General features: G+C 58.6%; 51 protein-coding genes, 1 riboswitch and 1 other annotated feature (2 of these 53 cut by a window edge). Of the genes, 18 read left to right on the plus strand and 33 right to left on the minus strand.

The annotated features are described in order from the left end of the window. The 3 genes from thiO to H1Y61_RS21650 all read right to left on the minus strand — a co-directional run. Positions 1-910, minus strand: the 5' portion of a protein-coding gene (gene thiO, locus H1Y61_RS21640) for a glycine oxidase ThiO (RefSeq protein ID WP_180574784.1). Its footprint begins 83 nt before the window's first position; only the first 910 of its 993 coding nucleotides appear in the window; it begins with the start codon at positions 908-910; the stop codon falls past the left edge of the window. Between the two features lies 1 nt (position 911). After that, positions 912-2744, minus strand: a complete 1833-nt coding sequence (gene thiC / locus H1Y61_RS21645; RefSeq protein ID WP_180574785.1) for a phosphomethylpyrimidine synthase ThiC — start codon at positions 2742-2744, stop codon at positions 912-914. A 106-nt stretch (positions 2745-2850) separates the two neighbouring features. Next, positions 2851-2969: riboswitch (TPP riboswitch) on the minus strand. 67 nt (positions 2970-3036) lie between these two features. Further along, positions 3037-4071, minus strand: a complete 1035-nt coding sequence (locus H1Y61_RS21650; RefSeq protein ID WP_180574786.1) for a dipeptidase — start codon at positions 4069-4071, stop codon at positions 3037-3039. 247 nt (positions 4072-4318) lie between these two features. On the opposite strand from H1Y61_RS21650, the gene H1Y61_RS21655 reads away from it, so the two are divergent. Next, on the plus strand, positions 4319-5827 hold the full coding sequence (locus H1Y61_RS21655; protein ID WP_180574787.1) for a serine hydrolase domain-containing protein: 1509 nt from the start codon (positions 4319-4321) through the stop codon (positions 5825-5827). A gap of 317 nt (positions 5828-6144) precedes the next feature. On the opposite strand, the gene H1Y61_RS21660 is transcribed toward H1Y61_RS21655, so the two are convergent. The 5 genes from H1Y61_RS21660 to H1Y61_RS21680 all read right to left on the minus strand — a co-directional run bounded on the left by H1Y61_RS21660 (position 6145) and on the right by H1Y61_RS21680 (position 11105). Then, positions 6145-7011: a D-amino-acid transaminase gene (locus tag H1Y61_RS21660; protein ID WP_174112863.1), complete on the minus strand. Its 867-nt coding sequence runs from the start codon at positions 7009-7011 to the stop codon at positions 6145-6147. A 27-nt stretch (positions 7012-7038) separates the two neighbouring features. Beyond that, complete coding sequence (locus tag H1Y61_RS21665; RefSeq protein ID WP_180574788.1) at positions 7039-8088, minus strand: DmpA family aminopeptidase; 1050 nt, start codon at positions 8086-8088, stop codon at positions 7039-7041. A gap of 85 nt (positions 8089-8173) precedes the next feature. After that, a complete protein-coding gene (locus H1Y61_RS21670; protein WP_180574789.1) occupies positions 8174-8662 on the minus strand; it encodes a nuclear transport factor 2 family protein in 489 nt (162 codons plus the stop codon). 105 nt (positions 8663-8767) lie between these two features. Further along, positions 8768-9919, minus strand: coding sequence for a CaiB/BaiF CoA transferase family protein (locus H1Y61_RS21675; RefSeq protein ID WP_180574790.1), 1152 nt, complete (start codon positions 9917-9919; stop codon positions 8768-8770). Between the two features lie 10 nt (positions 9920-9929). Next, a complete protein-coding gene (locus H1Y61_RS21680) occupies positions 9930-11105 on the minus strand; it encodes an acyl-CoA dehydrogenase (protein WP_180574791.1) in 1176 nt (391 codons plus the stop codon). Positions 11106-11256: 151 nt separating this feature from the next. On the opposite strand from H1Y61_RS21680, the gene H1Y61_RS21685 reads away from it, so the two are divergent. Beyond that, on the plus strand, positions 11257-12171 hold the full coding sequence (locus H1Y61_RS21685; protein WP_180574792.1) for a LysR family transcriptional regulator: 915 nt from the start codon (positions 11257-11259) through the stop codon (positions 12169-12171). Between the two features lie 7 nt (positions 12172-12178). Here H1Y61_RS21685 and H1Y61_RS21690 read toward each other — a convergent pair whose 3' ends face one another. After that, positions 12179-12829, minus strand: a complete 651-nt coding sequence (locus H1Y61_RS21690) for a DUF922 domain-containing Zn-dependent protease (protein ID WP_409363996.1) — start codon at positions 12827-12829, stop codon at positions 12179-12181. A gap of 239 nt (positions 12830-13068) precedes the next feature. Between H1Y61_RS21690 and H1Y61_RS21695 the strand changes: the two genes are divergently transcribed. After that, positions 13069-14028, plus strand: a complete 960-nt coding sequence (locus H1Y61_RS21695; protein WP_174112919.1) for a phytanoyl-CoA dioxygenase family protein — start codon at positions 13069-13071, stop codon at positions 14026-14028. 46 nt (positions 14029-14074) lie between these two features. On the opposite strand, the gene H1Y61_RS21700 is transcribed toward H1Y61_RS21695, so the two are convergent. Further along, a complete protein-coding gene (locus H1Y61_RS21700; protein ID WP_180574793.1) occupies positions 14075-14800 on the minus strand; it encodes a pentapeptide repeat-containing protein in 726 nt (241 codons plus the stop codon). Positions 14801-15267: 467 nt separating this feature from the next. On the opposite strand from H1Y61_RS21700, the gene H1Y61_RS21705 reads away from it, so the two are divergent. The 9 genes from H1Y61_RS21705 (at position 15268) to cysG (ending at position 27481) form a co-directional block, all read left to right on the plus strand. Continuing rightward, entirely contained in the window at positions 15268-15855 is a 588-nt protein-coding gene (locus H1Y61_RS21705; protein WP_012654181.1) for an ANTAR domain-containing response regulator, read from the plus strand. A 12-nt stretch (positions 15856-15867) separates the two neighbouring features. Further along, a complete protein-coding gene (locus H1Y61_RS21710) occupies positions 15868-17139 on the plus strand; it encodes a CmpA/NrtA family ABC transporter substrate-binding protein (protein ID WP_180574794.1) in 1272 nt (423 codons plus the stop codon). 406 nt (positions 17140-17545) lie between these two features. Further along, positions 17546-18844 carry a CmpA/NrtA family ABC transporter substrate-binding protein gene (locus H1Y61_RS21715; protein WP_180574795.1) on the plus strand — a complete coding sequence of 433 codons (1299 nt, stop codon included), beginning with the start codon at positions 17546-17548 and terminating at the stop codon, positions 18842-18844. A 23-nt stretch (positions 18845-18867) separates the two neighbouring features. Beyond that, a complete protein-coding gene (gene ntrB, locus H1Y61_RS21720; protein WP_180574796.1) occupies positions 18868-19761 on the plus strand; it encodes a nitrate ABC transporter permease in 894 nt (297 codons plus the stop codon). Positions 19762-19773: 12 nt separating this feature from the next. Then, the gene (locus tag H1Y61_RS21725; protein ID WP_087730304.1) at positions 19774-20571 is read left to right on the plus strand and encodes an ABC transporter ATP-binding protein; all 798 of its coding nucleotides are present in this window, start codon (positions 19774-19776) and stop codon (positions 20569-20571) included. A 6-nt stretch (positions 20572-20577) separates the two neighbouring features. Beyond that, entirely contained in the window at positions 20578-23025 is a 2448-nt protein-coding gene (gene nirB, locus H1Y61_RS21730) for a nitrite reductase large subunit NirB (protein WP_180574797.1), read from the plus strand. A gap of 4 nt (positions 23026-23029) precedes the next feature. Beyond that, positions 23030-23365 carry a nitrite reductase small subunit NirD gene (nirD, locus tag H1Y61_RS21735; RefSeq protein WP_180574798.1) on the plus strand — a complete coding sequence of 112 codons (336 nt, stop codon included), beginning with the start codon at positions 23030-23032 and terminating at the stop codon, positions 23363-23365. A gap of 5 nt (positions 23366-23370) precedes the next feature. Next, on the plus strand, positions 23371-26028 hold the full coding sequence (locus H1Y61_RS21740) for a nitrate reductase (protein ID WP_180575247.1): 2658 nt from the start codon (positions 23371-23373) through the stop codon (positions 26026-26028). Further along, a complete protein-coding gene (gene cysG, locus H1Y61_RS21745) occupies positions 26000-27481 on the plus strand; it encodes a siroheme synthase CysG (protein ID WP_180574799.1) in 1482 nt (493 codons plus the stop codon). Before H1Y61_RS21740 ends, cysG begins: the two co-directional genes overlap by 29 nt. A gap of 268 nt (positions 27482-27749) precedes the next feature. On the opposite strand, the gene H1Y61_RS21750 is transcribed toward cysG, so the two are convergent. After that, positions 27750-29231, minus strand: a complete 1482-nt coding sequence (locus H1Y61_RS21750; protein ID WP_180574800.1) for a SulP family inorganic anion transporter — start codon at positions 29229-29231, stop codon at positions 27750-27752. An 86-nt stretch (positions 29232-29317) separates the two neighbouring features. After that, positions 29318-29373 (minus strand) — a sequence feature (sul1 is cis-regulatory element that is thought to sense ions involved in sulfur or methionine metabolism; They are found in Alphaproteobacteria). A 74-nt stretch (positions 29374-29447) separates the two neighbouring features. Further along, positions 29448-30785, minus strand: a complete 1338-nt coding sequence (locus H1Y61_RS21755; protein ID WP_180574801.1) for an NAD(P)/FAD-dependent oxidoreductase — start codon at positions 30783-30785, stop codon at positions 29448-29450. Between the two features lie 223 nt (positions 30786-31008). Here H1Y61_RS21755 and H1Y61_RS21760 point away from each other — a divergent pair, with 223 nt between their 5' ends. Then, entirely contained in the window at positions 31009-31485 is a 477-nt protein-coding gene (locus H1Y61_RS21760) for an Lrp/AsnC family transcriptional regulator (RefSeq protein WP_012654170.1), read from the plus strand. A 6-nt stretch (positions 31486-31491) separates the two neighbouring features. Here H1Y61_RS21760 and H1Y61_RS21765 read toward each other — a convergent pair whose 3' ends face one another. From H1Y61_RS21765 to H1Y61_RS21820, 12 genes are all read right to left on the minus strand, one after another. Further along, positions 31492-32871, minus strand: a complete 1380-nt coding sequence (locus tag H1Y61_RS21765) for an amidase (protein ID WP_180574802.1) — start codon at positions 32869-32871, stop codon at positions 31492-31494. A gap of 22 nt (positions 32872-32893) precedes the next feature. Beyond that, positions 32894-34111, minus strand: coding sequence for an ABC transporter substrate-binding protein (locus H1Y61_RS21770; RefSeq protein ID WP_180574803.1), 1218 nt, complete (start codon positions 34109-34111; stop codon positions 32894-32896). Positions 34112-34184: 73 nt separating this feature from the next. Beyond that, positions 34185-35201: a CobW family GTP-binding protein gene (locus tag H1Y61_RS21775; RefSeq protein ID WP_174112836.1), complete on the minus strand. Its 1017-nt coding sequence runs from the start codon at positions 35199-35201 to the stop codon at positions 34185-34187. After that, complete coding sequence (locus H1Y61_RS21780) at positions 35194-35526, minus strand: hypothetical protein (RefSeq protein ID WP_174112834.1); 333 nt, start codon at positions 35524-35526, stop codon at positions 35194-35196. Before H1Y61_RS21780 ends, H1Y61_RS21775 begins: the two co-directional genes overlap by 8 nt. Positions 35527-35579: 53 nt before the next feature. Beyond that, positions 35580-36461: a polysaccharide deacetylase family protein gene (locus tag H1Y61_RS21785; RefSeq protein ID WP_070150143.1), complete on the minus strand. Its 882-nt coding sequence runs from the start codon at positions 36459-36461 to the stop codon at positions 35580-35582. 47 nt (positions 36462-36508) lie between these two features. Next, positions 36509-37618 (minus strand): ABC transporter ATP-binding protein, encoded by a 1110-nt coding sequence (locus H1Y61_RS21790; protein ID WP_174112832.1) that lies wholly within the window; start codon positions 37616-37618, stop codon positions 36509-36511. Between the two features lie 209 nt (positions 37619-37827). Further along, positions 37828-39060: an ABC transporter substrate-binding protein gene (locus H1Y61_RS21795; RefSeq protein WP_041698608.1), complete on the minus strand. Its 1233-nt coding sequence runs from the start codon at positions 39058-39060 to the stop codon at positions 37828-37830. 66 nt (positions 39061-39126) lie between these two features. Continuing rightward, on the minus strand, positions 39127-39894 hold the full coding sequence (locus H1Y61_RS21800) for an SDR family NAD(P)-dependent oxidoreductase (protein ID WP_174112830.1): 768 nt from the start codon (positions 39892-39894) through the stop codon (positions 39127-39129). 19 nt (positions 39895-39913) lie between these two features. Further along, complete coding sequence (locus H1Y61_RS21805) at positions 39914-40663, minus strand: SDR family NAD(P)-dependent oxidoreductase (protein WP_174112828.1); 750 nt, start codon at positions 40661-40663, stop codon at positions 39914-39916. Further along, positions 40660-41505 carry an ABC transporter permease gene (locus H1Y61_RS21810; protein ID WP_087730288.1) on the minus strand — a complete coding sequence of 282 codons (846 nt, stop codon included), beginning with the start codon at positions 41503-41505 and terminating at the stop codon, positions 40660-40662. The genes H1Y61_RS21805 and H1Y61_RS21810 overlap by 4 nt, the downstream gene beginning before the upstream one ends. Before the next feature lies 1 nt (position 41506). Then, on the minus strand, positions 41507-42406 hold the full coding sequence (locus tag H1Y61_RS21815; protein ID WP_180575248.1) for an ABC transporter permease: 900 nt from the start codon (positions 42404-42406) through the stop codon (positions 41507-41509). Beyond that, a complete protein-coding gene (locus tag H1Y61_RS21820) occupies positions 42399-43472 on the minus strand; it encodes an ABC transporter ATP-binding protein (protein WP_180574804.1) in 1074 nt (357 codons plus the stop codon). The genes H1Y61_RS21815 and H1Y61_RS21820 overlap by 8 nt, the downstream gene beginning before the upstream one ends. Positions 43473-44002: 530 nt before the next feature. On the opposite strand from H1Y61_RS21820, the gene H1Y61_RS21825 reads away from it, so the two are divergent. Further along, positions 44003-45001: a GntR family transcriptional regulator gene (locus tag H1Y61_RS21825; protein ID WP_180574805.1), complete on the plus strand. Its 999-nt coding sequence runs from the start codon at positions 44003-44005 to the stop codon at positions 44999-45001. A gap of 32 nt (positions 45002-45033) precedes the next feature. Here the strand turns inward: H1Y61_RS21825 and H1Y61_RS21830 are convergent, their stop codons facing one another. From H1Y61_RS21830 to H1Y61_RS21850, 5 genes are read right to left on the minus strand one after another with little or no spacing between them, the layout of a single operon-like run. Beyond that, positions 45034-46011, minus strand: coding sequence for a 5-oxoprolinase subunit C family protein (locus H1Y61_RS21830; RefSeq protein WP_180574806.1), 978 nt, complete (start codon positions 46009-46011; stop codon positions 45034-45036). Beyond that, on the minus strand, positions 46001-46876 hold the full coding sequence (locus H1Y61_RS21835) for a 5-oxoprolinase subunit B family protein (protein WP_180574807.1): 876 nt from the start codon (positions 46874-46876) through the stop codon (positions 46001-46003). Before H1Y61_RS21835 ends, H1Y61_RS21830 begins: the two co-directional genes overlap by 11 nt. Continuing rightward, a complete protein-coding gene (locus H1Y61_RS21840) occupies positions 46876-48264 on the minus strand; it encodes an acetyl-CoA carboxylase biotin carboxylase subunit (protein WP_180574808.1) in 1389 nt (462 codons plus the stop codon). Before H1Y61_RS21840 ends, H1Y61_RS21835 begins: the two co-directional genes overlap by 1 nt. Then, positions 48261-48503: an acetyl-CoA carboxylase gene (locus H1Y61_RS21845; protein ID WP_156590199.1), complete on the minus strand. Its 243-nt coding sequence runs from the start codon at positions 48501-48503 to the stop codon at positions 48261-48263. Before H1Y61_RS21845 ends, H1Y61_RS21840 begins: the two co-directional genes overlap by 4 nt. Before the next feature lie 12 nt (positions 48504-48515). Next, the gene (locus tag H1Y61_RS21850; protein ID WP_174083508.1) at positions 48516-49292 is read right to left on the minus strand and encodes a 5-oxoprolinase subunit PxpA; all 777 of its coding nucleotides are present in this window, start codon (positions 49290-49292) and stop codon (positions 48516-48518) included. Positions 49293-49571: 279 nt separating this feature from the next. Between H1Y61_RS21850 and H1Y61_RS21855 the strand changes: the two genes are divergently transcribed. Beyond that, positions 49572-50471, plus strand: coding sequence for a LysR family transcriptional regulator (locus tag H1Y61_RS21855; RefSeq protein WP_180574809.1), 900 nt, complete (start codon positions 49572-49574; stop codon positions 50469-50471). A gap of 30 nt (positions 50472-50501) precedes the next feature. Here the strand turns inward: H1Y61_RS21855 and H1Y61_RS21860 are convergent, their stop codons facing one another. Together H1Y61_RS21860 and H1Y61_RS21865 are read right to left on the minus strand one after the other, a co-directional pair. Beyond that, entirely contained in the window at positions 50502-51959 is a 1458-nt protein-coding gene (locus H1Y61_RS21860; protein WP_180574810.1) for an NAD-dependent succinate-semialdehyde dehydrogenase, read from the minus strand. 94 nt (positions 51960-52053) lie between these two features. Beyond that, positions 52054-52977: a 2-hydroxyacid dehydrogenase gene (locus tag H1Y61_RS21865; protein WP_180574811.1), complete on the minus strand. Its 924-nt coding sequence runs from the start codon at positions 52975-52977 to the stop codon at positions 52054-52056. 237 nt (positions 52978-53214) lie between these two features. Here H1Y61_RS21865 and H1Y61_RS21870 point away from each other — a divergent pair, with 237 nt between their 5' ends. Both H1Y61_RS21870 and H1Y61_RS21875 read left to right on the plus strand, forming a co-directional pair. Next, positions 53215-54153, plus strand: a complete 939-nt coding sequence (locus tag H1Y61_RS21870; protein WP_180574812.1) for a GNAT family N-acetyltransferase — start codon at positions 53215-53217, stop codon at positions 54151-54153. 272 nt (positions 54154-54425) lie between these two features. Next, positions 54426-54899 (plus strand): hypothetical protein, encoded by a 474-nt coding sequence (locus H1Y61_RS21875; RefSeq protein ID WP_180574813.1) that lies wholly within the window; start codon positions 54426-54428, stop codon positions 54897-54899. Between the two features lie 48 nt (positions 54900-54947). On the opposite strand, the gene H1Y61_RS21880 is transcribed toward H1Y61_RS21875, so the two are convergent. Further along, positions 54948-55961, minus strand: coding sequence for a 1-aminocyclopropane-1-carboxylate deaminase (locus H1Y61_RS21880; protein WP_180574814.1), 1014 nt, complete (start codon positions 55959-55961; stop codon positions 54948-54950). A gap of 162 nt (positions 55962-56123) precedes the next feature. On the opposite strand from H1Y61_RS21880, the gene H1Y61_RS21885 reads away from it, so the two are divergent. Next, positions 56124-56588, plus strand: coding sequence for an Lrp/AsnC family transcriptional regulator (locus H1Y61_RS21885; RefSeq protein WP_180574815.1), 465 nt, complete (start codon positions 56124-56126; stop codon positions 56586-56588). Here H1Y61_RS21885 and H1Y61_RS21890 read toward each other — a convergent pair whose 3' ends face one another. Beyond that, a protein-coding gene (locus H1Y61_RS21890; RefSeq protein ID WP_180575249.1) for a GntR family transcriptional regulator crosses the window boundary here: on the minus strand, positions 56589-57173 show its 3' portion. 81 nt of this gene lie beyond the right edge of the window; the window shows 585 of its 666 coding nt (coding positions 82-666); its start codon lies beyond the right edge, outside the window; its stop codon occupies positions 56589-56591. It lies immediately after the preceding gene.

The raw sequence follows: 57173 nt of genomic DNA on the forward strand, positions 1-57173 counted from the left end.
GTAGGAAGCCATGACGGTGCATTCCGGCAATTGCGAAGCCATCTGGTGTCTCGACAATGCGCGGCAGATTATCGGCAAAAGCCGGGCGAATGCCGACGCCAGTCTCGATCAGCCGGGCCTCGCCGAAAGCTGGGTTCAACGTGTAGGCAGCATTGAGGAATTCCATGAGAGACCGCGCGCTGATCGGACCGTCATCCCTCGCCTCTATCATGGTGGCGCCGACCATAAAGCAATTGTTGTCGCGTGGCACGATGTAGATCGGATGGCGCGGATGCAGCAGCCGGATGGGGCGGCTCAGGCTTATATCCGCTGTTTGCAGATAGATCATTTCGCCGCGCACCCCGCGCAGGTCCTCAATCGTATCGATTGCGGCAGCACCGCTACAATCGACGATGCTGTCAAAGCGGCTGGTATCAAGCTCGGCATCAGGTCCGAGATAGAAAGAAACACCCTGCTGCACCAACGCCTGATAAAGACCGTCCAATGCATGGCGTGGATCGAGGTGGGCTTCATCCGTGAAAAACAGGCCCTTGCGAAAACGCCCGGCCAAATCCGGTTCCAATGCGGCGATGCCATCGGCGTCCAGCCATTGGTAGCCACTTGTGCGGCTGGCAAAGCGGTTCAGATCCTGAATATCGCGGTTTGGGGTCAGCACCAGAGTTCCCTTGCGCGTCACGGAACCAGGCAAAGCCTGTTCCCACCAATCCGCTGCTGCAAGGCCAAGCGTCAGAACCTGCTCTTCTGCTGCTTCCCGCTCACAATAAGGTGCCAGCATCCCACCTGCATAGTGAGAAGCCCCCTGCCCTACCGAGGTTTTGATATCGCGCACCGCGACATTGATACCGCGTAGAGCAAGTTCAAGCGCCAATGTGAGGCCGGCAACGCCGGCCCCCTTGATCAGAATGGACATGTCATTCTCCCGCCGACGGTTTCTCCTCATCGGAGACCGGCATGTAGAGATCGCCACCATCGCGATATTTGGCCGCCATGGCTTCCAGCCCCTCTTTCTGGGCTTCGGCGCGAATATCGTGGGAAATCCGCATCGAACAGAATTTCGGGCCGCACATCGAGCAGAAATGCGCAACCTTATGGGCTTCCTTTGGCAGGGTTTCGTCGTGGAAGGACCGGGCTGTGTCTGGATCAAGCGACAGGTTGAACTGGTCTTCCCAGCGGAATTCGAAACGGGCGCGCGACAATGCATCGTCGCGGACCTGGGCTGCCGGATGCCCCTTGGCGAGATCGGCGGCGTGAGCCGCGATCTTGTAGGTGATGACGCCTGTCTTGACGTCCTTGCGATCCGGCAGGCCCAGATGCTCCTTCGGCGTCACGTAGCAGAGCATGGCCGTGCCGTACCAGCCGATCATCGCCGCCCCGATGCCCGACGTGATGTGGTCGTAACCGGGAGCGATGTCGGTGGTCAGCGGACCGAGCGTGTAGAAGGGCGCCTCGCCGCAGGTCTTCAACTGCTTGTCCATATTCTCCCTGATCTTATGCATCGGCACGTGGCCGGGGCCTTCGATCATCACCTGGCAATCTTTCGCCCAGGCGATTTTGGTCAGTTCGCCCAGCGTTTCCAGTTCGGCGAATTGCGCGGCATCATTGGCATCGGCAATCGAACCGGGGCGAAGGCCGTCACCAAGCGAGAACGACACGTCATAAGCCCGGCAAATATCGCAGATTTCATCGAAATGCTCGTAGAGGAAGCTCTCCTTGTGATGATGCAGACACCACTTGGCCATGATCGAGCCGCCGCGCGACACAATGCCGGTGACACGGTTGACGGTGAGATGGATATAGGAGAGGCGCACGCCGGCATGGATGGTGAAATAATCCACCCCCTGCTCGGCCTGTTCGATCAGCGTATCGCGGAACACGTCCCAGGTCAGGTTTTCGGCAATGCCATGCACCTTTTCCAACGCCTGATAGAGCGGCACCGTGCCAATCGGCACCGGGGAATTGCGGATGATCCAGTCGCGGATATTGTGAATGTTGCGCCCGGTGGAGAGGTCCATCACCGTATCGGCGCCCCAGCGGATCGCCCAGACCATTTTTTCCACTTCCTCGGCCATGGATGAGGTGACGGCGGAATTGCCGATATTGGCATTGATCTTCACCAGGAAATTCCGGCCGATAATCATCGGCTCGGCTTCCGGGTGGTTGATATTGGCCGGGATGATGGCGCGGCCCATGGCCACTTCCTGACGGACAAATTCTGGCGTGACGTAATCCGGGATGGACGCGCCAAAGCTTTCGCCCTCGCGGATCAGAGCGTCCTTGGCAGCTTTGCGGCCAATATTCTCGCGGATGGCGATGAACTCCATCTCCGGGGTGACGATGCCAGCACGGGCATAGGCAAGCTGGGTTACGGCTTGGCCAGGCTTGGCCCTTAAGGGCGCATTGCGCACCGGAAATTCGGGCGTCAGCTTTTCACCGGTCGCAAAGCCATTATCCTCCGGCTTGACGTGGCGTCCGGCATAGGATTCGACATCACCGCGTGCGACCACCCATTCGGCGCGAACACGCGGCAAGCCTGCATCGATGGCAATGGTGGCGTTCGGATCGGTATAGGGGCCGGAACTGTCATAAACATTGACCGGCGGCTCGCCTGAGGTGGGGTGCAGCGTGATCTGGCGCATCGGCACGCGGATCTGCGGGTAGATCTCTCCGGAAATATGCACCTTGGCGGAGGCGGGAAGCGTCCCGGTGGTGACTTCGGGGGTCGGAAACTGTGGGGCGATATTCATTTTTGAGGCTCCAAGTGTTCAGGTTGGAGACCCAGTCATGATAGCCGGAATGATGGAAAGACGCCTTGAACCCAAATAGGGACATAACCCCAATACGGGCCATGGTTTTGCAGCGCTTGCACCGTCCCTACGCCAGTATGAACTGGATCAGGTTCAACGGGTCACCGCGCTGCTGTTAAGCCTAGCGGAATCTCAGCCCCTTGCGGGACACCCCTGGTGAATGAGAGAAGATTACTGCGGAACTGGCACTAAGGTCAATGCCCGGCGAAATCTCATTTCGCGGCAGAAAACGCTAAACACCCCAGGTCCGCTCCAGCACAGAAATCCAGTTGCCATGGCAGACCTTGGCAATTGATGCCGCATCATACCCTCGTGCTTCCAGCCCCTGGACGATCAATGGCAGGCCGGTTGCATCCTTCAGGGCGTCTGGAACAGTGGTGCCATCGAAGTCTGAGCCGAGTGCGACATGGTCGATGCCGATGCGCGTCACGATATAATCAATATGGTCAATGAGCACGTCCAGCGGTGTAGCGAGATTGCGCTGGCCATCTTCGCGCAGGAAAATCACCCCGAAATTGATACCCACCAAACCACCACTGTCACGGATCGCATCCAACTGCTTGTCGGTGAGGTTGCGGCTATGCAGGCATAGCGCGTGAGCGTTGGAATGGGAGGCGACAAGCGGTGCATTGGAAAGACCGGCAATATCCCAGAAGCCCTGTTCATTCATATGAGAGAGATCGACCATGATCTTCAACTCATTGCAAGCACGGATCAGGTCCTTGCCAGCATCCGTCAGACCGGGGCCGATATCCGGGGGGGATGGAAAGCGGAAGGGAACGCCATGAGCAAAGATATTCGGACGACTCCAGACAGGACCGAGCGAGCGTAGCCCCGCCTGATGCAGCACATAAAGGGCATCGAGATCGGCAGCGATGGCCTCAACGCCTTCGATGTGGAAAACTGCCGCAAAGATTTCATTGGCCAGGCAATGCCGGATATCGGCGGCACTGCGGCAGACCTTGACGCGACCAGCCGAATTCGCCTCGATTTCAAACAGCAGCCGGGCCATGGCCAGCGTCTCATTCAGCGCTTCCGGCTGGGCCGGAGCCTGGAAATCCCCGTTGTCATCAGGTTTGAAGCTTGGCGAGGGAATGAATACGGCACAAAGTCCACCGGCCAGTCCCCCTTGGCGCGCCTTGGGCAAATCAATATGCCCGGCCTCGCCGCCCTGCAAAAAATCCTGATAGGGATGGGGACGGCCAGAGCGGCGCAGCCGCAGCAGCACATCGTTATGGCCATCGAAAACGGGAACGGTCTGTGTCATCGCTCTATCCTTGCACATCATACAAACGCATCAGCTATGCCGATACATCCTTGCATCGAAGATTCGTGAATATCCAAATGCATCAAAGGCTTGACATATTTAACCCCCAAATGCCACCCATTGAAGCAGATGCAAGACGCTATTGTCATCGGTCTCGCGCGACAAAGCGCATTGTCATACAACCTAAATGGATGCGGTAAATGACAACGCTATCATTGTCGCGGATATTTCGGCGGTAAAAGATTGAATGGAACAGATGTTAAACTGGAAAGACGCCGAACGGACTGTCAACGCCGCTCTTGAACCGTGGAGGCAGGATGGACCCGGTGGGGCGGTGATCGGTTTTGACCTAGATGGCATCCGGTTTGGGTTAAGCGGCGGCGTTGAAAACCTGAGCACGGGCGCGCCATTTACCCCGGATAGCATCATTCGCTATGCCTCCGTCACCAAACATGCCTTTTGTACGCTGGTTCTGTCTGATCCAGACCTCATCCGCCTTGATGATCGGTTGGGCGTGCATTTGCCGGAACTGCAAGAACCACTGGCCAGTGTCACCGTCGGCCGCGCCCTGGATATGAGCGGCGGCTTGCCGGATACCCGTGAGGCGCTGAGCCTGCTTGGGTTGTCGGTCTATACGGAAACCCGAAGCGGGCCGCTGCTGGATTTTCTCAGCCGACAGACCCGGCTGAACTTTGCCCCAGGTTCCGAGGTTTCCTATTCCAATACCGGCTACCGGCTGGTGGAAGCAGCACTAGAGTGCAAGGGCATTTATTTCCGCGATTATATCCAGGGTGCCGGCGCAGAAACCGGGGCGGTTTTCGATGCGCCGGATGGTTGGAATGATGTCGTCAACGGGCTTGCTCCCGGCTATTGGCATGACGGCCAGAAATGGCAGCTTTCAGCCGCTGGCCTGCATATTTCCGCCTCCGGCAGCATGACAGGCAGCGCCCGCTCGCTTGCTCTATGGCTGCAAGCCCTGCTGAAGGGAGAAGGCGCGCTGGCCGGGCGGCTCGAAGCCATGGCCGCTTTACGTCCACTCGCCGATGGCAGGCCAAGCGGTTACGGGTTGGGATTGGCACGCACACGGTTGGGCGAGAAGGACTTTGTTGGTCATGGCGGGTCGCATCCGGGCTACAAGACCTATTTTCTGCTCGACCCTGAAACCGGCGCTGGTTTCGTCGTCGTTTCCAACCGGGAGGACACTAACGGCGCCAAAATCGCCCAGTCGGGGATGATTGCACTGTTCGGTCTGCCCCTGCCACGCTTGTCGAGGGCGCTTCGTGATGGGCTTTACGTGGAAGACAGTGGCCCGAACTGGATTGAGGTGAAGGCAAGCAGCATTCTTGCGCTCGATGCCGAAGACGCGGCCTATGATGATGGAGATGGCTGGGTTTCCTCCCGGTCTTCCACCTCGCCGCTACGGCTGAAAATGCAGGGAGACGACATTATTGGCGACGTCGGCCATGGGCCGCGCCATTACCGACCGGCCAAGGACACTGGTGTTTCGCCGTCGCTTTCAGGCATCTGGCTTTCGCCGGAAAGCGCCCGGTTTGAAATCCACGGCTCCATGCTGGTGATGGGCATCGGCCCAACCCGCCAGTCCATGCCGTTGCAAGCGCTGGGTGGCGGTCGCTACCTCTTCACGCTTCACGATGGTCCCTGGAGCAAGCGGATCTGCCTGAACATGCTCAGTGAAAACCGCCTGGAACTGGTTCTGGCACGCGCCCGGATGATTGAGTATCAGCGGGCGGGATAGCGTTTGTCAGGTTCGGATTGGACCACGTTACACAACACAAACGCTCTGATATGCCGTTACCCCCTCTGCCTTGCCAGGCATCTCCCCCTCAAGGGGGGAGATCGACAAGGGTAGGCTTCTCGCTCCATATCTACTCTTTAAATGTCGGATATCATGGCCATATCGGTCGAAATTGTGGATTGACCCCATCCGATCTCCCCCCTTGAGGGGGAGATGTCTGGCAGGACAGAGGGGGGTAAGCCCCAAATAGAAACGATAGGGTCTTGTCAGGAAAACCCAAGCTCCACCTTTCCCTGACAACCAAACTCTAGGTTCGATTAAATCGCTGTCCTGCGGGCATTTTCCATGTACAGCGCCCGCAACCGCGTCACCACCGGGCCGGGCTTGCCATCACCAACCGGCTTGCCGTCGATGGTGGTGATCGGCACGATGAAATTCGAGGCGCTGGTCAATGCCGCTTCGCGGGCCGCCAGTGCTTCCTCGACGCTGAACGGGCGCTCTTCGATAACAAGTCCATGCTCCTTCGCCAATTGCAACAGCGCCAGCCGGGTGCAGCCGGGCAATGTCGCATTGCTATTGGCGCGGGTGATGATCTTGTCATCGGCGGTGACGATATAGGCCGTCGAGGACGCGCCTTCGGTCACGAAACCGTCTTCCACCATCCAGGCTTCGTCACATCCTTCGGCCTTGGCGGCGCGCTTGGCCAGAACCTGTGGCAGAAGGCAGACGCTTTTGATGTCGCGTCGCGCCCAGCGCTGGTCCGTCACGGTTTTGACCTTCAGGCCTTTTTCCATAACGCTGGCAACGTCGAGTGATTTTGACTGGGTAAACAGCAGCAAGGTCGGAGCGAGGTCCTCGGAATAGAGGAAATTTCGGTCCTCCGCGCCTCTTGTATATTGCAGATAGATCATCCCTTCCTTCAAGCCGTTCTCGGCAATCAACCGCTGTTCAATCTCAACGATTTCATCCGTCGATACCGGCAGATGCCCGCCGATTTCGCCGACGCTGCGCTCCAGCCGGGCCATATGCAGGGCGCTATCGACCAACTTGCCGTCCAGCACGGCGGTCACTTCATAGATGCCGTCACCAAACAGGAAGCCACGGTCAAAAATCGAGATATGCGCTTCGTTTTCGGCCAGGAAGGCGCCATTGAGATAGACAGTGCGAAGGGCGGGATTGGACATGCAAACTCCTGTCATGCGGTAAAAGCGTTAGAGACGACGGATCGTGTCGAGAGAAATAGAGGAAACAACGGTCGGCTTTCCCGTTGCGGCATTAACGCCGGTCATGGAAACGGCCATGGTCAGTGAATTGAGGATCGCCTCCTCGGTTGCCTCGATCACAGCCTCGAAAAGCGGCGAAACAACGTCATTGGAGAGATGTTCGACACTCATCATCGCCTTTCGGCGGGCTGGCGTGCGCCGGACCGACTCTGCCGTAGAAAAGGCCAGTGCGTAATCGCCCGAACCATTGCTGAGCGCAGCACCGGTGCGAGCAAGGCCGCCAAAGCAGCGTTCTGCCAACCGGGTCAGATTGCGCGCGCAAAGCGGCGCATCGGTCGCCACCACAATGACGATGGAGCCATCCTTGTCGTGAACCGCATCGGACCGATAGGGCTTACCCGCAACCATGAGATGGCCGCCATAGTTGGACTGTACAAGGACCCCAAGTGTATATCGGGCATTGCCGATCTCAACCAGCCGCGAGCTGGTGCCGATGCCGCCTTTCAGGCCGAAAGCCACGGTTCCCGCGCCAGCGCCAACAGCCCCCTCCTCTACCGGACCAGGCTTTGCCGCCGCAATCGCTGCGCTAATCTCCGTGACATCGGGACGGGCAGCGCTGATATCATTCAGGCGGCTGTCATTGGTCTCTCCGACCACGGCGTTGAGCGAGGTGACGCGTTCGTTACCCTTCTGGGCCAGCGTATAAAGATTGATCGCCTCGATGGCGCGGCCGACCGCAAGCGTGTTGGTCAGCACAATCGGGGTCTCGATCTCACCAAGCTCGACGATCTGGGTGCTACCGGCAAATTTGCCGTAACCGTTCAAAACGGCGAAACCGGCAGGCACCTTGTCCTGAAACAGATTGCCGCCATGCGGAAGGATCGCGGTGGCACCGGTGCGCGTCCGATCCCCCTCTATCAGGGTCATATGACCAACCGAAACGTCGGTGACATCGGTAATGGCATTGAGCGGTCCGGCGGGATAATGGCCGATGGGACCGCCAAGCTCCCTGAACCGCGCACGCGAATTTTCCGTCACATCCTGCTCCGCCAACCGTCAAATCGGCGGCACCCTACGCCCGGCCCTGACAAATATCACGGCAAATCTAGGGATATCCACGATGTTAGGGCTTTGTCGCCGAATCCCAATGTTCATCGGCCTTGCCATCCACAAACCGCCAGCTATCAAACCAGGTGGTGGTATAGGTCTTGGCTGGATCTTTCGGGTCCTTCATCTCACGGGGAAAGGCGACGGTGACGATGTCGCCTTCAGCCACCACCGAGACCACTTTGGTCTGCATCTTTTCAGGGATCGGTGACGGCGTGACTTTTCGCACCTTGGTGAAATAGTCGATCACGCCCTGACGGCCCGATGCCGCATTGGGATTGTGCTGAATGTAGCGCTCCGTCAGATAGAGATCGGCACGGTCCCAGTGATTGGCCTCCAGCAGTTCCTTTAGGATTTTATAAGTCGTCTGCTTGTTGCGGTTCAGCACCGGGTCGGGGCTGGTAAATAGCGCTTCGGCATTATCAACGCCACGAACCGGCTCCTGTGCAAAAACGCCCGAGGCGAGGCCGAGTGACAGCGCGACGATGGAAAGAAAGATTTTCATGGCAAATCCCGTCAGTGAATGGTGGAGACTTTGAGATCACACCCCAGCGCACCATGCAAGACGGCAGTTTTCCGACCCATAGCAACAAAAAGGAAACCAGCCCTTTCAACCCTTGCGGTGCCGTATCTCCGCCAGCACCTCAGCGGTATGTTCTCCCAGACGCGGTGCGCGGCGTGCGGTCTCCAGCTCGGCATCTGAAAAGACGATCGGTGTTCGGATACCCGGAACGCCATCCGGGGTGATCTTCATTTGCCGGAAGGCAAATTGCGGATCAGCAAACAGGTCCGCCACCGTGTTGATCGGCCCGGCTGGAACGGCCGCCGCCTCCAGTCGCGCCAAAAGGTCGTCGCGCTCGAATTGCCTTGTCTTGTCTTCCATCACGGTTGTCAATTGATCGCGATGGGCGACACGGGCGGCATTGGTGGAAAACTCAGGCGTCACCGCCAGTTCGGACAGGCCCAGCACACCACACAGCCGGCCAAATTGGCCATCGTTGCCGCATGCAATGATGATATGGCCATCGGCAACCGCAAAGGTCTGGTAGGGCGCAATATTGGGATGATTATTGCCCATGCGCTTCGGCACGATGCCTGACGCCGCGTAATTCATCGCCTGATTGGCCAATACCGCCGACATGCAGTCGAACAGTGCCATATCGATGAACTGACCGCGCCCGGTCTGAAGACGTTGGGCCAGCGCCGCCTGGATCGCGATCACTCCGTAAAGCCCGGTGAAGATATCGGCAAAGGCAACGCCGACCTTCTGCGGCGCACCATCCGGCTCTCCCGTCAGGTCCATGATGCCGCTCATGCCTTGGATCATGAAATCATATCCGGCACGTTGCGCATAAGGCCCATCCTGGCCAAAGCCGGTGACGGAGCAATAGACCAACCTAGGATTAAGCTCCTTCAGGCTGTCGTAATCGAGGCCATATTTGGCAAGACCGCCAACCTTGAAATTCTCGATCACCACATCGGCGGATGCAATCAGATCGCGAAGGGTTTTGATGTCTTCAGCCCTGGTAAAATCCGCCGTGACCGACCGTTTGCCGCGATTGCAGGCGTGGAAATAGGCAGCGGCTTTTTCCACACCGTCATCGATGAAGGGCGGTCCCCAGGTTCGGGTATCGTCGCCTTGCGGGCTTTCCACCTTGATCACATCAGCGCCGAGGTCGGCCAGCGTCTGGCCGATCCAGGGACCGGCCAGAATCCGGGCCAGTTCAATGACCTTCAATCCCGACAGTGGCGCATTCGACATCGGTCCGCCCTCAGAAAAATGCCTGGATGCCGGTCTGGGCGCGGCCCAGGATCAGCGCATGCACATCATGGGTGCCTTCATAGGTATTGACCGTTTCCAGGTTCTGCGAATGCCGCATGACGTGATATTCGATCTGGATACCGTTGCCGCCGTGCATGTCGCGGGCCATGCGGGCAATGTCCAGCGCCTTGCCGCAATTGTTGCGCTTGATGAGGGAAATCATTTCCGGCGCATGCTTATGCTCATCCATCAACCTCCCAACGCGCAAGGATGCCTGCAAGCCCAGCGCGATTTCGGTCTGCATATCGGCAAGCTTCTTTTGATAAAGCTGCATCCCGGCCAGCGGCTTGCCAAACTGATGGCGGTCGAGACCATATTGACGCGAGCGCACCCAGCAATCTTCGGCAGCACCCATGACGCCCCAGGAAATACCATAGCGCGCCCGGTTCAGGCAGCCGAATGGGCCTTTCAACCCACTGACGCCAGGCAGCAAGGCATCCTCACCAACCTCAACGCCGTCCATGACGATCTCGCCGGTAATTGACGCACGCAGCGACAGCTTGCCGCCGATTTTCGGGGCGGACAGCCCCTTCATGCCCTTTTCCAGCACGAAGCCGCGAATGGCGCCATCATGCGCCTCGGACTTCGCCCAGACCACGAACACGTCAGCAATCGGTGCGTTGGAAATCCACATTTTCGAGCCGCGCAGGCGATAGCCGCCCTCGATCTTTTCGGCTCTGGTTTTCATGCCGCCAGGATCGGAACCTGCATCGGGTTCGGTCAGGCCGAAGCAGCCAATCAGCTCACCGGACACCAGACCCGGCAGATATTTGTCTTTTTGCTCATCGGAGCCATAGGCAAAGATCGGATGGATCACCAGCGAGGATTGCACGCTCATCATCGAGCGGAAGCCGGAATCCACCCGCTCCACTTCCCGGGCCACCAGCCCATAGCTGACGTAATTGGCACCCGCCGCGCCATATTTTTCCGGCAGGGTCACCCCTAGCAAGCCCGCCTTGCCCATCAGTGGGAACAGTCCACGCTCGGTTTTCTCGTTGAGATACATGTCCTCAACGCGGGAGCTCAGTTCCGCCTTGGCAAAGGCCGCCGCCGCATCGCGGATCATCCGCTCTTCTTCGCTCAACTGGTCTTCCAGCAGAAAGGGATCGTCCCACACAAAGCTCATGGCATCCTCGTATCAAAAATTCTTAGAGCATTTCCAGCAAAAGTGTGTAGCGGTTTTGCGTCCGGAAATGCGCTCTAACTCAGTCTCGCAGATCAAACCGGAATCGCAAAACAATGTTTGCGAAACGGGATATGAGTTATAATCATAGCTGATGAAACTCATTCAACGCCGCCTGCTGCCGTCCACCAGCGCCCTGGTCACCATGGATTCCGTGGCGAGGCTGGGCAGTTTTTCCGCTGCCGCCAGCGAATTGAACCTGACGCAGGGCGCGATCAGCCGGCAGATCCAGACCCTGGAAGAGCAATTGGGAACGCAGCTGTTCCTGCGCAACGGTCGCGGTGTGATCCCGACCCCGCGTGGCGAAAATTTTCACCGCGCCATCCAGGCCGCACTGTCTCTGATTCAGGATGCTTCACTGGAAGCCATGACCGGCTCGCAAGGCAACGCCCTGAACATCGCCATTCTCCCGACCTTTGGCACACGCTGGCTTTTGCCGCGTATTTCCAGCTTTGTCGCCACCCACCCGCATATCAATCTGAATTTCGCAACCCGCATCGGCATATTCCATTTCGATGCCGAACAATTGGATGCCGCCATCCATATCGGCAAGCCGAACTGGCCGCGTGCCACCTGCACCTTCCTGATGGACGAGACGGTTGCCCCGGTGTGCAGCCCGGCTTTTCTGACCCGTCATCCTATCAAATCGGATGGCGATCTGGCCGACCTGCCGCTGATCCAGATGAAGTCGAGACCGCTGGCCTGGGACCACTGGTTCGACAGTCTCGGCATCACCGCCACGCCGCGCGCCGCCATGAGTTTCGAGCAATTCATGAATGTGGCCCAGGCCTGCATTGCCGGGCTTGGCGTTGCGCTGATGCCGCTATTTCTGATCGGGCCGGAGTTGGAAAGCGGTCAGCTTGTCCTGGCATCTCAGCACAGCGTCAACAGCCAGAGCAATTATTATCTCGTGTCACCGGATAACAGGCCGCAATCGAAACCGCTGGCGGCCTTTTCACAATGGCTGCTCGAAGAAGTAGTGGCATTCACGACCAGAGATGCAGGCTAATCAGCTTTTAGCCACCATTGACCAGTCCCAAAATAAGCTGCTGGATCGGACCGCCCGGCGCCATTTCAGATTGCTCGAAGACCCGGTCACGCTCGCGCTTCCGGTCGGATATGTCACCCAGGCGCTTTGTCAACTCGGTACGGATCTTCTTGCAGTCGGGATCATCCGGCACGGTCAGACCAATGCTTGCCGCCTCGATCGCCTTGACCATATCCTTGATATTTTGACCGTGAACACGCTCGTGGGTCTCGATCCCGGCGAAAAATTTTGTCCAGTTTTCCCGAACCGGACTTGTAAGCGACTGGGATGGACGAGGCAGCGTATAGACAATCGTCAATTTGGGAATAGCCGTCTCCAGCACGCAAGTGCTGCCATGCGGCACATATTTGCGTGTCCATGTCAGCTTGAATGTGGTATGAGCAATGACATGTATCCGTTTGTCAGTACCGATAACCGGGCCTTTTTCTCCGATGGATTGATAGAGTTGCGGCCCGCTTTGACCTGAAACGGGGTAAGTCGCAATCTGCTCGACCGCTTGCCAGTCTGCAAATGTTGGATTTGCGACATTTAAAAAAAGCCATGCCATAACGCCAATAGCCATTTTCTCTGAGAGAAATACACCCGATAGGTTGTTACTGCCAAAAAAGCGATCAAGCATGGTTGTTCATGATCCTGTGACAAGGGCTCGTTACTCAAACAATAGTAAGGTTTATTTTCCTGCCTCAAACACACCTGCGAAAGCAAGCGGTTTTTTGTCAGAAAATACTCTAACTCATTGAAATAAAAGAAATGTCACGATTTCGCCACAATGTAATGTTCTATATTAGGTGTGGGTGACGCATAACTCCTATCCATCGAATCGTGCTGTTTGGCAGCATTCGCCAGGAGACTTCAGTGATGCAGACAATTCAATCGAACCCGCAGGACCTCGAATCCATCGCTCGCAAAGGTAGTGCCTTTCGACGCATGGCTGTGCGCATTCCGACATATATTGCCGACGTGAAGGAAAACCCTGCCTGGCTGCCAATGTTTATGCTGGCCAGAACCATGCCGGGTCGACAGTTGCATTGGCTGACGGCGCGCAAGCACAAGCCAGGCTCCAACACCCAACCCAGCATGTTCAAGGCAGACAGCGGATCCGCCACGCTTGCCTTGCGAAAGGACGGAATTTTCACCGGCCTGCAATTGCCAGACGACATCCATGAATCCATTCACGATCATGCGCTAAAAACGCCCTGCTTCGGCAACTTCGACCGGCGACTGGAATTCAAGGCAGGCGATCATGCCGAAGCTGAGAAGACATTCGGACGCCCCATCCTGAGCGGTCACCTGTTCGAGCGGACATTGAATTGCGAAGCGGCTGTCGCTGTTCAAAAAGATCCGTTGCTGATCGATATCGCCAAAAACTATCTCGGCGGCCAGGCGCAGTTAATCACCACCCGTCTCTGGTGGAGCTTTCCCACTGCCGCCACCGAGAAAGACCGCAGCATGGCCTCGCTTGACAAGTTTCATTTCGACCTCGACGACTGGCGCATGTTGAAATTCTTTTTCAATATCAATAGCGTCGATGAGGGGACCGGGCCGCATATCTACGTCAAGGGTAGCCACCGCCGCCGTCGGCTGAAACACCAGTTAACCTTGTTGGTTGGCCACCCGGCGGAAGAAGTGCTTGACTATTACGGCAAGGACAGCGCTGTCACACTCACCGGACCAGCAGGATCGGGCTTTGTCGAAGACCCGTTCGGCTTCCATATGGGTACGGTGCCAACGGCGAAACCACGCTTGATGATGGAGGTCGGCTTCGGCGTTTCCAAGCCGTCAAAGCGCCGCTTCCACGGCGAACCAATCCTGCGCTGAAGGCTGCCAGTCAATAGTCCACGCGACATTAATCCGCAGGCCATTACTAATCCGCAGGACAGGGCCAATCGGACGGATTGGTCAGGCCTGCGGGAAGCTTGGTCTTTGCATCGCCACAGGCAAGGTTGACCTGGTCCTGGTTTAGCCCCTTGGCTGTCGAAAGGTCCACACCTTCAATGCGGGTGCGAAAAAGGAATGCGTCTTCAAAATCGACGCCACCATCCAGCCGCGCCAAATTGAAACTGGCGCGGGACAGGTTTGCCAATGTGAACTTGGCTCCCATCAGGATGGCTTTTTCAAAATTCACCCGGCTCAACTCAGCCTTGGTAAAGTCAGCACCAGCCAGATTGGCGCCACCTAAATTGACGCGCTGCATTTCAGCGGAGACAAAACTGGCGTCCACTCCAGACATTGCCGACATCTCGGCGCGATAGGACTCGATACGGTCGAACTTCGCTCCATCGGCATTGGCGCCCGCAAAAGAGGCGCGGATCAACGTCGCCTTTTCCAAATCGGCTGCCTGCAAACTGGAATTGCTCAAATCGGTAAAACTCAGGTCCGCATCGTAGAGATTAGCAGCGCGAAGGTCGCTTCCGCCCAGCATCAACTGTCGTTTGCGGCATTCTGACCAATCCACCTTGCTGGCCGGCCCGCTTCGGCAATCGGCGGCCTGGGCAAGGCTCGTTCCGAACGTGGAGACGACAACGAGAGAGAACAGGCAAGACGCAAGCCTGGAAGCATTTTTGACATCCTGGAACAAAGCGAATTGCATAGATCTCGTCCAACCTCACCTTTTGGCCATGCACAGCAATCGACCACACGGTCACCATGCATTCCCCCTACGGCATGATTCCTTAAATCCCACCTGATGTCAGGAGAAAATCATGCAGCAATTTAACGTGCTATAGCCCTTTGTTTTTACGCATCTTGTTTTTTGCGTATCTCCAGCCTCCATTCACATATGGAAACGATACAGGCGTCAAGTCTGCTATCGACCTATCTAACCAGACCTGGCTTGGTTACCCAAGGAGTCTCTGCTTAAATCGCTGTATACCGGCGCATTTTTGTCCAAAATCGTTGATCGCTGTCCTAATACCCAGCTTCACCCAGAAAATTATGACACAGACAGACTGTCATGCTCACAAATCATGCCGAGCGACGATCCTTTTGGACACCTTGTCAGGTTCATTGGTGTGCAATGCAATTGTCAAGTATTTCGCAGTGCGGTAAGCCTGATGTGTGACCCATAGCGACCTGACCATTCTTGTCATCGATGAAAATGCCATCCGCGCCTCTATTATCGAGGAAGGGCTGCGGGAGGCAGGACATCTGCATGTCACTGTTATCAACGAGGTCCAGGGTATCGCCCGCAGCATCGAAACGCTTGCGCCAGACGTGATCATCATCGACCTGGAAAGCCCCAATCGCGATATGCTTGAGCATCTGTTTCAACTGAGCCGCAGCGTCAGCCGACCGATTGCAATGTTCGTTGACCGGGCCGATACGGAATCAATCGCCGCTGCCGTCGATGCCGGAGTGTCCGCCTATATCGTCGATGGGTTGCGCAAGGAGCGCGTCAAGCCGATCCTCGATATGGCCGTCATCCGGTTCCGGGCCTTTGAGCGATTGCAGCGCGAATTGACGCAAGCCCGCACGGCACTGGAAGAGCGCAAGGTGATCGAGAAGGCCAAAGGTATCTTGATGAAAATGCGCGGCCTTTCGGAAGAGGAGGCTTTCGCCCTGCTGCGGCAAAGCGCCATGAACGAGAAAAAGAAAATGGTGGAGATCGCCCAGAGCGTTGTCACCGCCGCCAGCCTTTTGATGTGAGGACGCCAGACCATGACCGAGGCCGCCACACAGACGACCATTCGTTCCGCACCGGTCGCAAGCCGGACGGAAACCCGTCACCTGCGCGTTGGCTTCATTCCGCTGGTCGATGCTTCAGTGCTGATTGCAGCCGTTGAATTCGGCTTTGCGGCGCGCCATGGTCTGACCCTGGAACTGGTGAAGGACGTGTCCTGGGCCAATCTGCGTGACCGGCTGGCTTTCCAGCAATTCGATGTCGCCCACATGTTATCGCCGATGCCTGTCGCTTCCATGCTCGGCCTTGGCTCCAACCCCTCCCCAACAATTACGGCGTTTTCGCTGGGACAGGGTGGCAATGCCATCACTCTGTCGATCCGGCTGTTTCAGCGGATGGAAGAAACCGGCCTTGTTGCGGAGCAGGCCAGTGCGCTGGACAATGTCCGGGCGCTGGCCCGTGTGCTGGAGACCATGCGCGAACGCGGTGAGCCGATGCCGACCTTGGGCATGACCTATCCGTTTTCCTCGCATAATTACGAATTTCGCTATTGGCTGGCCGCTGGTGGCATTGATCCGGACCGCGACGTCAAGCTGGTCGTGGTGCCGCCGCCGCTCACCTCCGATGCCTTGGCCGCAGGCGCCATCGATGGATTTTGCGTCGGCGCACCCTGGAACATGGTGGCGTCAGAGCGCGGTGTTGGCCGGATCGTCGCTGCCAAGCAGGATATCTGGCCATCGGCACCTGAAAAAGTGCTGGGCATGCGCCCGGATTGGGCGGCGGCAAACCAGGACACTGTTGCCAGGTTGATCACGGCTCTCGATGAGGCTGCTCGCTGGTGTGACGCACCTGACAACCGCGATGCGCTGGCCGAAATGCTCTCCGCACCGCGCTATATCGGCGCGCCTGGCGACATCATCCGCCATGTGCTGGGTGGTGTCTTCCATCTGGATGCCAAAGGCAATCGCCGGGTCATCGACCACTATTTCCGCTTCCATGCCGAGCACGCAAACTACCCTCGCCCAAGCCAGGCCTTGTGGATCTATAGCCAGATGATCCGCTGGGGACAGACACGCTACGCCGCCGCCGATGTGGAAAACGCAGCCAGTGCGTTTCGCCCGGATATTTACCGTGCCGCTCTTGGCCTGCCCGATCAGTTGGCAGAAGACGATTTACGGGTAGAAGGTCTGCGCCACGAAGACCGTTTCATCGATGGTTTTGTCTTCGATCCTGCCAAACTCGCCTCCTATGCCGGGCAATTCCCGGTGCGCGCCCATCTTGCACCATCTGCGAGACCAGAAGAAATTTGACCGGATTTCGGGCAGTTTTTTCGCCGCACAAATAAGCATTGCGCAATAATTAGACGGGAACCTCGGCTGATTTTCAACCGACCTCCATCCACATTCCGTTGATACAAAAAAATCCATGCCTTTCGGTAGGATTTTTACCCCTTTAATTTCATAGGCTTAATTTCTTAAATCGTATTTCAGCCCCAGAAATTCCGCTCATTTCAGCAGAGTTTCACAAAACTGGCACGGGCTTTGCTTCTATATATTTGCGTGGTCAACGGCGACCAACGCGAAATAGCGCAGACGCTGCGCTTTCCCTGAGACATCGACGTCGCAAGGTTTTTGAGCGGACACCTCCCGGTCCGCGCAGGAATCTTCGCGGCGTTTTTTGCGTTTTGCCCTTTTGCCCGCCCGACAGGAGCCCGTCATGACCCGCATCGCCCATCACGCTATCAATCGCCGTTCCATTCTCAAGGCAACAGGTGCGGCTGCCACGCTTGCCGCCGCCCGCATCCTGTTGCCATCAGGCGCGCTGGCCGCCACCCCCACACCGGAAGTGACGAGCGCCAAGCTTGGTTTCATCGCCCTGACAGATGCCGCACCCTTGATCATCGCGCAGGAAAAAGGCCTGTTTGCCAAATATGGCATGACCGGCGTGGAAGTGTCGAAGCAGGCCTCCTGGGGTGCGACCCGCGACAACTTGGTGCTGGGCGGCGCATCCAATGGCATTGACGGCGCACATATCCTCACGCCAATGCCCTACCTGATGCAAACCGGCAAAGTCACGCAGAACAATGTGCCGGTGCCTATGTCCATCCTTGCACGCCTCAATCTCGACAGCCAGGGCATTTCAGTCGCCAAGGAATATGCAGAGACCGGCGTCGCCCTTGACGCCGCCAAACTGAAGGACGCCTTTGCCGCCAAGAAAGCCAAGACCGGCGAAGTCAAGGTGGCGATGACCTTTCCGGGTGGCACCCATGATCTGTGGATTCGCTACTGGCTTGCCGCTGGCGGCATCAATCCCGACAAGGACGTCTCAACCATCGTCGTGCCGCCACCGCAGATGGTCGCCAATATGAAAGTCGGCTCCATGGACGCCTTCTGCGTCGGCGAACCCTGGAACGAGCAGCTGGTCAACCAGGGCATCGGCTTTACCGCCTGCACCACTGGCGAGCTTTGGAAGGGCCATCCTGAAAAGGCCTTCTCGATGCGCACCGACTGGGTGGAAAAGAACCCCAACGCCACCAAGGCGCTGATGATGGCGATCATGGAAGCGCAAATCTGGTGCGATAGCATGGAGAACAAGGCCGAAATGGCCGATATTCTCGGCAAGCGTCAGTGGTTCAACGTGCCGCCGAAGGACGTACTTGGCAGGCTGAAGGGCAATATCAATTACGGCAATGGCCGCCTGGTGGAAAACACCGGCTTGCAGATGAAGTTCTGGCAGGACCATGCCTCCTACCCGTTCAAGAGCCATGACCTGTGGTTCCTCACCGAAAACATCCGCTGGGGCAAGTTTGCCGCCGATCTCGACATGAAAGCGCTGGTGGATAAGGTGAACCGGCAAGACATCTGGCGCGCTGCCGCCAAGGATCTGTCGGTGGCCAGCGCCGATATTCCGGCATCGACCTCGCGCGGCAAAGAGACCTTCTTTGACGGCAAGGTCTTCGACCCTGAAAACCCCAAGGCCTATCTCGACAGCCTGACCATCAAGGCTGCGGCGTGACCGCGCGCAACAGGAGAAAGCTCATGTCCGCAAGTCTTCGCAAAGCAGAACCCGCAACCGTCGCCGCCCCTCAATCAACTGGAACGGTGGTTGCCATGGCGCGCCGCCCCACTCGCAGGTTCAACAGTCAGCGCATCGGCGCAACTATGTTGCGCAATGTCGTACCACCATTCGTGGTTCTCGCCATCCTGCTGGGCATCTGGCAGATCGCCTGTTCCCATGCAGGCGCGACCTTGCCGCCGCCAAGCCAGGTCTGGGAAGAAGCCCATGACCTGATCACCGCGCCCTTCTTCAACAATGGGCCGCAGGATATCGGCCTTGGCCTGCGCGTTCTGGTGTCGCTGGAGCGGGTGGCAATCGGCTTCGGGCTGGCGGCCATTGTCGGCGTCTTTCTCGGTGCGGTGGTCGGTCAGAGCATCTGGGCGATGCGCGGTCTCGACCCGATCTTCCAGATCTTGCGCACCGTGCCGCCACTCGCCTGGTTGCCTCTGTCACTCGCTGCCTTCCAGAATTCCAATCCGTCGGCGATTTTCGTGATCTTCATCACCTCGATCTGGCCGGTCATTATCAACACCGCCGTCGGCGTGCGCAATATTCCCGACGATTACCGCAACGTGGCCCGCGTGCTGCGGCTCAACCCGCTGGAGTTCTTCATCCGCATCATGGTGCCTGCCGCCGCCCCTTACATCTTTACCGGGCTTCGCATCGGCGTCGGCCTGTCGTGGCTGGCCATTGTTGCCGCTGAAATGCTGACCGGCGGTGTCGGCATCGGCTTCTTTATCTGGGATGCGTGGAACTCCTCGCGGCTCTCCGACATCATCGTGGCGCTTGCCTATATCGGCGTGACCGGCTTTGTCCTCGACAAGCTCGTCGCTCTCCTTGGCAGTGTCATCACCCGTGGCACCGCGAAGAACTAAAGGGAAATCGTTATGAGCGCTTATCTGAAAATCGACCATATCGACAAAAGCTTCGAACGATCAGGCACGAAGACCGAGGTATTGAAAGATGTCTCGCTGTCCATCGGCAAGGGCGAGTTCGTCTCGATCATCGGCCATTCCGGCTGCGGCAAGTCCACACTGCTGAACCTGATTGCCGGACTGACCCGCGTGACCGCAGGCGCGATCCTGCTGGAAAACACCGAGGTCAACGCGCCGGGACCGGAACGGGCCGTGGTGTTTCAGAACCATTCGCTGCTGCCGTGGCTGACGGTGTATGAAAACGTCAATCTTGCCGTCTCCAAGGTGTTTGCGGGCCGCAAGACCAAGGCCGAAAAGCATGACTGGGTGATGCGCAATCTCGATCTCGTGCAGATGGGTCATGCGAAAGACAAGCGTCCCGCGGAAATTTCCGGCGGTATGAAACAGCGGGTTGGCATTGCCCGGGCGCTGGCGATGGAGCCGAAAATCCTGCTGCTGGACGAGCCGTTCGGGGCACTGGACGCGCTGACCCGTGCCCATTTGCAAGACGCCGTGATGGAAATCCATGCGCGCCTCGGCAATACGATGATCATGATTACCCACGATGTCGATGAGGCCGTGCTGCTCTCCGACCGGATCGTGATGATGACCAACGGCCCCGCCGCAAAAATCGGTGAAGTGCTTGATGTGCCGATCCCCCGCGTCCGCGACCGCATCGCATTGGCCGGAGACCGGACCTATCTCAAATCCCGCGAAGCCGTGTTGAAGTTCCTCTACGAACGTCACCGCTTCGTCGAAGCCGCGGAGTAAGTCATCATGGCGGAAAAACTTGTTATCATCGGCAATGGCATGGCACCGGGCCGGATGCTGGAAGAGCTGTTTGAAAAAGCACCCGGCCTTTATGACGTCACCGTTTTCAATGCCGAGCCGCGCGTCAACTATGACCGCATCATGCTCTCCCCGGTGCTGTCGGGCGAAAAGGCCTATGAAGACATCATCATCCACAACGATCAATGGTATGAAACCCATGGCGTAACTCTGCATCGCGGTGCGAAAGTCTCCGGCATCGACCGGCAGGCAAAAACCGTGACCTCGGAAAACGGCATCACTGCCGCCTATGACAAGCTGGTGATCGCCACCGGCTCCCTGCCCTTCATCATCCCGGTCCCCGGCCATCAATTGCCCGGCGTGCTGGCCTATCGTGATCTCGATGATGTCGAGAAAATGCTGGAGATCAGCAAGGGCCAAGGCCGGGCCATCATCATCGGCGCAGGGCTGCTCGGACTTGAAGCCGCCTACGGCTTGAAGCGTCAGGGCATGGAGGTCACCGTCATTCACTTGATGCCGACCATCATGGAGCGCCAACTCGACCCCGCTGCCGCCTATCTTCTGGAAAAGGCGCTTGCCGAACGGGGCATCGAGATCATCACCAAGGCCAATACCAAGGCGATCCTCGGCACGGACAAAGTCGAAGGCATTGAGCTGGAAGACGGTCGGGTGATTTCAGGCGACATGGTGGTGATGGCGGTTGGCATCCGTCCGGCCTCGCAACTGGCCAAGGATGCCGGTCTTGCCGTCAATCGTGGCATTGTCGTCGATGACGGCATGCAGACGTCGGACGCTTCGATCTTTGCACTTGGCGAATGCGCTGAACATCGCGGCATGTGCTACGGTCTGGTCGCACCGCTCTATGAAAGCGCCCGGGTGCTGGCCGATAGGCTGACCGGCGGTCAGGCCGAATATCACGGCTCTGTCGTCAATACCAAGCTGAAGGTCACCGGCATCAACCTGTTTTCAGCTGGGGACTTTGCAGAAGCCCCGGACCGCGAAGAAATCGTGCTGCGCGATGCCTCATCCGGCATCTACAAGCGGCTGGTGCTGAAGGATAACCGGATTATCGGTGCCGTGCTTTACGGCGAAACCGGCGATGGCTCTTGGTTCTTCGATCTGATGAAGCGCGGCACCGACATTTCGCAGATGCGCGACACGCTTATTTTCGGCCAGTCCTACCAGGGGGGGACTCCGCTGGACCCTATGGCGGCCGTTGCAGCCTTGCCGGATGATGCGGAAATCTGCGGCTGCAACGGCGTCTGTAAGGGCAAGATCGTCTCGACCATTACCGGCAAAGGCCTGACCTCGCTGGATGAGGTGCGCGCCCATACGAAAGCCTCCGCCTCCTGCGGCAATTGCACCGGCCTTGTCGAGCAGGTCATGACACTGACGCTGGGTGATGCCTATAACCCCAAGGCCGTGACGCCGATCTGCGCCTGCACCGACCTTGGTCATGACGACGTGCGCAGGCTGATCAAGGCCAAGGGGCTAAAGACCATCCCTGCCGTCATGCAGGAACTGGAATGGAAGAGCTCCTGCGGCTGCGCCAAATGCCGTCCGGCGCTCAACTATTACCTCGTCTGCGATTGGCCGGATGAATATGCCGATGACTACCAGTCGCGGTTCATCAATGAGCGTGTCCACGCCAATATCCAGAAGGACGGCACCTATTCGGTCGTGCCGCGTATGTGGGGCGGCGTTACCAATGCCGCCGAACTGCGCGCCATTGCCGATGTGGTCGATAAATTCGACATCCCCATGGTCAAGGTCACGGGCGGCCAGCGCATCGACCTTCTGGGCATCGAAAAGGAAGACCTGCCCGCCGTCTGGGCCGATCTCGGCAAGGCAGGCTTCGTCTCCGGCCAGGCCTATGCCAAGGGTCTGCGCACCGTAAAGACCTGCGTCGGCTCCGACTGGTGCCGGTTCGGTACGCAGGATTCCACCGGGCTTGGCATCAAGCTTGAAAAATTCATGTGGGGCTCCTGGACACCCGCCAAGTTGAAACTGGCCGTTTCCGGCTGTCCGCGCAACTGCGCCGAAGCGACCTGCAAGGATATCGGTGTCATCTGCGTTGATTCAGGGTTTGAGATCCATTTCGCCGGAGCAGCCGGTCTCGACATCAAGGGCACCGATGTTCTGGGCCTCGTCAAAACCGAGGAAGAGGCGCTGGAGCATATCGTCGCACTGACCCAGATGTACCGTGAACAGGGCCGCTATCTGGAGCGGATCTATAAATGGGCAAAACGCATTGGCCATGATGAGGTCCGCCGCCAGATCATGGAGGATGAAACCAAGCGCAAGGCCTATTTCGACCGCTTCGTTTTCAGCCAGAAGTTTGCCCAGGTCGATCCCTGGTCGGAGCGGGTCTCCGGCAAGGACAAGCATGAGTTCAAGCCGATGGCGACCATCGGTTACACCCAGGCAGCGGAGTGAGATCATGGATAAGAACTGGACCTCAATCGGCCATATCAACGACATTCCGCTGCGCGGTGCTCGCTGCGTAAAAACCCCTCAGGGCAAGATCGCGGTGTTTCGCACCGCCGAAAACGAGGTCTTCGCCATCGAGGACCATTGCCCGCACAAGGGTGGGCCGCTTAGCCAGGGTATCGTTCACGGCAAGGCGGTCACTTGCCCGCTGCACAATTGGGTGATTTCGCTGGAAAGCGGCAAGGCACTGGGTGCCGACGAAGGGGCCGTGCGCACGATTGCCGTGCGCAATGTCGAGGGCGTGCTCTCCATTGCCATGGAAAGCCTGTTGCAGGCAGCGGAGTGAGCACCATGTCCGGCGAGACGAAAACCACCTGCCCCTATTGCGGCGTCGGCTGCGGCGCGATTGCCAAGGTCGAGGACAATGGTGCCGTCAACATCAAGGGCGACCCGGATCATCCGGCCAATTTTGGCCGGCTCTGTTCCAAGGGCTCCGCGCTGGGTGAAACGCTGGATCTGGATGGCCGGGCGCTCACTCCGACCGTTTACGGTGAGCACCAGACCTGGGATGTGGCACTCGATCTCGTGGCCGAGAGGTTTTCCCGCAGCATTGCCGAGCATGGTCCGGATTCGGTCGCCTTCTATCTCTCTGGCCAGCTGCTGACCGAGGATTATTACGTTGCCAACAAGCTGATGAAGGGTTTTATCGGCTCGGCCAATATCGATACCAATTCCCGTCTCTGCATGGCCTCCTCGGTCGCAGGCCATAAGCGGGCCTTCGGCTCCGATACCGTTCCCGGCACCTACCGCGACCTGGAACTGGCCGATCTCATCGTGCTTGTGGGATCCAATATGGGCTGGTGCCATCCGGTTCTGTATCAGCGGATTGCTGCGGAAAAGGCCAAGCGCCCCGGCCTGAAAGTGGTGGTGATCGATCCGCGCCGCACCGCAACCTCAGACATTGCCGACCTGCATCTTTCCATCCGTCCGGATGGCGATGTGGCGCTGTTCAACGGCTTGTTGGTGCATCTGGTCGAAAACCGCAGCATCGACCAATCCTATATTGCCACCCATACGAATGGCTTTGCGGACGCGTTTGCCGCCGCTGCCGGTCAATCGCTTGGCGATTTGATGGAGAAGACCGGCCTGCCAGCCATGCAGTTGCGGCAATTTTTCCAGCTATTTGCTGCGACTGAAAAAACCGTGACCTGCTATAGCCAGGGCGTCAACCAATCATCGCTTGGCACGGACAAAGTCAATGCGATCATCAATTGCCATCTGGCCACGGGCCGGATCGGCAGGCCCGGCATGGGACCGTTTTCACTGACCGGCCAGCCGAATGCCATGGGCGGACGCGAGGTCGGTGGCCTCGCCAACATGCTGGCCGCCCATATGGAGCTGGGCAATCCCAAGGATCGGGATCGCGTGCAGCGGTTCTGGGCCTCGCCCACCATGGCCGACAAGCCCGGCTTGAAGGCCGTGGACATGTTCAAGGCGGTGGCCGATGGCCGGATCAAGGCGTTGTGGATCATGTCCACCAATCCTGTTGTCTCCATGCCCGATGCCGATGCCGTCAAGGCGGCGATTGCCGCCTGCCCCTTTGTTGTCGTCTCCGACATGCAGGCCGATACCGATACGGCAAAGCTGGCGCATGTGCTGCTGCCAGCGGCTGGCTGGGGCGAAAAATCCGGCACCGTTACCAATTCCGAACGACGCATTTCCCGCCAGCGAGCCTTCAAACCGGCCCCCGGCGAGGCAAAGGCTGATTGGTGGCAGATGGCGGAAGTTGGCCTCCGCATGGGTTTTGGCCGCACCTTTGCCTATCAGTCGCCCGCCGACATCTTTGCTGAACATGCCGCCCTATCGGGTTTTGAAAACGATGGTAGCCGCGATTTCGATATCGGCGCTTACGGCGCGATTACTGAGGCAGACTATCAGGCGCTAGCCCCCTTTCAATGGCCCCAGAGACAGGGCGAGCCTGCGGCGGAAAGCCGGTTTTTCGCCAATGGCGGCTTTTATCATCCCGATGGCAAAGCGCGTTTCATTGCCTGCGACCCCGCAATACCGGATAGGGCAAGCCAGGATTTTCCCCTCACCCTCAATACCGGACGGGTGCGCGATCATTGGCATACGATGACGCGGACGGCAAAAAGCGCCCGGCTGTCGGCACATCTGGCCGAGCCTTTTGCGGAAATCCACCCGCTGGATGCCGTCAATCTCGGTATTGCCGATGCGGAACTGGTGGAAATTTCCAGCCAAACCGGCAGCCGTGTGATTGTCCGCGCATTGCTAACCAGCCGCCAGAGCCGTGGCGCCATTTTCGTGCCTATGCACTGGACCGGCGAAACCGCCTCGCTGGCCCGTATCGATAGCCTCGTACCCTCGCGGGTGGACCCGGTCTCCGGCCAGCCAGCGTTGAAAAATGTGGCCGTTACAGCAAAACCCAATGCGGCGACGGCCTATGGTTTTGCCGTCTCAGCTCATAAGCCGCAGGCGCTTGACGCATCCTATTGGGCTTTGGCCAAGGCCGAGCATGGTTGGCGGCTGGAGCTGGCTTTCGAAAATGGCCAGGATTGGGAAAACTGGGCGAGAACCGCGCTTGCCGTGCCGGAAACGGCGGAGATGATCGGCTATAGCGACCATGCCAGTGGCGATGTCCGTTTGGCGTTTTTTGACGCAGGCAGGCTTTACGCCGCGCTGTTCATGGCAAGCCAACCGGTGGCTGTATCGCGCAATTGGGCCAGCGCCCGGCTTGACGACGACTTCACCGACCGCCGTACCCGTCTGGCGCTGATTGCCGGGCGGCCCGGCGCTGGTCAGATCGATCCGGGGGCAATTGTCTGTTCGTGTTTTTCGGTCGGGATCAACCAGATCAACAATGCTGTCAGGGGCGGCTGCGGCTCGGTCGAAGCTGTCGGCCAGACCCTGTCTGCTGGAACCAATTGCGGCTCCTGCCGCGCCGAAATCAGGAGGATTATCGATGCCGTTCAAATCCTTGCCGCAGAATAAGTCTCGCCGCCCGGAACGGGTCGCGCCGCTCGCAAAACTGCCGGTGTTCTGGGCGCTGGAGGGCAAGCGCGTCATCGTCGCCGGTGGTTCGGATGGGGCAGCCTGGAAGGCGGAATTGCTGGCTGCCTGCGGCGCTGATGTCGAGGTGTTCTGCGCCGAGGACGAATTGTCCGATACCTTCCGCGCCCTCCTTGAAGAGCAGGACCGCATGGTCCTGCATTCTCATTGCTGGCATATCGGCATTTTTGAAAACGCCGCTTTGGCGCTTGCCGATTGCGAGACGGAGGACGAGGCCAAGGCGTTCTATTGCGCGGCGAAAGCGGCGGGCGTGCCGGTCAATGTCATCGACAAGCCCGCCTATTGCCAATTCCAGTTCGGCTCCATCGTCAACCGCTCGCCGGTCGTGGTGGCGATTTCCACCGATGGCGCAGCACCGATTCTCGGGCAGGCGATCCGGCGGCGGATTGAAACGCTGCTGCCGCCAGCGCTCAAACCATGGGCGGAATTGGCGCAAGCGATCCGTGGCCGGATCAATGAAAAGCTTGCACCCGGCGCACCGCGCCGCACATTCTGGGAACGGTTCGTGGACCGCGCCTTTGCCGGTAATACACCGCCGCAGGACAGTGAGGAGGATTTGCTGCTGAACGAGACCGCCAGGCTCGCGAACGCCCCGCCACTTGGGCGGGTCACACTGGTCGGCGCGGGGCCGGGCGATGCGGAGCTATTGACCCTGAAAGCCGTACGGGCGCTGCAAGCCGCCGATGTCATCCTGTTTGACGATCTCGTCTCCCCTGACGTTCTCGAACTTGCCCGCCGTGAAGCCAAGCGCATGCTGGTTGGCAAACGTGGTGGGCGGGAAAGCTGCAAACAGGACGATATCAACGAGATGATGGTGCGGTTTGCCAAGGCTGGAAAACGTGTGGTGCGGCTGAAATCCGGCGATCCGATGATTTTCGGGCGGGCAGGCGAGGAAATCTCCCGGCTGGCGAATGAGGGCATTGCCGTGGATGTCGTACCCGGCATCACCTCAGCCAGCGCCATGGCGGCGGCGCTTGGCATTTCGCTCACCCACCGCGATCACGCTCAATCGCTGCGATTGGTGACGGGCCATTCCCGGCATGGCGACCTGCCGGAAAGCCTCAACTGGCGCGATATGGCCGATCCATCCGTCACGACAATCTTCTATATGGGTGGTCGGATGGCAGGCCGGATTGCCGAAAATCTGATAGCCGCTGGCATGGCTTCCAACACGCAAGCGGTGGCGATGACCTCAATCAGCCGTGCGCAACAGACAAGCTGGCGGGGAACGGTCGGCGAGCTGGCCGATGCGGTCGCCATACTTGGCGTCAGCAATCCGATCCTCATCGGCGTCGGCACCGCCTTTGCCCAGCAAGGCACAGCGATGCAGTGTGCTTTCCCAGAACAGGCAGAACAGAAAATGGCGGTTTATTGAAAGAAAACACCTCCAAAAACGAAAAGCCTGCCGCGGGAGGAGGTGCGGCAGGCTTTTCGAAAAGAACCGAACGACGGCTGGGAGGAGGAGTGCCGTCATTCCAACGGGCCGCTCTGGGAGGAGGAGAAGCTGGCCCGGTATATCGAAGCTTTGCGGGAGGAGGATGCATCGCTTCGATGAAAAGAGTTATACCTGATTTTCGCACATTTTCGAGGCAGTTTTTCGCACGCCAGCCATGCGCTATGCGCGTAGCGAATTGCTCGAACCGTCAATGCCCCCCTGCGGACAGAACGGCCTGCGGATCGCGGTGAACAGCAAACCGGTCCATCATATGCGCACTGGCGATGTTCATGCCCTTAACATCGACCTCGGCCCCCTTGGCGCGAAACTTCAGCACGATCTTATCCAGGGCACCAACAGCGGTAATGTCCCAGAAATGCGCCTGCGTCACGTCAATGGTAATCGCCTTCACTTCATCATCGAAATCGAAGGCGGCAATGAAAGCATCGGCGGAGGCAAAGAAGATCTGGCCATCGACCCGGTAAAGCCTCGACCCATCCTCTTGGTCTTCCGCCTTCACATGCACCATCCGCGCCACTTTGCCGGCAAAGAACACCCCCGACAGCAGCACACCGGCCAGCACGCCCTTGGACAGATCATGGGTAGCAACCACTGTCACCACTGTCACCAGCATGACCATCGAGGAGGAGGGAGGATTGCGGCGCAGATCGAGGATAGACCGCCATGAGAAGGTGCCAATCGACACCATGATCATGATCGCCACCAAGGCCGCCATCGGCACAACGCGCAGGATATCGTCCAAGACCAGAAGCAGGACCAGCAGGAATGCACCCGCGACAAAGGTCGAAAGGCGCCCTCGCCCACCGGACGAGACATTGATGACCGACTGACCGATCATCGCGCAACCGCCCATGCCACCGAACAGGCCGGAGGCAATATTGCTTGCGCCCTGGCCGATGCATTCCTGGCTCTTGTTGCTTTGCGTATCCGTCATGTCATCGACGATCTGGGCTGTCAGCAGCGATTCCAGCAGGCCGACAGCGGCGAGCGCGATGGAATAAGGGAAAATGATCTGCAACGTCTCGAAGGTCAGCGGCACCTGCGGCCAACCAAACAGTGGCAGGCTGGACGGCAATTCGCCGAGATCGCTGACGCTGCGGACATCCCACCCGAACCACCAGGTCGCTGCTGTCAGAACGGCGATAGCCACCAGTGGCGACGGCACCACCTTGGTGAGACGCGGGAAGAGATAAATGATGGCAAGCGCCACACCAATCATCACGAATGTTGATGGCGGACGACCAAGCAATTCCGGCAATTGCGCCATGAAGATCAGGATCGCCAGGGCATTGACGAAGCCCGTCATCACCGAACGCGACACGAAGCGCATCAGCCGCCCCAGCTTCAGGAAGCCCGCCAGAATTTGCAGCAGACCCATCAATACCGTTGCAGCAAACAGATATTGAATACCGTGGTCCTTGACCAATCCACCGATCAATACAGCGGTTGCGGCGGTGGCAGCAGAAATCATGCCCGGACGCCCACCGCAGAAAGCAGAAACGCAGGCGATGATAACCGAGGCAAACAACCCGATCTTCGGATCGACCCCGGCAATCACCGAGAAGCCGATGGCTTCGGGTATAAGCGCAAGGGCCACGACAATGCCCGACAGGACATCGCCACGGATATTCGAGAACCAGTCTCGCTGGTATCGTTCAATTTTTTTCATGGAGATTGTTTCGCAACGGGGAAGATTTTTCACAAACGCTCAGATCGTGCCGAATAAACGGATCATCACGTTTCAGAAATGTCGTGCGTTGTCTGGCGGATCGGCGGCCAGAATAGCCACCCGGAATTTCACCGGGTCCGTGGTTCATGGCTTTCTATACGCAGAAAGCACCTGTCTTTGCAATCCCGTACCAACCTGGCCGGAAAGAAGCCGGGATCAGAAGCCCGCGACCTTGCCCCAGGCAGAATGAGCCAGCCGCTCTGGCCTATAGTCTTTGGGATCGACAATCGGTTCGGAACCGGTGATGATGTCGGCGATCAGATGCCCTGCCCCTGGCCCGATGCCAAAGCCATGGCCACTGAATCCGGCCGCCAGAATAAAGCCTGGCAGTGAGGAGATTTCACCGATGGCGGGCACACCATCCGGGGTGCTGTCGATATAGCCAGCCCAACTGGCCGAAATCTTAGCGCCAGCCAAAGCAGGCAGCAATTCGCCGGCCCGGCGATAGGTTTCGGCGATCAGTTTGCGATCCGGTATCGGGTCGAGAATACGGTTGCGCTCCATCGGCGTCGCCTTGTCCAACGCCCATTTCGCCAGTGTCTCATGGCCATTGCGCAGACCTTCGATCGTACCCGGCTTCAGGCTTCTCCACCGCCGCTGGAACATTGGCAGGAAAGCCTTGCCATAGCGGATCTGCTGGGGGGTCAGATCGACGCTGGCACGGCCGCTGATCGCCAGGGTATAACCGCCATCGCCCCGGCGGGTCACGGAAACCCGCGCCGTATGCAGGGCGTCCGGCAACGCTTCGGCCCCTAATCCCTCAAGAAGACGGACAGAAAGGATAGAGGACCGGATAGAGGCCTGCGGAAAGCGAATGTTCAACTGATTGCAGAAGGAAGACGCCCAGGCGCCGCCCGCCATCACCACGGTTCCCGTGCGGATCGTCCCCTTTTCCGTCACCACGGCACTGACCCGGCCAGCTTCGGTTTCCAGCCCACGGGCCGCGCAATGCTGCATAACGGTTCCGCCAAATTTCATCACGCCGCGCGCAATAATCGGGGCAGCCCTTTCGGGGACCGCTATGCCATCGCTGGGCGAAAACACCCCGCCAAGCCACGGCTTTCGCGTCGCGCTGCCTTTTTCGGCGGCTTCCTTGCCCGAAAGCATGTGCGTGGTGACGCCGACTATTTTGGCAAAGTCACGCCATTTGGCCCAGGTGGCGATTTCCGCCTCGCTATTGCTCAGGTAAAGCAGGCCGCAGCGGCGAAACCCGACATCCTCGCCAATGTCGCTGGCAAAACTGTCCCAGAGATCCAGGCTTTTTGTCGCCATCGGCAATTCGCGGGCATCGCGGTTCTGCTGGCGGCACCAACCCCAATTGCGACTGGACTGCTCCGCCCCGATCAACCCCTTTTCCAACAGCACGACTTTGACGCCGCGTTTTGCCAGGAAATAGGCGGTGCATGTGCCGACGATACCGCCGCCGATCACCACGACATCTGCTGCCTCAGGCAAAGTGGTGTGGGTTTCTACTCGCAAAAGGGGTACACGCATGAAAAGCTCCTTGATTGCTGATCAGCATAAGCATTTCCATCAGTGAAAAGCACCGCGATTGCGCCAGATTCAGCATTTCCTTCCGTTTTTAGAAATGCAAACAATCCCTGTGTTGCATAAGGTTTTTCAAAGCTTTCCAGCGTGTTTTCCTGATGATGATCGCTTGCACTTTGGCTTTCGAAGCATAATATGCTGGCACACAGGGATCAGAAGGAACAGCAGGGTGAAGCTCGACAGGATCGACATCAAGATTCTCTATGAACTGCAAAAGAACGGTCGGATCACCAATGTGGAACTGGCCGAACTGGTCAATCTCTCCCCCAGCCCCTGTCTGATGCGGGTGAAGAAACTTCAGGCCGATGGCTATATCGAGGGCTATTCTGCCCAGATCAATGTCAGCAAGCTTGGCCAGACGCTGACGGTGTTTACCGAGATCACCTTGAAGAACCACAGGCAGATCGATTTCGCCCGGTTCCTCGCCGCGGTTGAAAAAGTTGACCAGGTGATCGAATGCCACCTGGTCTCCGGCGGCTATGATTACATGCTGAAATTCGTCACATCGGGGATTGGCGAATATCAGTCGATCATGGAAAGGCTGACCGACATGGATATCGGCATCGATAAATATTTCAGCTTCGTGGTGCTGAAATCACCAATCGTCAAATCGCATATGCCGCTGACCAGCCTGTTTCCAGTATAGGCTCATTTAGCCGCAAACCACCGCTTCCACCGAAAGCGCCAGACCAAGCAGGGCCTCATCGGACCGTGCAAGCCCGGACACTTGCAAACCAACCGGCATATTGGCATCCCCCGTGCCGCACGGCAGCGAGACCGCGCACCAGTCGAGAAAATTGCCGAGCATCGTGTTGCGCAATGTCTTGCCATTGGTGGCCACGAACAGGTCATCGTCAGCCACAAGCGGCGCGGTCAGTGGTGCCACATGCGCAACGGTTGGCGTCAGGATGAATTCATTCGCTCCAATCTGGCCGGTAAATTCCGCAATCAATTGCTCACGCCGGTCGATAAGCTCGACATAGTTGGCAATGCTGATGTTTTCGCCGAGCCGTGCGCGGGTCGCAACGCGGTGATCCATGCGGGCCGCGTCTGGCCCATGCAGACGGTGGCGATGCAACACATAGGCTTCCGCTGTCACCAGCGGGCCATGCTTGGCGAGAAGATCGAGGATCTGCTGCATGATCGGGAAGGCTTGACGGCGCACCACGGCGCCAGCCTGTTCCAGACGGCCTATCGCAGCCTCAAATGCTTGAACCACACCATCCTCGGCACCATCGAAAAATACCGTTTCCGGCACCACGAAACGGCGTCCGGCCAAGGCGGTGCGGGTCACCTGCGGATGCGTCAGCCCTCGCATGGCAGCATCGATCCACACCGCATCCTGCACGGTGCGGCAGAGCGGTCCAAGGGAGTCGAGACTTTTGGAGAGAGGAAAGACGCCACGCATGGAGTAGCGGCCACGGGTCGCCTTATAGCCGACAATGCCATTGAAGGCGGAGGGAATGCGCACTGACCCGCCCGTATCCGTCCCAATCGACACCGGCACCAGCCCGGCGGCCACGGCAACAGCCGAGCCCGAGGACGAGCCGCCGGGAACCCGAGCCTCGCCCACGCCGTGCGGATTGCGCGGTGTGCCGTAATGCGGATTGACCCCAAGGCCGGAAAAAGCAAACTCGCTCATATTGACCTGACCGATGGACACCATTCCGGCACTTGCCAGGGCCTGGACCACATCCGCATCGCGCGATGCTGGTGGCTGATCGTCCAGCACCACGGAGCCAGCCGTTGTGGTCTGCCCTTCAAGATCAAAGAGATCTTTCCAGGCAACCGGTATTCCGTCCAGAGGGCCGAGCGAGCAACCGGCCCGGATGCGCAATGCCGAAGCCTGGGCCTCCTGCATCGCCCGCTCCGGCGTTAGCCGGGTGAAAATTGTCTGATCCCCGTAATCCCGGATGGCCCCCAACGTCTGATGGGCCAGATCCTGCGGATCAAGCGCGCCGGACTGGATCAAGACAGCAAGCTGGGCAATGCTTTTGCCTGAAAGGCCTTGGCCTGAAAAGTTTGGGGTCATCGGTTACTCCTTTAATACAATATTATGCCGCCATCAGCTGAAGCCAGCGACGCACCAGATAATTATGTTCGTCCATGGTGGTGTTCCACACCGCGATGCGGTTGGCACGCTGCCAGTAAGACCCGCCGCTGCGGCTTTCGCCAGCCTTGATCCGCATTGCGCCATCCGGTCCGGGCAAGTCCTGCGCGGCGGGCAGGCCGCCATACCAATAATCCCATTCCGCCTTGCTCAGATACGCCTTTGAGCGCTGCGGCGTGGAGATGTAATAGCCTTGCCGCGCAACGACAGCACCTGGCAACCCGGAAATCCACCAGTTAAGATAGTCATAGGCCACATCCAGCATCCGGCCTTCAAGGCCACGCGACAGGCAAAGCCCGCCATGCCAGGCCCGGTAGCCTTCGACCGGCACCGCCTGCTCCACGGCCATGCCCTGACCGCTCAGGATGGTAATGCCTGTGGACCACATGCTCTGGATATCGGTGCGGCCCCTAACCATCAGGGCTGCGGCATCCTCAGCGGTGCGCCAGAAGTCCCTGAAAAATCCGGATTTTTTCTTCTCTGTCAGAATGGCGATCAGCCGGTCGATCTCGGCCACGGTCATATTGCCGATATTATCGAACCGCATCAGGCCAGCCGCCTCGGCAGCAAGAGCCGCATCGAAAATACCGATGGCGGGCTCGTCAATCAGCGCCACCCGGCCCGCCCAGGTCTCGTCCAACAGACTTGCCCAACTGGACACGGACCTGGGGCTTTTCACCAGATCACTGCGATAGGCAAAACTGTCGAAATTATGGGTGGTCGGCAACATGGAAATATGGCCGGTCGGATTATCGCCCAGCGACAGATCCGGCTGAACGAACAGTTTCTTGACAGGTGCATCGCCCTTGCCCAGTTGGGCACTCGGCTCCAGTCGTCCGGTCTTGGTGAGATCGGAAATCTCGTTCCAGAGGTCGATCCGCTTCAGTTCTATCGGCTGGATGGCCCGCCAGTACCAGACGATATCCAGGTTATGAAAGCACTGATCGTAGATGTCGTAACTATCCGGCGCCTGCGCCGCCTTGTGCTGGGTGGTCAGAAAATCATTGTTGTCGAACACGACCTCGATGCCAAGATCCTGCTGCGCCTGAACGCGCAACGGCTCCAGCAACGAAATCGCCGTGCCGAGTATCCGAAGACGCGGCTTGCCTTGCGTATGAAGGGCGGGCGCAGGAAAAGAAGCCGGTGGGTTATGGGTGTTCATTGGCGTTTGACATTCCTGACTCACTTATAAAGCTATCGTAAAACCATAGAGCCTCTGCCACCATCCATGCCTCTCACTTTATCGCAAAGGCCTCGAAAGACCGCCTGATCAGCGCCGTCTCCAATCCATCGACAATGAAAACCAGCCTGGAGCGCCGATCCGTCGATGGCCAGCCGCCCATATGGACGGGCGGATGTACCAGATGTTGGACCCCGTGAATGGCAACGGGCCGGTCCTCACCCGCGATGTTCAAAATGCCCTTCACCCGGATAACCTTGGCACCATGGCGGTTGAGCAACATCGTCAACCAGATGCCGAAGGCGGTCCAGTCGATCGGCTCATCCACCGTCACCACGAAGGAGCGGAAGTCACCGCTATGGCTGGCGTCTCCTGGCGCTTCGCAGTAAAACCCACTGGCCGATTGCAGGGAGGAACTGTGCAGGCTGGCATCATCATCCAGCAGGCTGGCGGCTGAGAAATCCGGGACGGCAGCGGCCAGTATCGCTGCATCGGGATTGATCGACGCGATCCTGGCCATCAACCGTCCGGTCAAATCAGGCTGTTCGAGAGCTTCGGTCATATCTGTTTTGGTGATCACCAACCGGTCGGCAATCGCCACTTGGCGCGCCGACTCGCCATAAGCGTCGAGCTGCCCTAAGCCGTTAATGGCATCAACCGTCGTGATGACATTGCCGTGGCGGAAATGATGGCGCAGGACCGGATCGGCTTTCAGCGTCGATAAGATCGGAAACGGATCGGCAAGCCCGGTGCTTTCGATCATCACCCGACGAAAAGGTGCGATCTCACCGCGCTCGCGGCGGTCATGCAGGGTTCGCACGGCTTCAGCCAGATCGCCGCGAATGGTGCAGCAAACACAGCCGGATTGCAAAAGCACCGTATCGCCATCAACCGTTTCCACAAGGTCATGATCGAGGCCGATTTCTCCGAACTCGTTAATCAGCACCGCCGTATCGGCAAGCGCCGGGTCCGATAGCAAGCGCTTGAGCAGCGTCGTCTTGCCGGAGCCGAGGAAGCCGGTTAGCAGATTGACGGGCGTGAACTGGGGAATAGCACCGCTTGCATCAGCCATTACGGGCCGTTTCCATCCGCGCGATCAGCACCGGATCAAGCGGATCACAGGCCCGACCGGACATTTTTTCAGCGACCGACCAGAGATGGCCGAGATCCTCGATGATCTCGGTCTTTCCCGTCAGGCTGGACAGGAGGTAGGATGAGCCCTGCCAGTCGGATAGCGACAGGCCATAAGCCTTCAGCACCCGGTTTGCGGTGTTCACCCGGTTCATCCGTTCACGGCGGCGGTCCACCCGCTCCCCGTTGCGGGTGTAAACGCCGGGTCGGGCCACGGCGTCGGCCCAATGTTCATTGCCGCCAATTACACCGCAGAGTGAACACATGACGATCTCCTTTCACAGACAAGGGGCGGCGTCACACCGCCCCCGCCGTCTTGTTACTTCTTGCGCGGAAAGCGCTTGGCGAAATCGTCGGCGATCTCGTTCATGGTGACGAATTTCACCCCCGGATGCTTGCTCATATGGGCAAACAACCGCTCCAGCATCATCAACACCTGCGGGCGTCCGGCAACGTCAGGGTGAATGGTGATCGGGAAAACCGCATAATCCATTTCACGATAGACCCAATCGAACTGATCGCGCCAGATCTGCTCGATATCATGCGGATTGACGAAGCCGTGGCTGTTGGGTGATTTCTTAATGAACATCATCGGTGGCAGGTCATCGAGATACCACGAGGCCGGAATTTCGATCAGGTCGGTCTCGTGGCCACGCTTCAAAGGCACCATCCAGTCGGAGGGCTTCTTGGAATAGTCGATCTTGGTCCAGCTATCGCCAACGCGCACATAATAGGGCGTAAAATCATTATGCATCAGCGAGTGGTCGTATTTGATGCCCCGCTCCAGCAGCAATTCATTGGTGACATTGGAAAATTCCCACCAGGGCGCCACATAGCCGGTCGGGCGCTTGCCAGACAGCTTGGTGACCAGCTCGATGCACTTGTCCAGCACCTCGGTTTCCTGTTCACGGGTCATGGCAATCGGGTTTTCATGGGTATAGCCGTGAATGCCGATTTCATGGCCTGCATCGGCCACAGCCTGCATCTGTTCCGGGAAGGTCTCGATGGAATGGCCGGGAATGAACCAGGTGGTCTTGATGCCGAAGCGCTCGAACAGTTTCAGCAGGCGCGGCGCACCGACCTCACCGGCAAACAGACCACGGGAAATATCGTCAGGCGAATCCTCGCCACCGTAAGAGCCGAGCCAGCCGGCCACCGCATCCACATCGATGCCGAAGCTGCAAAAGATTTCCTTTGCCATGGTGTTTTCTCCTTTTGATAAAGACTTTTTGATCAGGTGCGGACCTGTCAGTGTGCGGCGATAATGGTGGCATCCGAAGGCTTCCACGACAGAAACACGTCGGAGCCGACCGGAAACTCATCCGGGCGATATTTCTCGACATGGGCCTCGAGAGACAAAGACCGACCATCCGCCAGCACCGCCGAAATATGCGAGACATGACCGACGACATCGGCACGTTGAATGCGGGCATGAACCGCGTTGCCACCATGGGCGACAGACACCCGCTCAAGCGGCTCGCGGTTTCCATGATGAACCTGAATGGCCTCGGCGGGAACGACGAGATTGGCAAGGCCGCCGTCGGCTACCTGACCATTGACCAAGCCTGCAAGCAATCCCTCCGGGGTCTCGACCCGCAAGTCGCCTGCGCCATCGGCGCGGGCATGCCCTTTAAAAATCGCGTTTCGGCCAATGAATTGCGCCACAAAGGGCGTGGCGGGCCGGGTATAGAGCTGATGCGGCGGGCTGACCTGCTCGACGCGGCCCTGATTCATCACCACCACCCGGTCGGACAGCGCCAGCGCCTCCGATTGCGCATGGGTGACAAAAATGAAGGTGACGCCCAGCGTCCGTTGCAGGATTTTCAGCTCGTTCTGGATCGCCTTGCGCAGATTGGCATCAAGCGCGCCAAGCGGCTCATCCAGAAGCAGAATGTCCGGCTCGATCACCAGTCCCCGCGCCAAGGCTACTCGCTGGCGCTGGCCGCCGGAAAGCTTTTCCGGCTTGCGCTCGGCTATGTCTTCAAGCCCAAGCGTGGCGATGATCCGCTCCACCTTGCGGTCGCGCTCGGCCTTGGCCATGCCTTTGACTTCAAGACCGTAAGCGACATTGCGGCGCACGCTCATATGAGGAAACAGCGCGTAATTCTGAAAGATCGTCGCGGTCGGGCGCATCTGCGGCGGCACATCGTTCATGCGCACGCCCTTGATCATCATATCGCCGGAGGAAATCCCCTCGAACCCGGCAATCATCCTCAGCGTCGTGGTCTTGCCGCAGCCGGATGGGCCGAGAAACGCGATGAACTCACCTTTCTTGACCGCTAGGCTGAAGGCGCTGACAGCCGTGGTGCCATTGTCATAGACCTTGCCCACATCAATCAGTTCCAGATCGTAAATCATCCTAAATCTCCAGGCGGTGCCCTCTTGGGCGATCAGATGCCACGTCCGTCACGCAACGTGCCGTCATGCTCGGCCTTGTGCCGAGCATCTGCCGGGATGCGATATGCAGGTGACGATCATGGCTTGGCCCTCGGCAGTAGACCCTCGGGACAAGCCCGAGGGTGACGGTGGGTGAACGCAGACCGAGTAACCGATCTACGGCGGTCTCGTCAGGCGTTCAGGAACTCGTCCCACTTCTGCACCAGATGGTCGTATTCATCCGGCCATTGATGCCAATAAGCGACGTTTTTGGCGCGCTCTTCCAGCGAGCCGCCATCGCGCAGGTCGCCTTCCTTGATGCCGCGCTCCGGCGCGCCGGTCCAAGGCTTGCCCTCGTACCAGAAGGCATATTTTTCCGGTGCCATAACGCTTTTGATATTGGTGGAGGGCGAGTAATAACCCTGCTCCGACACCGCGATACCAGGCTCGCCCGACAGCCAGTAATCGGCATAGGCTGTGACGGCTTCCTTGTTCGTCGTACCTGCAATCATCGAGGGGCCGATGGCCCAGGCGCGGTAGCCTTCCTTCGGCACCGCATATTTGCAGGACTTGCCTTGCGCCTTCACCGCCATGACAGCCGGTTGCCAGGCATCGCAGACCACCATCTCACCTGAGGCCATCAGGTTGACCAGTTCGCCGAAATCACCCCACAGCGCCCGGAACTGGCCTTCCTTCTTCTTCGACACCAGGAAGGCCGCCGCCTCGTCGATTTCCTTGGCGCTTGGATTGCCGGGGTTCTTGACGTTGAGCAGGCCAAGCGTGTTCATCGCCATGATCGCCTGACCAAAGGCAATCAGCGGATCGGTGTTGAGCCCGGACTTGCCCTTCCACTTTTTGTCGAAAATCGCCGCCCAGCTATTGGCCTCTTCGGCGGAGACAACATCCGGGTTATAACCGATGGAATCGTAGTTATAGACGGCTGGCACCATGTTCAGTGTCGTCTGTCCTTCATCAGCCCAGATCTGCCCGACGATCTGCGCCTTCAAGTCCCATTTGTCGGATGGCTTGGTGAAGGTGTCGCGGATATTCGCCCAATTTTTCAAGCCGGAAGCCGGTACCGGCTCGACATTGTTGGTCATGACGATGGCAGGCAGGCGCTCGGCGATGATTTCCCAGCAATCGTAATCTTTCGAGCCGGACAGGATTTTGGTCTGCGCATCCGGGAAGGTTGCCGCCGTGCCGGATGTGCCGCCAACGCCGGAGGCCTTCTTGAAGTCATTGAGAATGCGCTCCTGCACCGTCACCGACAGGCCGATGGTGCGCAGCTGCTGGCTGGCAAGGCTGGTTGCCTGGGCATAGGCTGCCCGCGACGAGAGGAAGGGCGTGCCTGCCCCCATGGCCAGCGCCATCATGCCGGTGGAGCGTTTGAGAAGTGATCTGCGATTGAGTTCCAGTAATGACATGGCAGTTCTCCAGTTTTGAGTTCCCGATCCGGCTTTGCCGGTTTTTGTTGTTGTTGATTGTTGCTTTCAGTAACGCCCAACAAGCAGGCCACCATCGACGACCAGCACCTGGCCGGTCATGTAGCGGGCGGCATTGGAGGCAAGGAAAGTGATGACATCGGCAATATCGTCGGGTGTTCCGAGCCGTCCCATCGGGATGATTTCAGCGGCTTTTTCGGCCCCCACCGGCCCGAGAGAGTTTTCCTCCGACAGCAATTGCGCGGTGCGGATATAGCCCGGCGCAATGCCGTTGACCCGCACACCCTCACGGGCAAGCTCGACGGCCAGACCGCGCACCAGCCCCACCACCCCGGATTTGGCAGCGGAATAATGCACATGCTCATCCCAGCCATAGGCAATGCCCATGATCGACGAGAGCGCGACAATCGCCCCGGTTTTGCGGGCGCGCATCCCAGGAGTAGCCGCCCGAACGAGGCGGAAGATGCCCTTGAGATCGATATCGAAGGTCAGGTCCCATTTTTCATCGGTCAGTTCTTTCAGCGGCACACGATGCGCAATGCCAGCATTGGCAACCACCACATCGATCCGGCCAAGCCGCGCCTCGATATCGGCAACCAGCGCATCGGCTGCCGGTGTCGAGCGCACGTCATAATAGTGAAACTCCGCCGAGCCACCGGCAGCGCGAATGGCCTGCGCCACCGCCTCGCCTTCTGCGTCCAAAATATCGGTGACGACGACATGATCACCGAGCGCACCAAAGGCTTTAGCCGCGGCAGCGCCGATGCCAATCCCGGCTCCGGTGATGATGACGATCCGCTGGTTCTGGTTGCTCATCTGTCTATTCCTTCAGGGTTCAAAGCATCACATCGCCGGAATTCGGACCCAGTGTCTGGCCGACGAAAAGGGCAGCATCCGGGGAGGCAAGGAAGGAGACGGCGGCGGCCACTTCCTCCGGTTCACCGAACCGGCCAAGCGGCAATTGGGCTCGCTTGGCATTCCGCCAGTCTTCTGAAAGGCCCATGACCAGCGGCGTATTGATTGGGCCGGGGGCGACCGCATTGACGCGCACGCCACGGGCAGAGACTTCGCGTGCCAAGGCCTTGGTCATGCCGATAATCGCTGCCTTGGCGCCGGAATAATGCACCAGTTCGACGCCACCGATCTGGCCGAGTTGCGAGGCGATATTGACAATCACGCCGTCTCCCCGCTCCAGCATCGGAGGTAACACGGCGCGGGTCATCAGGAAGTTACCGCGCACATGCACTGCAAACATTCGGTCGAAATCAGCGACTTCAAGATGCTCAAACAGCGATTGATGGGCGATACCGGCATTGTTGACCAGCAGCACCACCGGGCCATGGGCGACGACGGCAGCAGCGCAGATCGCCGCCGCTTGCGTCTCCTCCGAGACATCCCCGGCATAGGCCGAGGCCTTGCCACCAGACGCCGTGATCTCTTCGGCGACGGCTTTCGCTCTTTCCAGGGCAAGATCGTTGACCAGCACGCCATACCCGTCTTTTGCCAGCCGAAGCGCAATGGCGAGACCAATGCCGGAACCGGCTCCGGTGACAATGGCGGAAGGGAAAGCGGACTTTTCCATCATGCGTCCTCCTGCACGGCGATGCGCCGGGCGCGGCGCACCGAAAGCCCCATCAGCACGGCGTAAGTGCCAAGCAGCGCGAAGGAAAACAGCGTGGTCAGCACGCCGAAAGCGAAGACATTCGGATGCACTTCCACCGAAAACGTCCCGTAGATCGCCAGCGGCAGGGTGAGGTCGCGGCCAGAGGCAAACAGCGTGCGGGAAAACTCGTCATAGGAGAGCGTGAAGGCAAACAGCATGGCCGACAGCACACCCGGAAAGATCAGCGGAAAGGTGATCTTGCGAAACGTCCGCATCGGGCTGACGCCAAGCGACCAGGCCGCTTCCTCAACGCTCGGATCGAAGCGATTGAAGATGGCCAGCATCACCAGGAAGGCGAAGGGGAAGGTGTAGACCACATGCAGCACGAAGGCCGTACCCCACCAGTGGCGGTCAATGCCAAGAGTATTGGCAACCAGCGCCATGCCAAGTCCGACCAGCACGCCCGGCACCATCATGCCTAACACGATCAGGTAGAAGACCAGGCCGGAGCCTTTGAACCGGCTGCGAAAAGCCTGCGCCGAAATAACCCCCAGCACGGTGGAGACGATCATCGTCATCACCGCCAACCCCATGGATCGCACCAGGGCATCGTTGATCGGCAGTGGCGCAATGCGCGACGGCGGCGTCAGGCCGAACAGGTGCTTGTACCAATAGACCGACCATTCGATGATCGGAAATTGCGGACCGCCTTCCGGTCCCGTCTGGAAAGACAGGATGGCGAGAACCACCAAAGGCCCATAGAGAAACACCAGAAACAGCGTGGTATAGACGCCAAGCCCCAGTTTGACCGCTCCGGAATTCATCCTACAACTCCTTCCTGAGATCGACGACCCGCAGCAGCGCCGCGACAACCAGCCCCATCAGCAGGGTCAGCACGACGCCCGCCACCGCCGCGAAAGCCCATTTCAGCGAGCCCACCTGGGTAACAATGATATTGCCGAGCAGATTGACCTTGCGGCCCGACAGTGCCGCCGAGGTAGCGAATTCACCGAGAACCATGACCGAGACAAAGATCGCGCCCACCACCACGCCCGGCATCGACATCGGCAGGATGATGGTGCGGAAGATCCGCCAGAAACCGGCCCCGAGATCCTGCGCCGCCTCGATGATTGCCGGCTCGATCCGTCCCAGCATGAAGGCGATGGGGCCGACCATGAACACGCAATAGATCTGCGTCATGCCGATGATGACAGACAGTTCGGAAAACAGCAGGACTTCGATGGGGTGGCTGACGATGCCAAGCTTCATCAGGATCATGTTGATCGCCCCTTCCTTGCCAAGCATCGGCCGCCAGGCGAGAACCCGGATCAGGAAGGAGGTCCAGAACGGAATGACGCAGAGCACCAGAAGCACGGTTTGCAGCGTCTTGTTTTTGACGAACAGCCCGACAAACAGCGCCGCCGGATAGCCGACAGCCAAGGTCGCAACCAGCACCAGCAGCCAGATCCTGACCGTGGTCCAGAGCGCACCCAGATAGGTATCGCTGGAAAAAAAGGTGATCCAGCTTTGCAGCGTCAATACCGGCTTGATGGTGAAGGTGGTTTGCGTCCAGAAGGACACATAGACCATCATCAACATCGGCAGGACCAGGAACAGCAACATCCAGACGACACCCGGCAGCACCAGCCAGAAGGAGATGCGCGACGGCTTGGCGGCAGGTTCCGTGACGGGGACGATGGTGTCACCAAGGGCTTGATTATGCATAGACAAGGGCGTGCTCCTTGTTCCAGACCAGCGCGTAGCGGGTCTGCGGTTCGAGGATCGGGCGGGCGTCCTTGCTCAAATGAGTTTCCACTTCGAAGACAGAACCATCATCCGCCGAGAAAAACGAATAGACCGCCGATCCGGTATATTCCTCAGCCAGAAAGCTGGCTTCGATTGCCACTTCATCGCTGCCCCGCTCGGCAATCAGCGGACGGATGGAAATCCGATCGTGGCGAATGGCATAGGCGGGGGTCGAAGCGGATTGTCTGAAACCGCCGAGCGGCAAACGGCCTGCCGGGGCCACGAAACTGTTGCCATCGACCGCGCCGGAAAAAAGATTGTAACAATTCAGGAAGCGCGCCACATCGGCGGAAACGGGGCGGTTATAGATGGTGTCCGAACTGCCGGTCTGGGCAATGCGCCCACGATCCAGCACCAGAACCATGTCGCCCATGGCCAGCGCCTCGCTCTCGCTGCCGGTGACATGCAGGAAGGTAACGCCGCAGCGCTCGCGGATGTCGCGCAACTCATTGCGCATCCGGGCCCGCAGATTGGCGTCCAGCGCGCCAAGCGGCTCGTCCAGCAGCACCATTTTCGGCTCTGTAACCAGGGTGCGGGCCAAGGCAACACGCTGTTTCTGGCCACCGGAAATCTGGGTAATGGCACGGGTTTCCAAACCTTGCAAGCCAACAAGCGCGATGATGTCACGCACCCTGTCGGCCACTTCGCCAGCATTGGTCACCGGTGCCACCTCACGATTGGCGAGACCGAAGCTGATATTTTCCCGCACGCTTAGATGCGGAAACAGCGCGAAATTCTGAAAGACAAAGCCGATGCCCCGCCGATGCGGCGCCACGTCCTGCATGGACTGTCCGGCAAAGCGGATAGAACCGCCCTCACACCGCTCGAAACCGGCAATCACCCGGAGCAGCGTTGTCTTTCCCGATCCGCTTGGGCCAAGTAGCGAAATATAATGATTGTCGGGCAGCGAAAGGCTCAAGCCATCAAGGGCGCGTGTATCCCCATAGGTCTTGACCAGATTGTGTAGCTCGAGCACGGATGTCACGTCGGTTCTCGCCAGTTGCGCCCAGCCAGCCGGACCCGAACACCCTCCCTGCGAACACAGGAAGAGCGCTTGCGCCCTTCAACAAAGGCGCATCACAGGAATCGGCAATCGGGCATTTTTCTATTCGTTCCGCTTGTCCGTGCTTCTATTGGCACGATACAGACGAAGCATGGCATGGATGATTTTTGTATTCAATATACTTTTTCAGGATTTTTGAATTCAGTTGATTTTTAGGGTTAAACACCAGGCATTCCGCAAACCTACACCCTCAAAATCTCAACACGCAAGCACAGACAGATCCACCAAAGCCGACATTTCTGCCGGTTTTTCAGGAATTCCTTCAATTGAACGCCTTCAATTGCACCCGGATGACCCATACCTTGGCCAATCCGGAGACGCTTTTAAAAATGACTATTGCACACGATATCCAAAAATAAGATGCTGCATGCGCATATTGCTTTTTATCCCTCTAGTCTCGAAAGCGGTTTTCGCCTTACAGAGATTACACACCAACGGGAACAGCCTGCGCCATGACGACACAAACCGGCCAACGCCGCTATGAAATTGCCGAGGCCGTGCTGCGCTCCAACATCGCCGAAGGCCTGTTGCCGCAAGGACTTGTGCTGTTGGAAGGCCATATTGCCGAGATCCTGCAAACGTCCCGCGCACCGGTACAGCGCGCCTTGCAGGCGCTGGAGGCGGACGGGCTGGTGCATCGGTTTCAAGGGCGCGGCTATCTCGTTGGCCCGACAGGTCTTGGCATCGAGCCACTGAGAACCGATATCCGCAGCATCGGCCTGACCGTTGCCAAACATGCCGACGACGCTTTGCAGAACCGGTCCTCCTGGGAGCGGATTTACGACACCGTGGAGCGTGATGTGGCCGGATGCGTGGTGTTTGGCCGCTACCGGATCATCGAGACCGAACTTGCCAGCCATTTCAACGTCAGCCGCACGGTGGTGCGCGATGTGCTGGCGCGGCTGAGCGAGCGGGGACTGGTGCGCAAGAACCAAAGCTCCCATTGGATCGCTGGTCCGTTGACCGCCCAGACCATCAAGGATCATTTCGGGTTGCGTGCCATGCTGGAGCCGCAGGCATTGACGACGGCTGCGCCCCATATCGACAGTGAAGCGCTGCTTTGCCTGCTGGAACGGCTTCGGCAGCTGGAGAGAGATCATGCCGGGGATGGCCTCAGAGATGTGATGGAGATGCAACAAGGCTTCATCGACATCTGCATTCTCGCCACGCCCAATGAGAAGCTGCGCGAATTGATCCGCAACAATCTTCTGCCGGTGACGGCGGCGACCAGCCTGCTGGCCCGCCTCGGCCTGCCCGGCGACCTGACGACGATTACTGAATTTAGGCTGATCGTCGAGTTGCTGGCCCGTGGGGCGACCACGGCTGCGGCGGCCATGCACGGCACCCATCTGGATGCCGCCTTGAACCGGACCATAGCCCAGATGAAGATCGTCGCGATCATTCCCGATCCAGGCGCCACGGCGGCCTATCTGACCCGCGTTCAGGAATGAGCGTGACGCCGACCCTGTCATGACCTGCCCTCCTACACGTTTGACAGAGAGGCGCTGATGTCGCGGATCATCGCCTGCCGCTCACGACGCGCCGCCAATGCCTGCTCCATGTTCACCTTGACGAACCGGGTCGGCGTATGCGGCTGCAATTGGCCGATCAGGTCCATATCGGCTGAGATCACCGTGCCGACCATGAAATAGCCGCCGCCGGAAACGGCGTCGCGGTGCAAGACGATTGGCTCACTGCCGCCCGGCACCTGGATCGAGCCGTAGGGATAGCAGCTATCGACAATATTGGACGGATCGGAGCCTGCCCCAAACGGCGGGGTGCGGGGTACAAAGTCCAGCTTGCTCCCGCCCCGAAACCGGTAGCCCATCCGGTCGGCTTCCGGCGCTACCTTCCATTCGTCTTCAAAGAAATTGCCCTTTGCCTCTTCCGTCAGCCGATCCCAGTAGAGACCGGGCAACACGCGCAATTCGGCAGGCGCGCCCGGACGGCGGCGCAGCGCCTGCGGAATGGTCCGGCCTTCCGGTACAGGCTTCGCCTGCCCGACCGGCAATAGATCTCCAGCAGCAATCGCGCGGCCCTGAAAGCCACCAAGCGCTCCTATGGCATAGGTGGAGCGTGATCCGAGCGCCAGCGGAACATCGATACCACCAGCAATAGCAATATAGATCCGCGCCCCCGCCTTCAGGAAATCGAAACTCAGCACCTGACCTGCCCGCACCTTGAAGGCGGTCCAGCCGGGCTGCTCCTCGCCGTCTAGCCGGATCGGCATCTCGGCTCCGGTGACGGCGACCATGGTGTCAGCGGCAAATTCCAGCTTCGGCCCGATGAACACCGCCTCCAGCCCCGCCGCCCCTTCATCGTTGCCGACGAGCAGATTGGCGGCCTTCAGCGCCAGCCGATCCATAGCCCCGCCCTGGGGAATGCCGAGGTGAAAATAGCCGGGACGGCCCAGATCCTGAACCGTGGTGGCAAGCCCTTGATGCAAAACTTTAATGACCATGGAGAAGGCCCTCCAGCCTTGCGTTATAGCCGCCGATGTCTTTCTGGAATTCCGAGAGATCAAAGCGCACCTCGCGGATCGGCGGCACGAATATGCCCTTGTCCACCTCTTCCACCGCCTGATCGTAACCGTCTCTATCCACCGGCTTGAACTTGACGATATCGCCCGGTTTGAAGAACACCATGAAGTCGCGCAGGTAAGAGGTGGTCTGGGTCGGATCGTAGATCGGCATCGGGGTAATACCGAACATCTGATAGCCACCGGCACCGCGTACCGAATAGATGCAGCCGAAACAGCCACCGTGGCCGACCGTCAGCCTCGGCGTATCGGTGCGGGGTCGCAGATATTTCGGCACCTCGATCTGCCGCTGACGCTCAACCATCTGGTACATGAAGGGCAGGCCGGACACGAAGCCGACCATGGAGACAAACCACGGCGACCCGGCATGGGCGGCGATGAAGTCCGCAACACTTGAGTAATTGTTGATCTTGGCGGCATAATCGAGATCGGTCCCATCAGGCTCCTGATGCCGCTCACGAAACCGCATCAGTGTCTCATGGGTCCAGGGATCGTTGTAGAACACCGGGATTTCGACGATCCGCGTGGCAATCACCGGATCGCTTTTCGCCGCCGCCACCTCGATGGCCTGGACTTCCTTCAGGATGTCATCGGGATGAATGACATCAGGATCGAACTTGACCTGGAAAGAGGCATTGGCCGGGCAGATCTCGGTAACGCCCTTGATCCGGGCTTGTGAAATGCCGTTGGTCATCGAAAGCGAGGTGAAGAAGGCCTCCAGCGACATCGCCTCGCTGCATTCCACGAACAGATGCTCATCACCGCCGAATGTATAGCGCATCGCCATCAGACAGTCTCCTTCAGGGGAACAGATTGGGCAGGCGGAAAGGCCGTTTCCAGCCAGGGCTCCAGAAACCGGGTATGGACATCGGCGCTTCGCACGGAGGGATCAGCCACCAGCTTTTTGTGCAGCGGAATGGTGGTGGCAAGACCGCCGATCTCGAAATGCTCCAGCGCCGCGCCAAGCTTTTCCAGGCAGGCTTCACGGGTTTGCGCCCAGACGATCAGCTTGCCGAGCAGGGAATCGTAGAAGGGCGGCACCTGATAGCCTTCATAGAGCATGGTATCGAAGCGGATGCCGTCGCCCTCGGGAATGTGCAGGGTTGAGACCGTGCCGGGACCGGGCAGAAAGCCACGTGCCGGGTCCTCGGCATTGATCCGGCATTCGATAGCGTGGCCGGAGAGCACCACATCCTCCTGACGCAGCGACAAAGACGCGCCACCGGCAATGCGGATCATTTCCTGCACCAGATCGATGCCGGTAATCATTTCCGTCACCGGATGCTCGACCTGGATGCGGGTATTGACCTCGATGAAATAAAATTCGCCGCTCTGCTCATCATAGAGATATTCAACCGTGCCTGCGCCGCGATAATTGACCGACCGCGCCAGCGCCACGGCGCTGGCGCACAGGGCTTTTCGCACATCAGCAGGCAGGCGCACCGATGGACCTTCTTCCCAAACCTTCTGGCGGCGGCGTTGCAGCGAGCATTCCCGCTCGAAGCAATGAATGGCATTTTCCCCATCGCCGAGGATCTGTACTTCGACATGGCGGGCGCGGGTAATGACCTTCTCGATGTAAAGACCGCCATCGCCAAACGCAGCCAACGCTTCGGAGGATGCCTGCGGGAAATGCCGCTCGAAATCCTCCATGGTTTCGGCAATGCGAATGCCCCGGCCACCGCCACCGGCAGCCGCCTTGATCATCACAGGAAAACCGATTGTCTCGACAATAACACGCCCTGCATTCAGGTCATCCACCCGGCCATTTGAACCCGGCACAGTCGGCACACCGGCCTGCATCGCCACCTTGCGGGCCTCGACCTTGTCACCAAGCAGGCTGATAGCTTCATGGCTCGGACCGATGAAAATCAACCCGGCATCGGTGACGGCCTTGGCAAAAGCGGCGTTTTCGGAGAGGAAGCCATAGCCCGGATGTACCGCATCGACGCCGGTTTCCAGTGCCGCTTTCAGCACGGACTCGATATTCAGATAGGATTTGGCCGCCGATGGCGGGCCAATCTCCACCGCCTGATCGGCCAGTTTCACCGCCAGCATGTCGCGGTCGGCGGTGGAATGAACCTGCACGGTGCGAATACCCTGCGCCTTGGCCGCCTGGATGATCCGAACGGCAATCTCCCCCCTGTTGGCCACCAGCAGCGACGAAATACTCATGCCTGCACCTCAGCGATCACCTGACCGGCCATGATCGGCTCATTGTCTTCCGCCACGAACACCAGACCGGTGCCAGCGGCATCCGCATGCACTTCATGAAAGGTCTTCATCACCTCAATCAGGCCGATAACATCGCCTTCAGCCACCGCGTCTCCATCATTTTTGAAGCTCGGGGCATCGGGAGACGGCTTGCGGTAGAATGTGCCAGGCAGGGGCGATCTGATCTCGTGGGTGCTCATGGCTGTCTCCGGTTATTTGAGAATGTCTGAAAGAGGCGAAATGCGGATGCCTTCAGCGACCAGGGCGTCGCGCATATGGCGGACGATATCGAAAGCGCCCAGCGTGTCGGAATGGAAGCAGATGGTCTCGAATGGCACCTCGATATCCTTACCCGTTACCGCCGTGACCTTGCCCTCCAGACAGGCACGCAGCACTTTTCGGGCAATGGCGGCAGGATCGGGTCGCCCGGCATCGCGGGTAAAGACGATGGAACCGCTTTCGTCATAATCGCGGTCAGCGTAGAACTCCCGCGCCACCGGTTGCCCCGCCTCGCGCGCGGCAATTTCGGTGGCCGAACCTGCCATGCACAGCACATAGGCATTGGGGCTGGCGGTGCGCATATAGTGCACGAAAAGCTGCGCCAGTTCGGGATTGACAGCCATTTCCATATAAAGCGCGCCGTGCGGCTTCACATGTTGCAGACTTGCGCCATGGCGGCGCACGAATTCCTTCAGCGCTCCCACCTGATAGACGATATCGTTGACCAATTCGCGCGGCGTGCCATTGATCTTACGCCGCCCAAAGCCCTGGAGATCATCGTAACCGGGATGAGCGCCGATACCGACACCATGTTCCACCGCCAGCCGCACGGTCTCATCCATCAAGTTGGGGTCGCCAGCATGAAAGCCGGTGGCGATATTGGCAGAACTGATAAGCCCCATCAAAGCCTGATCGGCGGTATCGCCGACCCGCCAGCGGCCAAAGGCCTCGCCCAGATCACAATTGATATCGACAGATTCAAGCGCCACAGGGAACCTCTATGCTTTATTTTTATGCAAAAAACTCAAGTGCCATCATTTTCGTCAGAAAAAGGTAGGCAGAAAACCGTCATTTGAAAAATGGTATTTTCAGAAAGCCATTATCTGATTTACTGATGATAGGAGTGTGGAGGACCCAGAGAAAAGTTTGAATGTTTTTCGTCCTGTAGACCACACAATGCAGGCGAATATCTCAGCCGCCACAATCAGAAGATTAATCATTCTGATTTTCAGATGATGCTATCAAAAATAACGATGGGAGTTCGCGTCATGTCGCTCAGTCTACGCCAGATCCGCTATTTCGTGGCGACCGCTGAATCCGGGCAGGTCTCGCAGGCCGCCATCAACCTCGCCATCTCGCAATCGGCGGTGACCACGGCGATCAAGGAGCTTGAAACCATTGTCGGCGCGCCGCTGTTCGAGCGTACGCCGCACGGCATGGACCTGACAGAAGCCGGACGTCTGCTGCTATCCCAGGCCTATGATATTCTGCGAAAGGTTGATGACATCACCACGCTCAATCCCGTCACCGGCAAGGTGCAGGGAAAACTCAGCGTCGCTGCCAGCTATACGGTGATCGGTTATTTTCTGCCGCTGCATATCGAGCGGTTGAAACGGCAATTTCCGGGCGTCGATATTCAACTGTTCGAACTCAACCGGGAAAGCGTCGAGGAAGGCCTGCTCGCCAATCGATATGACGTCGCCGTGCTGCTGACCTCAAACATTCTCAACCCGGAACTGACCACCGAAACCCTGCTGAATTCGCAGCGGCGGCTCTGGCTGCCCGCCCGCCATCCGCTACTGACCCGTCCCTCGGTCGGGCTGAAGGACGTCGCGGAGGAAAACTATATCATGCTGACCGTGGACGAAGCGTCCCATACCACGCTGAAATACTGGAGCCCGACACCCTACCAGCCGAAGGTGACGTTGCGGACATCCTCGGTCGAAGCCGTGCGCTCACTGGTTGCCAATGGCCAGGGCGTCGCCATTCTCTCCGATATGGTGCATCGGCCATGGTCGCTGGAGGGCAGACGGATCGAGACGGTCACGCTGACCGATCCGGTACCATCCATGGATGTTGGCCTTGCGTGGCGACGCAATGCGGACTTCAGCCCGGCCATGGAGGCGTTCCGCGCCTATTTCCGGCGGGCCTTTCATATTCCGGGGTAGGTTTCCCTGCCCCGGAACCATAAGCGAATATCAGGCCAGACCGCCGATATGGAAAGTCTTCATTTCCAGATATTCCTCAATGCCGATCTGTGCGCCTTCGCGGCCAAGGCCGGACTGCTTGACGCCGCCAAACGGTGCCACTTCCGTGGAAATCGCCCCGGTATTCAGGCCGATCATCCCCGCTTCCAGCGCCTCGGCCACCCGCCAGGAGCGCTTCAGGCTTTCGGTGTAGAAATAAGCAGCCAGACCGAAGGGCGTACCATTGGCAATCTCCAACGCTTCTTCCTCGGTTTCGAACTTGAACAGCGGCGCAACCGGACCGAAAGTCTCCTCGCTGGCCAGCAGCATGTCGGTTGTCGCACCGGTCAAGACCACCGGTGCCGTAAACTGCGAACCCTGCGGCAATCTGTGCGCATCGGTGGCGATCTTCGCGCCCTTGGAAACGGCATCCTCGACATGCTGGCGGATCTTGCCAATCGCGGCCTCGTTGATCATCGGCCCGATGGAGACCCCTTTCTCAGTTCCAGGGCCAACCTTCATGGCATTGACGCGTGCCGTCAGCTTGGCCGCGAAGGCATCGTATACGCCTGATTGAACCAGGATGCGGTTGGCGCAAACGCAGGTCTGGCCACCATTGCGGAATTTGCAGAGGATCGCACCTTCGACTGCCAGATCAAGATCGGCATCGTCAAACACGATGAACGGCGCATTGCCGCCCAGCTCCAGGCTGAGCTTCTTGATCGTATCGGCGGCACCGCGCATCAGCAGCGATCCGACCCGGGTCGAGCCGGTGAAGGAAATCTTGCGCACCACGTCATTGGCCATGATTTCATTGCCGATCTCGGTCGGCATGCCGGTGACGATATTGATGACACCCGCCGGAATACCGGCGCGTTCGGCCAGCACACCCAGCGCCAGCGCCGAATAGGGCGTGAAATCCGAGGGCTTGATGACCACGGTGCAGCCCGCCGCCAAGGCTGGAGCCACCTTGCGGGTAATCATCGCATTGGGGAAATTCCAGGGCGTGATGATGCCGCAGACCCCAACTGGCTCCTTCAGCACAACGATGCGGCGATCGGTGGTTGGCGAGGGAATGGTATGGCCACCGATGCGGCGGGCCTCTTCCGCAAACCATTTGACGAAGGAGGCACCGTAGCGGATTTCGCCTCGCGCCTCATCCAGCGGCTTGCCCTGTTCCATTGTCAGAATCAGCGCCAGATCCTCGACATGCTCGATCATCAGGCCGTACCAGGCTTCCAGCAGCCCGGCGCGCTCGGCATGGGTCTTTCTCTTCCAGAGCTTGAAGGCCTTTTCGGCAGCCTTGATGGCGGCGCGTGTGTCGTCGGCGCCCATATCCGGCACCGTGCCGCTCGCCGCTTGCGTGGCCGGATCGATAACGTCGATCACCTTGTTGGATGCGGCATCGACCCATTCGCCGCCGATCAGGCCCTGCTGGCGCAGCAAGGTCTTGTCTTTGAGATTATGCATAGAAAGTCCTCAATTGAGTGAGACGAAAGGTCCGTCCTGCCGTTGAAACATAGGTAGAGATGCCGTCGCTGGCACCGTTGGAGTTGGAAAATCTTTAATATCCGCGCTCACGATCAACAAGGCCAATCATCTCTTCACCAGCGCGATGACGGCGGATATTGTCGATCACCGCAATGGCCGCCGTTTCCGGTTGGGTGACGCTGGCAATATGGGGTGTGATGATCACATTCGCCTGTCGCCACAGCGGATGGTCCGGTGGTAGCGGCTCAGGATCGGTGACATCGAGAAAGGCGCTGGCGAGATGGCCGCTCTCGAGCGCTGCCAGCAACGCCGTCTGATCCAGTTGCGCACCACGCCCGGCGTGGACGAGTGCTGCACCACGCGGCAGGCGGGCAAAAAGGTCGGCATTGAGGAAATGCCGGGTCTCGGCTGTCAGCGGCAAAAGACAGACGAGAATATCGGTCTGCTCCAGCAGATCCGGCAGCACCTCTATTCCGGCATGGCAGGTAACGCCATCGATTTCACGCGGCGAACGGCTCCAGCCTGACAGTTGAAAACCGAAAGGCTTCAGCCGCTCCAGCGCCGCCTGCCCCAGCAGGCCCAGGCCCAGCACCGTCACCCGTTGCCCAAGTGCCTGGTATATCGGCAGGGGCTGCCATTCACCTTGTTGCTGCTGGTGAAGATAGGCTGGCAGTTTGCGGTGAACAGAAAGCACGGCCAGCGTAATATATTCCTGCATCATCCGCACGATTCCATCCTCCACCATCCGCACCAGCTTGACGGTATCGGGCAGCCGGCCGGGATAGAACTGATCAACACCGGCGCCGATGCAAAACAGCACTTCGAGATTGGTATAACGCTCGATTGCCTCCGGCATCGCCCAGGTCATCAGGTAGCGGACATGTTTGGGATCAACCGGCGATGGCGCGACATGAAAATCCACATCGGGCATGTCACGCGCGAAGGCCTGCGCGAAGACCGCGCCACGCACCGGATCTGAGTTGAAGAGAAAGGCCATGATTATCCTAGAGCTGGACGGTCCCATCCGGCGTCATTGACGAGGCCGGTGCGAGAAAAAATGAGAGTTGGAGGTGAACGTAACGCGCTTTCATCAGGCTAAGTGTCGCTCTTGGCAGTTTTTTCGATAAAACCTGCTGGAAATTCATGCGGTTTCAGTAGAATCTATTGCCTTGGACGGTTTTAGATAAGCATCGGCGGCATCCTCTGCAAACCGACCCAATGCAAGGAATTCAATGTGACGGTGAAAACGTCGATCCAGGTGGAATCCTTTGAACTGACGTTAACAGATATTCATGACGTCGGCATCGATCGCCTGCATGGTCTTTCCGTCGCCGTCGGCTGGCCGCACAGGACTGAGGATTGGGCTTTTCTGCTGGCAAATGGCCAAGGCGTCGCGGCCATTGACCCTATTGACCGAGTGCTTGGCTCGGCCATGTGGTTTACCATGGACGAAAATTTCGCCACCATCGGCATGGTGATTACCTCGCCACGCCTGCAAACGCTGGGCACGGGCCGCTGGCTGATGGAGCATATCCTCGCCAGCATCCCCTTCGCACGGCTGGGGCTGAACTCTACCCGTGCGGCAAGACGCCTCTATCGCAGTATCGGCTTTGCCATCGAGGCTCCGGTCTTTCAGTACCAAGGCGAGGCAAGGCTATCCGAGGCAAGGCTGCCACCGGAGACCGTAAAGCCCACCGATGGCGCACAGCTGCGCGTGATAAAACCCGAGGATTTGCCGGATCTCGCTGCGCTGGATGAAATTGCCTTCGGTGCAAATCGACAGCGCTGGCTTGCCAACCTCCTGCCCCTGTCCGAAGGCGTGGCACTGCTGCGCGCCGGTAAAATCGTCGGTTTCTCGCTGTCGCGGCCCTTCGGGCGCGGTCACGTGATCGGCCCGGTGGTCGCCGCAAGCGATGAAGATGCCATCGCCGTGACGCGACCTCATGTCGCACGCCATCAGGGGCGGTTCCTGCGGCTGGATACGCGGCATAGCTCCGGTGTCTTTGCGGAATTCCTGCTGGAATCCGGGCTTTCCTTGTTCGATACCGTCACCACCATGTCACAGCGAGCACCCTGGCCGGTCGGACCAAAAGGGGAACCGGGTGCCGATGGCAAGGGCCACTCGGAGCCCCATGCCATAACTTATGGATTGGCGAGCCAGGCACTGGGTTGACTAAGACACCCGGACAGTCGTAAAGCGGCGCTCCCCTATCGGTTCGCAGGTGATTGACCGCTGCTTCGCGGTCTCTCCCTTTGGCTGATGCAAGACTTTTTTAACATCCATGTCTTACAGCGCGATGCGTCGGCGACGACATCTGCGTCACGCTGTAACATATTCAATATACTGCATAATTTTCAACCCAATCGCTTGCGGTCGGGCCGATTATGCTGTAGCAGCGCCACCCCGGCATCTCACCGCCGGGCCATTCATGAGTTGCGAGTATTATGCCAAGATTGACCCCTTCCGCTCCGGTATTTCATCGGAAAATCGAAACCTTTTGCGAAGTGCGGCTTGCGCCGGCACTTGCCAAATCCGATTATCAGAATTTGCGCAGCTATATGCTCGGGCTGATCGTTCGTCAGGCCACCCCACCTTTGCATGGCGGACGTCCGAACTGGAAAGAAATCGGCGCCACCTGTCTGCTCAGTGAAGAGGGCCTCGCCATCGCGCGCCGCGAAGGTCGCCATGCTTTTGAAGCCATCATGCGCTGGGTTACGCTGGCCCAGAAGGCCAAGGCTGTGCCTGCACCGGCCCCCACCCCGGTCGCCCGTCCCGCCGCTGCCAAGACCATTATCCGCCCGGTCGGCATGCGCACCGTCTCTGCCAACAGCAACCGCCGCCCTGTGGATCGGATGCCGACTGCGACCACCACGACTCGCGCCACATTTGCCCCCAAGAAGGCTGGCGTCCGCGGCTGAAATGTCTACAGACCGGCCCTTTTCGGGCCGGTCGTCTATCTGATGGTTTCAGCCGTTGCGAAACGCATACCCATAGCCGTTCAGGGCAGGCGCACCGCCCAAATGGGCGTAGAGCACTTTCGAGCCTTCCGGGAAATATCCCTTCTTCACCAGATCAATCATGCCCTGCATGGATTTCCCCTCATAGACGGGATCGGTGATCATACCCTCCAGACGGCCCACAAGACGAATGGCATCCTTGGTTTCTTCCGAAGGGACGCCATAAACCGGATAGGCATAATCCTCAACCAGGACGATATCAACCGGGCGCATCTCACGGCCAAGCTTGACCAGATCCGCTGTGCGCTGGGCAATCTCCAGCACTTGGGTGCGGGTTTGATCCGGGGTGAAAGAGGCATCGATGCCGATGACATGGTCGGCGCGGCCATCCTTGGCAAAGCCAACCGCCATGCCAGCATGGGTTGAACCGGTGACGGTGCAGACGACGATATAATCGAACGCAAATCCCAAAGCCGCTTCCTGCGCCCGCACTTCCTCGGCAAAGCCGACATAGCCAAGCCCACCATATTTATGCACGGAAGCGCCAGCCGGGATAGCATAGGGCTTGCCGCCCGCCGCCTTCACCTCTTCAATTGCCTCCTCCCAACTGCGGCGAATGCCGATATCGAACCCGTCATCGACCAGCCGAACATCCGCGCCCATAATGCGTGACAGCATGATATTGCCGACCCGGTCGTAAACCGCGTCTTCATGCGGTACCCAGGCTTCCTGCACGAGTCGGCATTTGAAGCCGATCTTGGCAGCAACCGCCGCCACCATGCGGGTATGGTTGGACTGGACGCCGCCAATCGACACCAGCGTATCAGCGCCAGAGGCAATGGCATCCGGGATGATATATTCCAGCTTGCGCAGCTTGTTGCCGCCAAAGGCCAGACCCGAATTGCAATCGTCCCGCTTGGCGTAAAGTTGCACTTTGCCACCGAGATGATCGGTCAGCCGCTCCAGCTTCTCGATCGGTGTGGGGCCGAAGGTCAGCGGGTAACGTTCAAAAGCATCGAGCATGGCATCCTCATTGAAAATGGGGGTTGATAATGGTCGGATGCTAGACTTTTGGATGTGAAAGGTGCTTTCTAATTTACAATATAAAGCGCCTCATAATTCATTTTTTTCGAAGAATATGATGCAAAGTCTGCTATCCAATCCATATAAATGAAAGCTTCTTCCATGAGTGAATCGCTGGATCGCATCGACCTGAAAATGATCCGCCTGTTGCAGAAAAACGGGCGCCTGACCAATGCCGAACTGGCCGAGCAGGTCTCGATCAGCCCGGCGACTTGCCATAGGCGTACGCAGAAGCTGTTTGCGCAGGGCTATATCACCGGTGTACGGGCCATGGTGGCACCCGCCAAGGTCAACCGGGCGGCGTTGGTCATGGTCGGCGTGGTGTTGGACCGGTCAACACCGGACAGTTTTGCCGCGTTTGAAGCGGCGGTGGCCAAACTGACATTCGTGCTGGATTGCCATCTGGTGGCCGGTGATTTCGATTATTTCCTGAAAATTCGGGTCGGCGATATGGCCGATTTCAACCGGATTCATGGCAGCCAGCTGATCGCCCTGCCCGGCGTGCGGCAAACCCGAACCTTCTTCGTGATGAAGGAAGTGGTCGATAACCGGGCGCTGGAATTCTGATTAGCCCGCATCTGCCGTGGCGCGGGCAAATGCCGCCAACACCGTGCGTTCGGAGCGAACCAGATAGGCATCCAGCGCGACAGCCGCTTCTTCCGCCTTGTCGGCTTCCAGCAGGCCAAGGATTTCGCCATTCAATTCCACGAAGGGCGCATGCAACAGTTCCGGATCGTCCAGCAGGCCGAAGCTCAATCGTAGTTCCGCAGCGATTCGGGTATAAAAGTCACTGAGGCGGCTGCTGTCGGCGAGATCGACGATAGCGGCGTGAAACTGCATATTGGCGCTGCCGACCCCCAGCCAGTCACGGCTATTGCGACAGGCCCGTGCGGTTTCCACCGCCAACCGCATCCGCCGGACGGCAGGATGTCCGGAAAACGCCTGCTCAAGCGCCTTGCACTCCACCAGCCGTCGCACCCTGTAGATATCGATGATCGAGGCCATGCTGGGAGTGGCGACAAACACACCGCGATTGGCCTCGTGGCGCAGCAAGCCATCCTTGGTCAGCAGCCGAAAGGCTTCCCGCAGCGAATTGCGCGACACGTCGAGCCGGGTGCTGAGTGCTGCCTCCGACAGCCGCTGGCCCGGCTT

Origin of the sequence: Agrobacterium vitis (genome assembly GCF_013426735.1) — a bacterium.
GTDB lineage: Bacteria > Pseudomonadota > Alphaproteobacteria > Rhizobiales > Rhizobiaceae > Allorhizobium > Allorhizobium vitis_D.

What these genes read in the sequence shown, in the direction of transcription:
- thiC (WP_180574785.1), bottom strand. Translation starts at nt 2,744, where the DNA reads ATGAATATCGCCCCACAGTTTCCGACCCCCGAAGTCACCACCGGGACG.
- H1Y61_RS21650 (WP_180574786.1), bottom strand. Translation starts at nt 4,071, where the DNA reads ATGACACAGACCGTTCCCGTTTTCGATGGCCATAACGATGTGCTGCTG.
- H1Y61_RS21655 (WP_180574787.1), top strand. Translation starts at nt 4,319, where the DNA reads ATGGAACAGATGTTAAACTGGAAAGACGCCGAACGGACTGTCAACGCC.
- H1Y61_RS21660 (WP_174112863.1), bottom strand. Translation starts at nt 7,011, where the DNA reads ATGTCCAATCCCGCCCTTCGCACTGTCTATCTCAATGGCGCCTTCCTG.
- H1Y61_RS21670 (WP_180574789.1), bottom strand. Translation starts at nt 8,662, where the DNA reads ATGAAAATCTTTCTTTCCATCGTCGCGCTGTCACTCGGCCTCGCCTCG.
- H1Y61_RS21675 (WP_180574790.1), bottom strand. Translation starts at nt 9,919, where the DNA reads ATGTCGAATGCGCCACTGTCGGGATTGAAGGTCATTGAACTGGCCCGG.
- H1Y61_RS21680 (WP_180574791.1), bottom strand. Translation starts at nt 11,105, where the DNA reads ATGAGCTTTGTGTGGGACGATCCCTTTCTGCTGGAAGACCAGTTGAGC.
- H1Y61_RS21685 (WP_180574792.1), top strand. Translation starts at nt 11,257, where the DNA reads ATGAAACTCATTCAACGCCGCCTGCTGCCGTCCACCAGCGCCCTGGTC.
- H1Y61_RS21690 (WP_409363996.1), bottom strand. Translation starts at nt 12,829, where the DNA reads ATGCTTGATCGCTTTTTTGGCAGTAACAACCTATCGGGTGTATTTCTC.
- H1Y61_RS21695 (WP_174112919.1), top strand. Translation starts at nt 13,069, where the DNA reads ATGCAGACAATTCAATCGAACCCGCAGGACCTCGAATCCATCGCTCGC.
- H1Y61_RS21700 (WP_180574793.1), bottom strand. Translation starts at nt 14,800, where the DNA reads ATGCAATTCGCTTTGTTCCAGGATGTCAAAAATGCTTCCAGGCTTGCG.
- H1Y61_RS21710 (WP_180574794.1), top strand. Translation starts at nt 15,868, where the DNA reads ATGACCGAGGCCGCCACACAGACGACCATTCGTTCCGCACCGGTCGCA.
- H1Y61_RS21715 (WP_180574795.1), top strand. Translation starts at nt 17,546, where the DNA reads ATGACCCGCATCGCCCATCACGCTATCAATCGCCGTTCCATTCTCAAG.
- ntrB (WP_180574796.1), top strand. Translation starts at nt 18,868, where the DNA reads ATGTCCGCAAGTCTTCGCAAAGCAGAACCCGCAACCGTCGCCGCCCCT.
- H1Y61_RS21725 (WP_087730304.1), top strand. Translation starts at nt 19,774, where the DNA reads ATGAGCGCTTATCTGAAAATCGACCATATCGACAAAAGCTTCGAACGA.
- nirB (WP_180574797.1), top strand. Translation starts at nt 20,578, where the DNA reads ATGGCGGAAAAACTTGTTATCATCGGCAATGGCATGGCACCGGGCCGG.
- nirD (WP_180574798.1), top strand. Translation starts at nt 23,030, where the DNA reads ATGGATAAGAACTGGACCTCAATCGGCCATATCAACGACATTCCGCTG.
- H1Y61_RS21740 (WP_180575247.1), top strand. Translation starts at nt 23,371, where the DNA reads ATGTCCGGCGAGACGAAAACCACCTGCCCCTATTGCGGCGTCGGCTGC.
- cysG (WP_180574799.1), top strand. Translation starts at nt 26,000, where the DNA reads ATGCCGTTCAAATCCTTGCCGCAGAATAAGTCTCGCCGCCCGGAACGG.
- H1Y61_RS21750 (WP_180574800.1), bottom strand. Translation starts at nt 29,231, where the DNA reads ATGAAAAAAATTGAACGATACCAGCGAGACTGGTTCTCGAATATCCGT.
- H1Y61_RS21755 (WP_180574801.1), bottom strand. Translation starts at nt 30,785, where the DNA reads ATGCGTGTACCCCTTTTGCGAGTAGAAACCCACACCACTTTGCCTGAG.
- H1Y61_RS21765 (WP_180574802.1), bottom strand. Translation starts at nt 32,871, where the DNA reads ATGACCCCAAACTTTTCAGGCCAAGGCCTTTCAGGCAAAAGCATTGCC.
- H1Y61_RS21770 (WP_180574803.1), bottom strand. Translation starts at nt 34,111, where the DNA reads ATGAACACCCATAACCCACCGGCTTCTTTTCCTGCGCCCGCCCTTCAT.
- H1Y61_RS21775 (WP_174112836.1), bottom strand. Translation starts at nt 35,201, where the DNA reads ATGGCTGATGCAAGCGGTGCTATTCCCCAGTTCACGCCCGTCAATCTG.
- H1Y61_RS21780 (WP_174112834.1), bottom strand. Translation starts at nt 35,526, where the DNA reads ATGTGTTCACTCTGCGGTGTAATTGGCGGCAATGAACATTGGGCCGAC.
- H1Y61_RS21785 (WP_070150143.1), bottom strand. Translation starts at nt 36,461, where the DNA reads ATGGCAAAGGAAATCTTTTGCAGCTTCGGCATCGATGTGGATGCGGTG.
- H1Y61_RS21790 (WP_174112832.1), bottom strand. Translation starts at nt 37,618, where the DNA reads ATGATTTACGATCTGGAACTGATTGATGTGGGCAAGGTCTATGACAAT.
- H1Y61_RS21795 (WP_041698608.1), bottom strand. Translation starts at nt 39,060, where the DNA reads ATGTCATTACTGGAACTCAATCGCAGATCACTTCTCAAACGCTCCACC.
- H1Y61_RS21800 (WP_174112830.1), bottom strand. Translation starts at nt 39,894, where the DNA reads ATGAGCAACCAGAACCAGCGGATCGTCATCATCACCGGAGCCGGGATT.
- H1Y61_RS21805 (WP_174112828.1), bottom strand. Translation starts at nt 40,663, where the DNA reads ATGATGGAAAAGTCCGCTTTCCCTTCCGCCATTGTCACCGGAGCCGGT.
- H1Y61_RS21810 (WP_087730288.1), bottom strand. Translation starts at nt 41,505, where the DNA reads ATGAATTCCGGAGCGGTCAAACTGGGGCTTGGCGTCTATACCACGCTG.
- H1Y61_RS21815 (WP_180575248.1), bottom strand. Translation starts at nt 42,406, where the DNA reads ATGCATAATCAAGCCCTTGGTGACACCATCGTCCCCGTCACGGAACCT.
- H1Y61_RS21825 (WP_180574805.1), top strand. Translation starts at nt 44,003, where the DNA reads ATGACGACACAAACCGGCCAACGCCGCTATGAAATTGCCGAGGCCGTG.
- H1Y61_RS21830 (WP_180574806.1), bottom strand. Translation starts at nt 46,011, where the DNA reads ATGGTCATTAAAGTTTTGCATCAAGGGCTTGCCACCACGGTTCAGGAT.
- H1Y61_RS21835 (WP_180574807.1), bottom strand. Translation starts at nt 46,876, where the DNA reads ATGGCGATGCGCTATACATTCGGCGGTGATGAGCATCTGTTCGTGGAA.
- H1Y61_RS21840 (WP_180574808.1), bottom strand. Translation starts at nt 48,264, where the DNA reads ATGAGTATTTCGTCGCTGCTGGTGGCCAACAGGGGGGAGATTGCCGTT.
- H1Y61_RS21845 (WP_156590199.1), bottom strand. Translation starts at nt 48,503, where the DNA reads ATGAGCACCCACGAGATCAGATCGCCCCTGCCTGGCACATTCTACCGC.
- H1Y61_RS21855 (WP_180574809.1), top strand. Translation starts at nt 49,572, where the DNA reads ATGTCGCTCAGTCTACGCCAGATCCGCTATTTCGTGGCGACCGCTGAA.
- H1Y61_RS21860 (WP_180574810.1), bottom strand. Translation starts at nt 51,959, where the DNA reads ATGCATAATCTCAAAGACAAGACCTTGCTGCGCCAGCAGGGCCTGATC.
- H1Y61_RS21865 (WP_180574811.1), bottom strand. Translation starts at nt 52,977, where the DNA reads ATGGCCTTTCTCTTCAACTCAGATCCGGTGCGTGGCGCGGTCTTCGCG.
- H1Y61_RS21875 (WP_180574813.1), top strand. Translation starts at nt 54,426, where the DNA reads ATGCCAAGATTGACCCCTTCCGCTCCGGTATTTCATCGGAAAATCGAA.
- H1Y61_RS21880 (WP_180574814.1), bottom strand. Translation starts at nt 55,961, where the DNA reads ATGCTCGATGCTTTTGAACGTTACCCGCTGACCTTCGGCCCCACACCG.
- H1Y61_RS21885 (WP_180574815.1), top strand. Translation starts at nt 56,124, where the DNA reads ATGAGTGAATCGCTGGATCGCATCGACCTGAAAATGATCCGCCTGTTG.